The sequence below is a fragment of the Fredinandcohnia onubensis genome, from assembly GCF_002734215.1.
Lineage (GTDB): Bacteria > Bacillota > Bacilli > Bacillales > Bacillaceae_L > Ferdinandcohnia > Ferdinandcohnia onubensis.
Genome location: NZ_NSEB01000016.1, coordinates 1 through 53,118, shown reverse-complemented (window position 1 = coordinate 53,118; position 53,118 = coordinate 1). Strand labels below are relative to the sequence as shown.

55 protein-coding genes and 2 tRNA genes are annotated in these 53,118 nt (G+C 38.5%); 54 read left to right on the top strand and 3 right to left on the bottom strand.

The window, feature by feature from the left end; all coding sequences use genetic code 11:
- Window positions 1–647: 647 nt before the first annotated feature.
- The 11 genes from CKK03_RS19350 to rsmI all read left to right on the top strand — a co-directional run bounded on the left by CKK03_RS19350 (window position 648) and on the right by rsmI (window position 8,452).
- Window positions 648–866, top strand: a complete 219-nt coding sequence (locus CKK03_RS19350; protein ID WP_180271316.1) for a sigma factor G inhibitor Gin — start codon at window positions 648–650, stop codon at window positions 864–866.
- A 185-nt stretch (window positions 867–1,051) separates the two neighbouring features.
- The gene (locus tag CKK03_RS19345; RefSeq protein WP_142354039.1) at window positions 1,052–2,485 is read left to right on the top strand and encodes an aminotransferase class I/II-fold pyridoxal phosphate-dependent enzyme; all 1,434 of its coding nucleotides are present in this window, start codon (window positions 1,052–1,054) and stop codon (window positions 2,483–2,485) included.
- Window positions 2,486–2,500: 15 nt separating this feature from the next.
- Window positions 2,501–3,133 (top strand): dTMP kinase, encoded by a 633-nt coding sequence (tmk, locus tag CKK03_RS19340; RefSeq protein ID WP_099364159.1) that lies wholly within the window; start codon window positions 2,501–2,503, stop codon window positions 3,131–3,133.
- Window positions 3,134–3,298: 165 nt separating this feature from the next.
- Window positions 3,299–3,628, top strand: coding sequence for a cyclic di-AMP receptor DarA (gene darA / locus CKK03_RS19335; RefSeq protein ID WP_099364158.1), 330 nt, complete (start codon window positions 3,299–3,301; stop codon window positions 3,626–3,628).
- Window positions 3,629–3,839: 211 nt separating this feature from the next.
- The gene (locus CKK03_RS19330; RefSeq protein WP_099364157.1) at window positions 3,840–4,280 is read left to right on the top strand and encodes a YaaR family protein; all 441 of its coding nucleotides are present in this window, start codon (window positions 3,840–3,842) and stop codon (window positions 4,278–4,280) included.
- An 18-nt stretch (window positions 4,281–4,298) separates the two neighbouring features.
- Entirely contained in the window at window positions 4,299–5,303 is a 1,005-nt protein-coding gene (gene holB / locus CKK03_RS19325; protein WP_099364162.1) for a DNA polymerase III subunit delta', read from the top strand.
- On the top strand, window positions 5,296–6,123 hold the full coding sequence (gene ricT / locus CKK03_RS19320; protein ID WP_099364156.1) for a competence/sporulation regulator complex protein RicT: 828 nt from the start codon (window positions 5,296–5,298) through the stop codon (window positions 6,121–6,123). Before holB ends, ricT begins: the two co-directional genes overlap by 8 nt.
- 13 nt (window positions 6,124–6,136) lie before the next feature.
- Window positions 6,137–6,490 carry a DNA replication initiation control protein YabA gene (yabA, locus tag CKK03_RS19315; protein ID WP_099353535.1) on the top strand — a complete coding sequence of 118 codons (354 nt, stop codon included), beginning with the start codon at window positions 6,137–6,139 and terminating at the stop codon, window positions 6,488–6,490.
- A gap of 91 nt (window positions 6,491–6,581) precedes the next feature.
- Complete coding sequence (locus tag CKK03_RS19310; RefSeq protein WP_099364155.1) at window positions 6,582–7,325, top strand: tRNA1(Val) (adenine(37)-N6)-methyltransferase; 744 nt, start codon at window positions 6,582–6,584, stop codon at window positions 7,323–7,325.
- Window positions 7,312–7,611, top strand: coding sequence for a GIY-YIG nuclease family protein (locus CKK03_RS19305; RefSeq protein ID WP_099364154.1), 300 nt, complete (start codon window positions 7,312–7,314; stop codon window positions 7,609–7,611). Before CKK03_RS19310 ends, CKK03_RS19305 begins: the two co-directional genes overlap by 14 nt.
- Complete coding sequence (gene rsmI, locus CKK03_RS19300; protein WP_099364153.1) at window positions 7,577–8,452, top strand: 16S rRNA (cytidine(1402)-2'-O)-methyltransferase; 876 nt, start codon at window positions 7,577–7,579, stop codon at window positions 8,450–8,452. The genes CKK03_RS19305 and rsmI overlap by 35 nt, the downstream gene beginning before the upstream one ends.
- Before the next feature lie 47 nt (window positions 8,453–8,499).
- Here the strand turns inward: rsmI and abrB are convergent, their stop codons facing one another.
- A complete protein-coding gene (abrB, locus tag CKK03_RS19295; protein ID WP_099364152.1) occupies window positions 8,500–8,784 on the bottom strand; it encodes a transition state genes transcriptional regulator AbrB in 285 nt (94 codons plus the stop codon).
- Window positions 8,785–9,288: 504 nt separating this feature from the next.
- Here abrB and metG point away from each other — a divergent pair.
- The 26 genes from metG (at window position 9,289) to CKK03_RS19160 (ending at window position 34,233) form a co-directional block, all read left to right on the top strand.
- Entirely contained in the window at window positions 9,289–11,238 is a 1,950-nt protein-coding gene (metG, locus tag CKK03_RS19290) for a methionine--tRNA ligase (RefSeq protein WP_099364151.1), read from the top strand.
- A gap of 56 nt (window positions 11,239–11,294) precedes the next feature.
- A complete protein-coding gene (locus CKK03_RS19285) occupies window positions 11,295–12,062 on the top strand; it encodes a TatD family hydrolase (RefSeq protein ID WP_099364150.1) in 768 nt (255 codons plus the stop codon).
- Between the two features lie 224 nt (window positions 12,063–12,286).
- Window positions 12,287–13,483 carry a resuscitation-promoting factor gene (locus CKK03_RS19280; protein WP_099364149.1) on the top strand — a complete coding sequence of 399 codons (1,197 nt, stop codon included), beginning with the start codon at window positions 12,287–12,289 and terminating at the stop codon, window positions 13,481–13,483.
- A 120-nt stretch (window positions 13,484–13,603) separates the two neighbouring features.
- Window positions 13,604–14,167 (top strand): ribonuclease M5, encoded by a 564-nt coding sequence (rnmV, locus tag CKK03_RS19275; protein ID WP_099364148.1) that lies wholly within the window; start codon window positions 13,604–13,606, stop codon window positions 14,165–14,167.
- Window positions 14,160–15,053 (top strand): 16S rRNA (adenine(1518)-N(6)/adenine(1519)-N(6))-dimethyltransferase RsmA, encoded by an 894-nt coding sequence (gene rsmA, locus CKK03_RS19270; protein WP_099364147.1) that lies wholly within the window; start codon window positions 14,160–14,162, stop codon window positions 15,051–15,053. The genes rnmV and rsmA overlap by 8 nt, the downstream gene beginning before the upstream one ends.
- 125 nt (window positions 15,054–15,178) lie before the next feature.
- Window positions 15,179–16,060, top strand: coding sequence for a sporulation peptidase YabG (gene yabG / locus CKK03_RS19265; RefSeq protein WP_099364146.1), 882 nt, complete (start codon window positions 15,179–15,181; stop codon window positions 16,058–16,060).
- Between the two features lie 245 nt (window positions 16,061–16,305).
- Window positions 16,306–16,575 (top strand): biofilm formation stimulator Veg, encoded by a 270-nt coding sequence (gene veg, locus CKK03_RS19260; RefSeq protein WP_077620147.1) that lies wholly within the window; start codon window positions 16,306–16,308, stop codon window positions 16,573–16,575.
- A gap of 162 nt (window positions 16,576–16,737) precedes the next feature.
- Window positions 16,738–16,923 (top strand): small, acid-soluble spore protein, alpha/beta type, encoded by a 186-nt coding sequence (locus CKK03_RS19255; RefSeq protein WP_099364145.1) that lies wholly within the window; start codon window positions 16,738–16,740, stop codon window positions 16,921–16,923.
- A gap of 180 nt (window positions 16,924–17,103) precedes the next feature.
- Window positions 17,104–17,973 (top strand): 4-(cytidine 5'-diphospho)-2-C-methyl-D-erythritol kinase, encoded by an 870-nt coding sequence (gene ispE / locus CKK03_RS19250; protein WP_099364144.1) that lies wholly within the window; start codon window positions 17,104–17,106, stop codon window positions 17,971–17,973.
- Window positions 17,974–18,027: 54 nt separating this feature from the next.
- Window positions 18,028–18,888: a pur operon repressor gene (gene purR / locus CKK03_RS19245; protein WP_099353522.1), complete on the top strand. Its 861-nt coding sequence runs from the start codon at window positions 18,028–18,030 to the stop codon at window positions 18,886–18,888.
- Window positions 18,885–19,259, top strand: coding sequence for a RidA family protein (locus tag CKK03_RS19240; RefSeq protein ID WP_099353521.1), 375 nt, complete (start codon window positions 18,885–18,887; stop codon window positions 19,257–19,259). The genes purR and CKK03_RS19240 overlap by 4 nt, the downstream gene beginning before the upstream one ends.
- A 143-nt stretch (window positions 19,260–19,402) precedes the next feature.
- The gene (spoVG, locus tag CKK03_RS19235; protein ID WP_010285377.1) at window positions 19,403–19,693 is read left to right on the top strand and encodes a septation regulator SpoVG; all 291 of its coding nucleotides are present in this window, start codon (window positions 19,403–19,405) and stop codon (window positions 19,691–19,693) included.
- 305 nt (window positions 19,694–19,998) lie between these two features.
- Window positions 19,999–21,378 carry a bifunctional UDP-N-acetylglucosamine diphosphorylase/glucosamine-1-phosphate N-acetyltransferase GlmU gene (glmU, locus tag CKK03_RS19230; RefSeq protein ID WP_099364143.1) on the top strand — a complete coding sequence of 460 codons (1,380 nt, stop codon included), beginning with the start codon at window positions 19,999–20,001 and terminating at the stop codon, window positions 21,376–21,378.
- A 17-nt stretch (window positions 21,379–21,395) separates the two neighbouring features.
- Window positions 21,396–22,349, top strand: a complete 954-nt coding sequence (locus CKK03_RS19225; RefSeq protein WP_099364142.1) for a ribose-phosphate diphosphokinase — start codon at window positions 21,396–21,398, stop codon at window positions 22,347–22,349.
- 95 nt (window positions 22,350–22,444) lie between these two features.
- The gene (locus CKK03_RS19220) at window positions 22,445–23,086 is read left to right on the top strand and encodes a 50S ribosomal protein L25/general stress protein Ctc (RefSeq protein ID WP_099364141.1); all 642 of its coding nucleotides are present in this window, start codon (window positions 22,445–22,447) and stop codon (window positions 23,084–23,086) included.
- A 63-nt stretch (window positions 23,087–23,149) separates the two neighbouring features.
- Window positions 23,150–23,713, top strand: a complete 564-nt coding sequence (gene pth, locus CKK03_RS19215) for an aminoacyl-tRNA hydrolase (RefSeq protein WP_099364140.1) — start codon at window positions 23,150–23,152, stop codon at window positions 23,711–23,713.
- A 287-nt stretch (window positions 23,714–24,000) separates the two neighbouring features.
- Window positions 24,001–24,231 (top strand): anti-sigma-F factor Fin, encoded by a 231-nt coding sequence (gene fin, locus CKK03_RS19210; RefSeq protein WP_099353516.1) that lies wholly within the window; start codon window positions 24,001–24,003, stop codon window positions 24,229–24,231.
- Between the two features lie 154 nt (window positions 24,232–24,385).
- Window positions 24,386–27,922, top strand: a complete 3,537-nt coding sequence (gene mfd / locus CKK03_RS19205) for a transcription-repair coupling factor (RefSeq protein WP_281254537.1) — start codon at window positions 24,386–24,388, stop codon at window positions 27,920–27,922.
- 232 nt (window positions 27,923–28,154) lie between these two features.
- Complete coding sequence (gene spoVT / locus CKK03_RS19200) at window positions 28,155–28,691, top strand: stage V sporulation protein T (RefSeq protein WP_099364139.1); 537 nt, start codon at window positions 28,155–28,157, stop codon at window positions 28,689–28,691.
- 247 nt (window positions 28,692–28,938) lie between these two features.
- Complete coding sequence (locus CKK03_RS19190) at window positions 28,939–30,564, top strand: putative polysaccharide biosynthesis protein (RefSeq protein ID WP_099364137.1); 1,626 nt, start codon at window positions 28,939–28,941, stop codon at window positions 30,562–30,564.
- Window positions 30,561–32,009 carry a bifunctional methyltransferase/pyrophosphohydrolase YabN gene (yabN, locus tag CKK03_RS19185; RefSeq protein ID WP_099364136.1) on the top strand — a complete coding sequence of 483 codons (1,449 nt, stop codon included), beginning with the start codon at window positions 30,561–30,563 and terminating at the stop codon, window positions 32,007–32,009. The genes CKK03_RS19190 and yabN overlap by 4 nt, the downstream gene beginning before the upstream one ends.
- Before the next feature lie 14 nt (window positions 32,010–32,023).
- Window positions 32,024–32,284: an RNA-binding S4 domain-containing protein gene (locus tag CKK03_RS19180; protein WP_099364135.1), complete on the top strand. Its 261-nt coding sequence runs from the start codon at window positions 32,024–32,026 to the stop codon at window positions 32,282–32,284.
- 112 nt (window positions 32,285–32,396) lie between these two features.
- On the top strand, window positions 32,397–32,702 hold the full coding sequence (gene yabP, locus CKK03_RS19175) for a sporulation protein YabP (RefSeq protein ID WP_099353510.1): 306 nt from the start codon (window positions 32,397–32,399) through the stop codon (window positions 32,700–32,702).
- The gene (yabQ, locus tag CKK03_RS19170; protein ID WP_099364134.1) at window positions 32,699–33,334 is read left to right on the top strand and encodes a spore cortex biosynthesis protein YabQ; all 636 of its coding nucleotides are present in this window, start codon (window positions 32,699–32,701) and stop codon (window positions 33,332–33,334) included. Before yabP ends, yabQ begins: the two co-directional genes overlap by 4 nt.
- A 15-nt stretch (window positions 33,335–33,349) precedes the next feature.
- On the top strand, window positions 33,350–33,724 hold the full coding sequence (locus CKK03_RS19165; protein ID WP_099364133.1) for an FtsB family cell division protein: 375 nt from the start codon (window positions 33,350–33,352) through the stop codon (window positions 33,722–33,724).
- A gap of 80 nt (window positions 33,725–33,804) precedes the next feature.
- Window positions 33,805–34,233: a S1 domain-containing RNA-binding protein gene (locus CKK03_RS19160; protein WP_099353507.1), complete on the top strand. Its 429-nt coding sequence runs from the start codon at window positions 33,805–33,807 to the stop codon at window positions 34,231–34,233.
- Between the two features lie 160 nt (window positions 34,234–34,393).
- Here CKK03_RS19160 and CKK03_RS19155 read toward each other — a convergent pair.
- Both CKK03_RS19155 and CKK03_RS19150 read right to left on the bottom strand, forming a co-directional pair.
- A tRNA-Glu gene (locus CKK03_RS19155) sits at window positions 34,394–34,465 on the bottom strand.
- A 9-nt stretch (window positions 34,466–34,474) separates the two neighbouring features.
- A tRNA-Met gene (locus CKK03_RS19150) sits at window positions 34,475–34,551 on the bottom strand.
- Window positions 34,552–35,047: 496 nt separating this feature from the next.
- Here CKK03_RS19150 and spoIIE point away from each other — a divergent pair.
- From spoIIE to lysS, 17 genes are all read left to right on the top strand, one after another.
- Complete coding sequence (spoIIE, locus tag CKK03_RS19145; RefSeq protein WP_099364132.1) at window positions 35,048–37,534, top strand: stage II sporulation protein E; 2,487 nt, start codon at window positions 35,048–35,050, stop codon at window positions 37,532–37,534.
- 78 nt (window positions 37,535–37,612) lie between these two features.
- On the top strand, window positions 37,613–38,353 hold the full coding sequence (locus CKK03_RS19140; protein WP_099353505.1) for a vWA domain-containing protein: 741 nt from the start codon (window positions 37,613–37,615) through the stop codon (window positions 38,351–38,353).
- Window positions 38,319–39,347, top strand: coding sequence for a serine/threonine protein kinase PrkT (gene prkT / locus CKK03_RS19135; protein ID WP_099364131.1), 1,029 nt, complete (start codon window positions 38,319–38,321; stop codon window positions 39,345–39,347). Before CKK03_RS19140 ends, prkT begins: the two co-directional genes overlap by 35 nt.
- A 63-nt stretch (window positions 39,348–39,410) precedes the next feature.
- Window positions 39,411–40,802, top strand: a complete 1,392-nt coding sequence (gene tilS / locus CKK03_RS19130; protein ID WP_099364130.1) for a tRNA lysidine(34) synthetase TilS — start codon at window positions 39,411–39,413, stop codon at window positions 40,800–40,802.
- Window positions 40,803–40,821: 19 nt separating this feature from the next.
- Entirely contained in the window at window positions 40,822–41,361 is a 540-nt protein-coding gene (gene hpt, locus CKK03_RS19125) for a hypoxanthine phosphoribosyltransferase (protein ID WP_099353502.1), read from the top strand.
- Between the two features lie 126 nt (window positions 41,362–41,487).
- Window positions 41,488–43,428: an ATP-dependent zinc metalloprotease FtsH gene (gene ftsH / locus CKK03_RS19120; protein WP_099364129.1), complete on the top strand. Its 1,941-nt coding sequence runs from the start codon at window positions 41,488–41,490 to the stop codon at window positions 43,426–43,428.
- A gap of 143 nt (window positions 43,429–43,571) precedes the next feature.
- A complete protein-coding gene (locus CKK03_RS19115) occupies window positions 43,572–44,348 on the top strand; it encodes a type III pantothenate kinase (RefSeq protein WP_099364128.1) in 777 nt (258 codons plus the stop codon).
- Between the two features lie 36 nt (window positions 44,349–44,384).
- Entirely contained in the window at window positions 44,385–45,263 is an 879-nt protein-coding gene (gene hslO / locus CKK03_RS19110) for an Hsp33 family molecular chaperone HslO (protein WP_099364127.1), read from the top strand.
- A gap of 19 nt (window positions 45,264–45,282) precedes the next feature.
- Window positions 45,283–46,194 carry a peptidyl-prolyl cis-trans isomerase gene (locus CKK03_RS19105; RefSeq protein WP_099364126.1) on the top strand — a complete coding sequence of 304 codons (912 nt, stop codon included), beginning with the start codon at window positions 45,283–45,285 and terminating at the stop codon, window positions 46,192–46,194.
- A gap of 293 nt (window positions 46,195–46,487) precedes the next feature.
- Window positions 46,488–47,417, top strand: coding sequence for a cysteine synthase A (gene cysK / locus CKK03_RS19100; RefSeq protein WP_099364125.1), 930 nt, complete (start codon window positions 46,488–46,490; stop codon window positions 47,415–47,417).
- 181 nt (window positions 47,418–47,598) lie between these two features.
- Window positions 47,599–48,195, top strand: a complete 597-nt coding sequence (gene pabA, locus CKK03_RS19095) for an aminodeoxychorismate/anthranilate synthase component II (protein WP_099364124.1) — start codon at window positions 47,599–47,601, stop codon at window positions 48,193–48,195.
- An 88-nt stretch (window positions 48,196–48,283) separates the two neighbouring features.
- Window positions 48,284–49,126, top strand: a complete 843-nt coding sequence (folP, locus tag CKK03_RS19090; RefSeq protein ID WP_099364123.1) for a dihydropteroate synthase — start codon at window positions 48,284–48,286, stop codon at window positions 49,124–49,126.
- A gap of 5 nt (window positions 49,127–49,131) precedes the next feature.
- Window positions 49,132–49,494, top strand: coding sequence for a dihydroneopterin aldolase (gene folB, locus CKK03_RS19085; protein ID WP_099364122.1), 363 nt, complete (start codon window positions 49,132–49,134; stop codon window positions 49,492–49,494).
- Window positions 49,494–50,018, top strand: a complete 525-nt coding sequence (folK, locus tag CKK03_RS19080) for a 2-amino-4-hydroxy-6-hydroxymethyldihydropteridine diphosphokinase (RefSeq protein ID WP_099364121.1) — start codon at window positions 49,494–49,496, stop codon at window positions 50,016–50,018. The genes folB and folK overlap by 1 nt, the downstream gene beginning before the upstream one ends.
- Window positions 49,970–50,182, top strand: a complete 213-nt coding sequence (locus tag CKK03_RS19075) for a helix-turn-helix domain-containing protein (RefSeq protein WP_099364120.1) — start codon at window positions 49,970–49,972, stop codon at window positions 50,180–50,182. The genes folK and CKK03_RS19075 overlap by 49 nt, the downstream gene beginning before the upstream one ends.
- Window positions 50,183–50,215: 33 nt before the next feature.
- Window positions 50,216–51,217, top strand: a complete 1,002-nt coding sequence (dusB, locus tag CKK03_RS19070) for a tRNA dihydrouridine synthase DusB (RefSeq protein WP_099364119.1) — start codon at window positions 50,216–50,218, stop codon at window positions 51,215–51,217.
- A 144-nt stretch (window positions 51,218–51,361) separates the two neighbouring features.
- Window positions 51,362–52,852 (top strand): lysine--tRNA ligase, encoded by a 1,491-nt coding sequence (gene lysS, locus CKK03_RS19065; RefSeq protein ID WP_180271315.1) that lies wholly within the window; start codon window positions 51,362–51,364, stop codon window positions 52,850–52,852.
- Window positions 52,853–53,118 lie beyond the last annotated feature (266 nt).

The window sequence follows — 53,118 nt, the reverse complement described above, 5'->3', positions numbered from 1 at the left end:
GCCTATCATAAACGGCCTAATGGTATATTGCCATATTGAAAAACAATAAATGCTATACTGCAAACGGCCTAAACAGTATATCGTCATATTGAAAAACAATAAATGCTATACCGGAAACGGACTAAACGGTATATTGCCATATCGCAAAACGATAAGTGGTATACTGTAAACGGCCTAAACGATATATTGCCATATCACAAAACAATAAATGCTATACCGGAAACAGCCTAAACGGTAAATTGCCATATCGCAAAACGATAAGTGCTATACTGCAAACAGCCTAATCGGTATATCCCCATATCGAGAAACAATAAGTGCTATACCGCAAACGGCCTAAACGGTATATCGCCATATTGAGAAACAATAATTGTTATACCGCAAAGCAGTTAATCATACCCTTTTGGAGATTGAGTTGGAGGAAATGGGAACGTAAAGGACTGATACGTGCCCATTTTAAGTTCTGAACAGATTAATTAGTAACGAAGTTCCGTGGATTACTCCTTTAAAGATGCATTCAAACTTTTTAAACTAAGACATACACAAACTAGCTCCTTTTCTTCATAGATTACTAAATAAGTTAAATTATAACTGTTCGTTATTTTTATAATTGTGTATACATTTTAGTGGATCCGGACAAAATAGGAAGTATGGAGGTGGAGGCAGTGAGTTCACTCGCAAATAGGAAGCATTATGGGGAAACGTGTATTATATGTGAGCAAGAGAAAAAGAGAGGCATACACCTTTATACAAGATTCATTTGTTTGGATTGTGAGCAAGATATGATTCATACGGAAACAAATGATCCAAAGTACCAATTTTACTTAGACCAGCTTAAAAAGGTTTCGACACCTGAGATATATTCATAGTTTTAATGTGTCTTGCAAGCTTGTAAAACAGGCGATCACAATTTGCCAGGCACATTTTATGACAATAAAACTTGGAATTGGCTTTTGCGTTAGGTGCAATCCCAAGTTCTTGCTTAGGACCTACTGGTATAGGTCCCTTTTTTGTTTTATAATAAGTAAATTACATAAGAAAGGTCTCTATAATTATGAATCAACAACAAACGCCATTGTTTGATGCCCTAGATCGCCATGCGAGAAGGAAGCCTCAATCGATGCATGTTCCGGGGCATAAATATGGACAAGTATTCTCGAATAAGGGGTATTCCTATTTTCATAAAGTGTTAGAAATTGATGCAACTGAACTAACAGGGCTTGATGACCTACATCATCCGGAAGGTGCCATTTTAGAAAGTGAAGCATTATTAGCTGATTTATATGGAGTGGAGAAAAGCTATTTTTTAGTGAATGGTTCTACCGTAGGAAATTTAGCGATGATACTTGCAGCGTGTTCACCTAAGGATGCCGTTTTAGTTCAGAGAAATTCACATAAGTCCATTTTGAATGGCTTAAAGTTGGCAGGAGTTCGGCCTGTTTTTGCTCATCCTACATATGATGATGAAGTTCAAGTTGCCTCGTTTATTTCCTTTAATACAGTAAAAGAGGCATTTAGGATGTTTCCAAATATAAAAGCTGTTATATTAACTAGTCCTAACTATTATGGAATGGTGAATCAAACTGAACTATCCCAGATTATTTGTTTTGCCCATGAAAAAGGGGCGGTAGTTTTGATTGATGAAGCACATGGTGCTCATTTTATGTTGAACGGGTTTCCTTCATCGGCAATATCTTTAGGGGCTGACATCGTGGTGCATTCGGCACACAAGACTCTTCCGGCAATGACAATGGGATCTTTCCTTCACGTGAATAGTGAGATTATTAATCATGGAGAGGTAGAAACGTATCTTCAACTATTACAGTCTAGCAGCCCATCTTATCCAATTATGGCATCGCTGGATCTTGCGAGGCATTATCTTGCATTACAAAAAGAGAATGGCTCGAATAAGAACATTAAACAAATCAAAGAGTTCAGCCAAAGGCTAGAGGAGATTCCGCAAATAAAAGTCGTCACTTCAGCCAATCCAGATGTCGAAACAGATTTGTTAAAGCTAACGGTGCAATCTCAATGTGAGCTTAATGGATTTCAACTCCAAAGTGCCTTTGAAACAGAAGGACTCTTTACGGAAATGGCTGATCCTAACAATGTCTTGCTTGTGTTGCCTTTATCAGAGGCATTTGATGCCGATGGGGCTTTCTTAAAAGTAAGAAATGCTGTACAAAAGTATACACCAATTAAAAAGACTATTATTGATGTGCATCATGAAACGGAGATAATTTCTTCCCTTGCCCTTTGCTATAATGAAATTAAAGGGTACAATAAAAAGGTTGTTTCCTTTCAAGATGCACTTGGAAACATTTCCGGAGAAATGATTATACCGTATCCCCCTGGAATACCTGTCCTTATGGAAGGCGAACGTGTCACTCATCGACACATTGAAATTCTAAATACCTATATTGAGGCTGGTTCACATTTCCAAGGTGGAGATATGAAAGAAAAATATATAAAGATATTAGAGATGTAAGGGGCTTGAATCGAAGTGGCTGGTTATTTTATTACGTTTGAAGGGCCTGAGGGTGCAGGTAAAACAACTGTATTAGGAATCCTCCAGGAGGAGTTTACTCGAAAAGGGTATGATGTCATTTCCACCAGAGAACCGGGTGGAATTGATATAGCAGAGCAAATCCGTTCCGTTATTCTAGATAAAAATAATACACAAATGGATGGGCGTACAGAGGCACTTTTATATGCGGCTTCGCGTCGTCAACATTTAGTGGAGAAAGTCATACCTGCATTAGAACAAGGAAAAATTGTTTTGTGTGATCGCTTTGTTGATAGTTCACTAGCTTATCAAGGGTATGCACGCGGACTTGGAATCGATGAAGTTTTATCTATTAATGAATTTGCTATTAATGGGTTAATGCCGTCGTTAACTCTTTTCTTTGATATTAAGCCTGAAAAAGGGTTAACAAGAATTGGAAAGAATGATGAAAGAGAAGTTAATCGACTTGACCTCGAGAATCTTTCCTTCCATCAAAAGGTTTATGATGGTTATGTAAAGGTTGCAGATCGTTTTAAGGAACGCTTCTATACCATTAATGCTGAGAATTCGCTTGATGTTGTGGCAAAGGAAGCATTTGAAATTATTGAAACGCATTTGAATAACAAGTAAATCCTATGAATTGCCTCAAAAGTCTGATGATTTTTGAGGTTTTTATTTTCGTTCTGGCTATACTTGTTATAGAATAAAGACAGTATAGATATTCGCACAAATAGTTACCAAATTTCGTAATATGAAGGAACAAGTAAAAGTGATAAAATAAAGGGAGGCAAAACGATGAAGCTAGTCGTTGCAGTTGTGCAGGACAAAGACAGCAACCGTTTGTCACAAGCATTAGTCGAACATAATTTCCGAGCAACAAAGCTTGCTACAACAGGTGGTTTTCTAAAATCAGGTAATACTACGTTCCTTGTGGGAACGGAGGACATCCGTGTAAATAAATTATTAGAAATTATTAAGGATAATTGCAAACATCGGGAGCAAATGATTGCCCCTGTTTCACCAATGGGTGGAAATGCAGATTCCTTTGTTCCATTCCCTGTGAAGGTTGAAGTGGGTGGAGCTACAGTGTTTGTGTTGCCGATTGATGATTTTCACCAATTTTAACTTTATTAAGTGAGAGTACAGACTCCCACTTAATAAAGTTAAAGCCTCCGGCGGATGCCACGATTTTTCAATGGAAGTTTTTCGAGCAGTAAGATTAAAGACTAATAACGCCACCTCCTGTGGCAACGTCTTTATGACCCACTTCCTGTGGGCCTAAAAATCGGGCGCAAATACGCCAAGGCGCATTTGATAAGTAGGTGACTAGTAGTTCATGAAAATAAACCAGGATTTTCGCGTAAACATAGATAAGAATCAACCTAACCAATCCAATAAGGTTTCGGGAAATGTGAACTTTAGTAAACTTGTCCATCAGGAAGAAAATAAACTTCAAATGGAGCAATTGACGAAGCTGCTTTCTCAAATTGACATGGCGGGAGAACGACTCTCTCGCTCTCAAACCTTTCAGGATTTGGCTTCCTATAAATCTCTTGTAAAGCGTTTTATCCATGAGGCCGTTGAATACGGAATGGATATAAAGCAGTCCCATAGTTGGAATTTTAATGGACAAGGGAGAACGCATAAACTTGTTGAGGAAATCGACAAGGAACTATTGGATCTAACTGAACAAATGGTTGACCAGGAAAGAGGGTCAATCGATATTCTTGGAAAAGTTGGATTTATTAAAGGATTATTAATCAATTTGTATACGTGATTGAAAGAGTGATGTATGGTGGAAAAAACATGGGAACAACTTCAGGAATATCAGCCACTGGTCTTAAAGATGGTTGAAAATAGTCTCAAGAAGAACAGAGTGGCCCATGCTTATTTATTTGAGGGAAGCCGAGGTACAGGTAAAAAGGAAGTCGGCTTTCTTTTGGCAAAAAGTCTTTTCTGTCAGCATCCTGTTGAGTACAAACCTTGTAATGAATGTACGAATTGCCGCAGAATTACATCGGGCAACCATCCTGATGTACATGTCATCGAGCCAGATGGTCTATCGATTAAAAAATGGCAAATTCAAGCGTTACAAGAAGAGTTTTCAAAAACGGGTGTGGAATCAAATCGTAAAGTTTATGTAATTAACCATGCTGATAAAATGACAACAAATGCTGCAAATAGTTTGCTGAAATTCCTTGAAGAGCCAACAAGCCAAACAGTGGCCATCTTGCTAACCGAGCAGATCCATCGGATTTTAAATACGATTCTGTCTAGATGCCAAATTTTATCATTTCGGCCACTTGCTCCAAGGGTAATTTCTGAGCAACTCATTGATGAAGGGATCTCTCCTACTATGGCTTCCCTTGTTGCTCATACAACAAATAATTTGGAAGAGGCACGTGAGTTAAGCACGGATGCTTGGTTTGGACAGTCCCGTTCAATAGTGTTACAATTATATGAAGTGATCAATACAAGGCCAACTCACGCTTTCTTTTTTTTGCAGGACCAATGGTTACCTCATTTTAAAGAGAAAGAGCAGCTTAGCTTTGGTTTAGATATATTATTGCTTATTTATAAAGATTTATTATATATACAGTTGGGTGATGAAGAGAAGCTTATCTTTCATGACCAGATTACTAGCTTTAAACAATATGCACTCAAGACGTCTACTAGACGTGTAAGTGATCAGATAGCAACGGTTTTAGAGGCGAAGCGTCGTCTATACACCAACATGAACCCACATTTATTAATGGAACAATTGGTAATAAAGTTACAGGAGGGATATAAGCTTGTATGATGTAGTTGGTGTACGCTTTAAAAAAGCGGGAAAAATATATTACTTTGACCCAAACGGTTTTACAATTCCTGACGGTGAATACGTCATTGTAGAAACGGTCAGAGGAATTGAGTTTGGCAAGGTTGTCATAAATAAAAAACAAGTCGATGAAAATGACATCGTACTTCCGTTAAAAAAGGTCATCCGTATTGCGGATTCTAAGGATAAATTAATTGTAGAGGAAAATAAACAAGCTGCTACAGAGGCGTATAATGTGTGTCAAGGAAAGGTAGTTGAACACAGCCTTGATATGAAGCTTGTTGATGTTGAATATACGTTTGATAGAAATAAAGTGATCTTTTATTTTACAGCAGATGGACGAGTTGACTTCCGAGAGTTAGTGAAAGATTTAGCGGCAATCTTCCGTACAAGAATCGAATTAAGGCAAATAGGGGTACGTGATGAAGCCAAGATGCTTGGTGGAATTGGTCCATGTGGAAGAATGCTTTGTTGCTCGACCTTCTTAGGGGATTTTGAGCCTGTTTCAATTAAAATGGCGAAAGATCAGAACCTGTCACTGAACCCTACTAAAATATCAGGTTTATGCGGCCGATTAATGTGCTGTCTAAAATACGAGAACGATGAGTATGAAAGTGCAAAAGAACAGCTTCCAGACCTTGGCGAAATGATTGAAACAACTAGTGGTAAAGCAAAGGTTGTCGGGCTCAATATTTTAGAACGAGTATTACAGCTAGAAATAGTAGGTCGTGAACGTGTTGTTGAATATACGTGGGAGGAACTACAGAAAGAAGGAGCGATTTCGATTCAAGCCACAGAATAACGAGGTGGAATGCGTGGACAAAAAAGATATTTTTGAATCTGTTAGTAGTATGGAGAAGCAAATTGGCAATCTGTATACTCAACTAGGAGAATTGAAAGAACATCTTGGGCAATTACTTGAAGAGAATCATAATTTGAAAATGGAGAATGACCTTTTACGTCGTCGACTTGATCAATCCATTTCAAAGAAAAAAGAAGAAAAAGCTGACAAGGCTTTACAAGAAGCAAAGCAGGTTGATATCGGTGAGGGATATGATAACTTAGCAAGACTTTATCAGGAAGGTTTCCATATTTGCAATGTTCATTATGGAAGTGTCCGTACTGAGGGTGACTGTTTATTTTGTCTCTCCTTTTTAAATAAGAAGTAGGTCCTTTCCTAAATAGGAGAGGGCTTTTTCATTTTCAAACAATACGTTTATAATAATAGATAGATAATCATAGGGAAGGAAACAGAATGCAATGGTTCAATTATACGATGATGAGAGATTAGATCATTTATTAGCGGAAAACTTGAGAATCATCCAAAGCCCTTCTGTATTTGCTTTTTCATTGGATACGGTACTTCTGGCGCGATTTGTTTATGTTCCAATTCAAAAAGGAAAAATCATTGATTTATGTACAGGCAATGGAGTTATTCCACTGCTACTAAGTAGACGGTCAAAAGCAGAAATTACAGGTGTTGAAATTCAAGAGCGCATTTATGACATGGCCAAACGGAGTATTGAATACAATGGGCTTTCTACCCAACTTTCGGTCATTCACGGTGATATTAAGGACATGCCTGATCAGCTAGGTAGAGATAAGTTTGATGTGGTAACCTGCAACCCGCCATATTTTCCAACACCAAAGGCGGATGAAATGAATCAAAATGAATACCTTAAGATTGCTCGCCATGAAATTTATTGCACATTAGAGGATGTCGTTCGTGTTAGTAGCCAATTGGTCAAGCAAGGAGGAAAGGTTGCATTCGTCCATCGACCAGGCCGATTAATGGATATCCTCACCTTAATGAGACAATATCGAATAGAGCCAAAACGCTTGCAATTTGTTTATCCGAGACCTGGAAAAGAAGCAAATACAATCTTGGTTGAAGGGATTAAGTTCGGAAATCCAGACCTGAAAATTTTACCCCCTCTATATGTATACGATGAGCAGAATGAGTATACAAAAGAGATAAGGAAGATTCTCTATGGGGAAGAATAATCATTATTTCTATGTCGTAGAGTGCAAGGATGGAAGCTTCTATGCAGGTTATACAACTGATGTTGAGGAACGTTTGAAAAAGCACAACGAAGGTAAAGGGGCCAAATATACAAGAGGAAGGGGTCCCATTACCCTATTATTTTCACAGGAATTTGAAACAAAGGAAGAAGCAATGCGTGCAGAATATAGATTTAAACGACTGAAGCGGCCTGAGAAAGAACGGTTGCTTGCTATGGAAAGTGGGGAGCGATATGTGGCAGCAAAAAAGCTTTCAACTAAATTATGAATATGGAACGTTATATCTCGTTCCGACCCCGATTGGGAACTTGGAGGATATGACCTTTCGAGCAATTAAAACGTTGAAAGAATCAGCAGTTATTGCGGCTGAGGATACAAGGCAAACAAGGAAACTTTGCAATCACTTTGAAATTGAAACACCGGTTATAAGTTATCATGAACATAATAAAAAGGTGAGTGGCGAAAAAATTCTTTCGCTCCTGCGTGAGGGTAAAGATGTGGCAATTGTAAGTGATGCTGGGATGCCGACAATTTCAGATCCGGGCTATGAGCTAGTTGTAGAAGCCGTTCAGGAGAAGATGTATGTCGTTCCTCTACCAGGTGCAAATGCGGCATTAACATCATTAATAGCCTCGGGACTTGGTACACAACCCTTTTATTTTTATGGATTTTTAGACCGTAATAAGAAGACGAAACGAAAACAATTGGAGAGTTTAGTACATATCCAAGCGACACTGCTTTTTTATGAAGCTCCACATCGTTTAAAAGAAACACTAAAGATTATGAGAGAGATACTTGGAAATCGTAAAATAACAGTTTCTCGTGAATTAACCAAGAAATTTGAGGAGTTTATTCGTGGTGATTTAGATGAAATTCTTACTTGGTCAGACGAGGATACCGTTCGCGGTGAATTTTGTCTTGTTGTAGAAGGAGCGCAGCAAGGTGAAGAAGATGCTTTGGAGGCATGGTGGGAAGAGCTATCGATTGAACATCATGTCAATCATTATGTTGAGACTGAGTCCATGACAACGAAAGAAGCAATTAAACAGGTTGCAAAAGACCGAAATCAGCAAAAGAGAGAAATTTACCAAGAATACCATGGTTTATAGAATAGAAAAAAGCTTCTCAAACCGAGAAGCTTTTCGTTTTTCATTTATTATTTTACAGCTGTTAGATTATTTTGAAGCTCTTTAAGGATTTGTTCTGCACCTTCACGGCTAAGAACAATCTTGCCATTAGCAAGTGTGAAATTATCATCTGAAATTTCACCAGTTACTTGACAAGTCATATTTGGCTTGTATTTCTTTAAAATAATTCTGTCGTCGTCAACATAAATTTCTAGCGCATCTTTTTCAGCGATGTCTAATGTACGACGAAGCTCGATAGGAATAACCACACGACCTAATTCATCAACTTTACGAACAATACCTGTAGATTTCATTTCTTTTTTCTCCTCTCAATATTTTATTATTTATCTCTCTATATCGTCAATTTTCGACAAATTGATTTCTAGATAATAATATCAAGATTTCCATTTAACGTCAATCACTTTTAACTACAATTCTTTTAAAATATGTATAATAATGGTACATGTGTCCTATAACATCAGGCTTTTATAAAAACCCCAACCTACTTAATCTACTGTTTTATGAAAAAATGCTGTACTATAATAAAGGGAAAAATGGTAATTCAATTCGACAAAATTCTACAAAATTTATGCTGTTTTTGTCGAACAAAAGGTTCTATTTCGTTTTTGTCGAATAGTTTCCTTTTTAATTTGCTTACATATCTATGTAATTACGGGAATTTGGGATTTTTTTTCTCTCCAAGGAGCAGGGGCTACAGGCGCTTGCGCTTTTCTCGTGCTTTAGGTATATTTTGTAGATATAATAGGAATAGATGAATAGTATGTCTACACGTGTACTTGATAAGAGGAGGTTTAATGATGGCACAAGAAAATAAAACATTTTATTTAACTACACCCATTTATTATCCAAGTGGAAAATTACATATAGGACACGCATATACAACTGTAGCAGCAGATGCTATGGCTAGATATAAAAGACTACGTGGATATGATGTAATGTTTTTAACAGGAACCGACGAGCACGGTCAAAAAATTCAACGTTCTGCAGCTGAAAAAGGTGTTACCCCACAAGCGTATGTTGATGATATTGTGTCAGGTATCCAAGAATTATGGCAAAAGCTTGAGATTTCTTATGATGATTTTATTCGTACTACGGAAGATCGTCATAAAAAAGTTGTCGAAAAGATTTTTGACCAACTTGTTAAACAAGGCGATATCTACCTTGATAAATACGAAGGCTGGTATTGTACACCTTGTGAATCTTTCTTTACAGAAAGACAATTAGCGGATGGAAATTGCCCTGACTGCGGACGTCCAGTTGAAAAGGTAAAGGAAGAATCCTATTTCTTCAAAATGAGCAAATATGTAGATCGCTTGCTTCAGTATTATGAAGAGAATCCGGAGTTTATCCAACCTGAATCCCGTAAAAATGAAATGATTAATAACTTTATTAAGCCTGGTCTTGAGGATTTGGCTGTATCAAGAACAACGTTTGATTGGGGTATTAAAGTACCAGGAGATCCAAAGCACGTCATTTATGTGTGGATCGATGCTTTATCAAACTATATCACGGCATTAGGTTATGGTACTGATGATGATACTAAATATCAAAAATATTGGCCTGCTGATGTTCATTTAGTAGGAAAAGAAATTGTTCGTTTCCATACGATCTACTGGCCAATTATGCTAATGGCATTAGACCTTCCACTACCGAAAAAGGTATTTGCCCATGGTTGGTTATTAATGAAGGATGGAAAAATGTCAAAATCAAAAGGAAATGTTGTGGACCCGGTTACATTAATTGACCGTTATGGACTTGACTCACTTCGTTATTATTTGCTACGTGAGGTTCCTTTTGGTGCAGATGGTGTATTTACACCTGAAGGCTTTGTTGAAAGAATCAATTTTGACTTGGCAAATGACTTAGGAAACTTACTAAACCGTACTGTTGCAATGATCGGACGGTATTTTGATGGTACAATTCCAACCTATCAAGGTAATCAATCAGAATATGATACGCAGTTAGCGAATTTTGCCGTGGACACTGTTTCTAAATATGAAGAAGCAATGGAAAAAATGGAGTTTTCTGTTGCGCTTACAGCTCTATGGCAGTTTATTAGTCGTACAAATAAGTATATTGATGAAACTCAGCCTTGGGTTGTTGCAAAGGATGAAGCGAAAAAGGATGAACTTGGTTCAATTATGAGTCACCTTGCAGAATCCCTTCGTTTTGCAGCAATCATGCTTGAGCCGTTTTTAATCAAAACTCCAGGTGAGATTTTTGCACAACTTGGAATGAAAAACGAAGAGTTAAAAACATGGGAAAGCATATCTGAGTTTGGAATTAAACAAGAAGGGCTTCAGGTTTCAAAAGGTGAGCCTATTTTCCCACGATTAGAAATTGCCGACGAAGTAGAATATATAAAAGCAAAAATGCAGGGTGGCACGAAAAAAGAAGAGCCTGTAAAAGAAGTGGAACAAGCCGAAGAAATTACGATTGATGATTTTATGAAGGTAGAGCTTCGTGTTGCAGAGGTGCTTCAAGTAGAACCTGTCAAAAAAGCCGATAAGCTTTTAAAACTTCAATTAGACTTAGGTTTTGAAAAACGTCAGGTTGTTTCTGGTATTGCACAATATTATACTCCTGAGGAATTAGTAGGTAAGAAGGTAATTTGTGTAACAAACCTTAAACCTGTAAAATTACGTGGAGAATTATCACAAGGTATGATTTTAGCGGGGTCTGTTGATGGGGAGTTATCAGTCGCGACGATTGATCAAAGCCTACCAAATGGAGCTAAAGTAAAATAACAAAAGGGGACAGAAAATTTCTGTCCCTTTTACATACGGAAAAAGGAGTTTTAACTATGTTAATTGATACACATGCTCATTTAAATGCGATACAGTATCAAGAAGATTTAGAAGAAGTAATTGAAAGAGCACAAAGTGAAGGTGTTGAAATAATTGTAGTCGTTGGGTTTGACCGTGAAACGATTACAAGAGCAATTGAATTAGCGGATACATATGAGTTTATTTACGCTACGGTGGGGTGGCACCCAGTGGATGCAATTGATATGACAGATGAGGACCTCAAATGGATTGAGGAGCTTTGTTCCCATCCAAAGGTCGTAGCATTAGGTGAAATGGGCCTTGATTATTATTGGGACAAGTCGCCAAAAGACATTCAAAAAGAAGTTTTTCGTAAGCAAATTGCACTAGCAAAGAAGGTAAAGCTACCTATTATAATTCATAATCGAGAAGCAACTGCCGACATTATTGAAATCTTAGAAGAAGAGAAGGCAAGTGAGGTCGGCGGCATTATGCACTGCTTTACTGGAAGTGTTGAAGTCGCGAAACAATGTATGGATATGAACTTTTATATTTCGTTTGGTGGACCCGTTACCTTTAAAAATGCAAAAAAACCAAAAGAGGTAGCGGCTGAAATTCCATTAGATCGTCTATTAATTGAAACGGATTGTCCTTATTTAACACCACATCCATTTCGAGGAAAACGGAATGAACCAAGCTATGTGAAATATGTAGCAGAGCAAATTGCGGAGCTAAAAGGGGTCACTTTTGAGGAAATTGCCCAAAAAACATCCGACAATGCGAAGCGATTTTTCGGCATAAAATGATAGCAAATTTTGTCAAAAAATAGGGTAGCTTGTCCAACAATAAGTTAATTAGAAAAAGTTCTACATGTCTCCTTTGTCTCATATATATCTTTGTCGACAACTAATTCTTCCTTTTTAAAAATTCCTCTTGCATAATATTTAGTACGGTGAATGAAAAAAGGGGTGGGGTTGACAGAATAAAAGATCCTTTATATAATCCACTGAGAGAAGGAGGCGTTTTTCATTTGCTTAAAAACATGAAAAAACTGTTTTCCGAGTCAAAGCACAAAAAGAGATTAATAGTCTCGATAAGTAGTTTTATAGTCTTAGTAGGTGCCGGCACGGGTTATGCTACATATGAAACTACAAAGGATACAGTTACACTATCATTAAATGGAAATGAGCAAGTTATAAGGACGCACGCAAACACGGTTGCAGAAGTTCTACAAGATTTAGAGATAGATGTCTCGAAACATGACGAGCTTTCACCATCAATGGATACGGCAATCAAGGACAATTTGAAAGTGACGTGGCAAGAGGCTATTCCGGTTGAGCTTGTAGTTGATAACCAACCACAAAAGGTCTGGACAACAGTCAAAACCGTGGGAGATCTTTTCAAAGACACTAAGGTAGAAATTACAGAACACGATAAAGTCAATCCAAGTTTAGATACAAAGTTAAAAGAAGATATGAAAGTTGAAGTTGAAAAGGCATTTCAACTCACTTTAAATGACGGCGGTACCGAATCACAAGTTTGGTCCACTTCGACTACTGTCGCTGACTTTTTAAAAGGTCAAAATGTTACACTAAATGAATTGGATCGAGTAGAACCAGGAATGGAAGCACAGATTACAGCAAATAGTGTCGTCAATGTTGTACGAGTAGAAAAAGTCACCGATGTAGTGGAAGAATCAGTTTCCTTTGCAGTTGTTAAGAAAAAAGACAACAGCATTGATAAGGGCAAGCAAAAGGTAGTAAATCCTGGTCAAGATGGTAAGCTTGCAAAGCACTACGAAGTCGTTCTTGAAAATGGAAAAGAAGTTTCAAGAGATCTGATTAAAACAGAAACCTTACAAGATAGTAAGGATAAAGTTGTAGCAGTCGGTACACGTGAAATTGTTCAACAGGTTTCCCGTGGTACAGGTAATGTTGCAAAAGAATTCTATGTTTCATCTACAGCATATACTGCGTATTGTAGTGGGTGCTCAGGAACAACTGCGACAGGAATTAACCTTCGTGCAAATCCAAATGTTAAGGTTATTGCGGTTGACCCTAGTGTCATTCCTTTAGGTACAAAAGTGTATGTAGAAGGATATGGCTATGCAGTAGCTGGTGACAAGGGAACTGATATTAAAGGTTATAAGATTGATGTCTTTTTCTCGGAGAAATCCCAAGCTTTTCGTTGGGGCCAACGAAAGGTGAAAATTCAAATCTTAAATTAACTTGCAATGAACAGAGGAATATTCCTCTGTTTTTTTATGTCTATGTCTTTTTTGTTATAATTATGTAATATTTGTATCTATAATGTTAGACGAAATAAATCGAGAAAGGTTTCACTAAAAATGAAAATAAAAGAAATAATTGTTGTCGAAGGCAAAGATGATACCGTAGCAATCAAAAGAGCGGTTGATGCCGATACAATTGAGACAAACGGTTCAGCCGTTAATCAAGCAGTTTTAGAAACAATTAAACACGCTCAACAAGTAAGAGGAGTCATCGTGTTTACAGATCCAGACTACCCGGGGGAGAGAATCCGTAAAATTGTGGCGAATGCTGTTCCTGGATGTAAGCATGCTTTTTTGCCAAAGAAAGAAGCACTTGCGAAGTCAGGTAAAAAGGTAGGAGTTGAGCATGCTACCCCAGAGGCGATTAGAAAGGCCTTAGCAGAGGTTAAACAAGAGCGGGAAGACTTTTACTCGGATATCGACTTAGACGCTCTGGTGGAGGTAGGATTGATTGGAGGAAGCAAGGCGAAAGAACGAAGAGAAAAGCTAGGCGTCCTTTTGAAAATTGGTTATACTAACGGAAAACAGCTGTATAAACGTCTGCAAATGTTCCAAATTACAAAAGAGGCATTTGATGAGGCTGTCGAAAAAGTACTACAGGGGGAAAGGCAAAGTGATTAAAGATATCGCCACACCTATAAGAACAAGAGCAATATTAGAAAAGCACGGGTTTTCATTTAAGAAAAGCTTAGGACAAAACTTTTTAATTGATACAAATATTCTCCACCGCATAGTTGACCACGCCGAAATTACAGAGGAAACAGGTGCAATTGAAATTGGACCAGGAATTGGGGCATTAACCGAACAGCTTGCTAAGCGAGCAAAAAAAGTAGTCGCATTTGAAATAGATGGTCGACTTTTGCCGATTTTAGCAGATACGTTATCTCCATATCCAAATGTTGAGATTATTCATGAGGATGTATTAAAAGCAGATGTACAGTCTGTCATTCATGAAAAAATGCAGGGAACTAGCGATATTATGGTAGTTGCCAACCTCCCTTATTATGTAACGACGCCTATCATTATGAAACTTTTAACAGAAAACATCCCATTAAGAGGCATTGTTGTAATGCTGCAAAAAGAAGTAGCAGATCGGATTTCAGCTGTACCCGGTACAAAGGATTATAACTCATTATCAATAGCCATCCAGTACTATACCACCGCTGAAACTGTCATGACGGTGCCAAGAACCGTATTTGTTCCACAACCAAATGTAGACTCTGCCGTGATTCGTTTAATCAAGAGGAAGGAACCTCCGGTAAAGGTTGAAAATGAATCCTTCTTTTTTGATGTTGTTCGTGCTTCATTTGGGCAAAGAAGAAAGACGATTTTAAATAACTTAACGTCAAATCTTCCGAATGGCAAAGCTTTAAAAGAAGTAATAGAAGGTTGTTTAGCTACTTCAAATATCGATCCAAAACGTCGCGGAGAAACATTATCAATCGAAGAATTCGGGCACTTGAGTAATGAATTGTATAAGATATTAGACAAAGGACCTACTAAATAGTAGGTCTTTTTTTATATTGTTGGTTCTCCAACTTTCTTTCCTCTCACCACTTTTGGCTCTACTGCATAGGCTAACAAGTAGGTATCTCATAAGCGCAAATTACCTCGAAGTTGGAGTGGGTGAGGATGGAAATAAAAGTTGGTGATATTGTTGCAAGGAAATCATATCAGTTTGACTTGTTGTTTAAAGTAACAGAAATTACACATGATCAAACTGTTTATTTATTTGGTGAAGATGTAAGGTTGATCGCGGATGCCCCATATGATGATTTAGTTCTAGTCGATGAGAACGAAAGACAGAAGAGACAACGGACAGATCGAGAAAAAGTGGATCATTCCTACCGCCTCTTTCGACAAGATTATCAGTTAATTAGGCAAAAAAATGAATACCATGCGACAGGTGGGTATTCAAATGATACAGAGTTTTTTCAAATCCCAGGAAGAGTTCTCCATATTGATGGTGACCCCAATTACTTAAAAAAGTGCCTGGCTTTATATGAAAAAATAGGTGTTCCTGTATATGGAGTCCACTGTCATGAAAAGGAAATGCCAGACAGGATTGATGAACTACTTGATAAATATAGACCTGACATACTTGTGATAACTGGGCATGATGCATATTCAAAGTCAAAGGGGAAGGTTACTGAACTAAAGGCATATCGGCATTCACGTCATTTTGCTCAAACAGTTCGACAGGCAAGAAAAAGAGTTCCGCATTTAGATCAACTCGTTATTTTTGCGGGTGCCTGCCAGTCCCACTTCGAGTCTTTGATAAGAGCGGGTGCAAATTATGCAAGTTCACCTTCAAGAGTCAATATACATGCTCTAGACCCTGTATATATCGTTGCAAAAATTTGCTTTACTCCTTTTGATGAAAGAATTAATGTATGGGATGTTCTGCGAAATACATTAACAGGAGAAAAGGGCCTTGGAGGGATTGAGACTAAGGGTGTATTACGAACGGGTATGCCTTATCAAAAACTAGTGGATGAAGAAGGGGATCTCTAACGTGTTACGCTAGAGATTCCCTTTGGTATTTTATTACATATAACAACAATTGAAAAATATGTCGATGAAAGAAATCTTGATTTTTATACATATTAGCTGCACTTTTGAACATACTATCGGTTGTGCACTAAGAAAAATGTAGGAAAATATATATTGACAAGTATTTTGTATCATTGTTATAATTTTAGTTTTGTTTGACGTTTTAAGATTTATTTGGTATACTTAGAATAGTGAGGTGGAGTGAAATGGGAAAAACTTTGCTTGATATCAAAAGGTCTTTAGATACAAATTTAGGCAAGAGGCTTACTTTAAAGGCGAACGGTGGTCGTAGAAAGACAATCGAGCGCTCGGGAGTGCTCGCTGAAACGTACCCCTCTGTATTTGTAATTGAACTAGACCAGGACGAGAACTCGTTTGAGCGAGTATCATACAGCTATGCTGATATCCTTACAGAAACCGTTCAATTAACATTCTTTGATGAGACATCTGGGAACATTGCTATAAGTGGGCAGTAGACATTGTGTTTGCTGCTTTTTATTTTGTCTGAAAACGTGGTACTTTTTCATAAAGTACCGCGTTTTTTGTTTAAAAAAGAATTAATAGGATAAATTGTTACTATAATTAACCCTTGTTTTTCTAATACTAAGGTTGTCGTAGGTAGAAAGGGGTTGTAGTTATTGGGAAGACGTAGAGGAATTATGTCGGAAACCTTTAAAGAAGAGTTAGCAAAAGAACTTGGTTTTTATGACACTGTAAAAAGTGAAGGTTGGGGTGCAATTCGTTCACGTGATGCCGGAAATATGGTAAAACGTGCAATTGAAATTGGGCAACAACAGCTTGCTAAAAAGGGAAAAAACCAGTAAAACAGTTTCTCGAACTACGACGCCGGAGCAGACTCGCTTCGGCTTTCTTTATATAAGAATAAGGTCATTATGAACGATTTACATAAAAAACAGCGCAGACAGCATGACATCACTGTTTTACGATGTTTACTTTATGGTACAATGTCAATATTGAATTTTACGTTTAAAGCAGGTGTTTTCATGAAATTATTAGTTAAGGCCCCGGCAAAGATCAATTTAGCGCTCGATGTATTGCATAAGCGGCAGGATGGTTATCATGAGGTGCGGATGATCATGACTACCATCGATCTATCGGACAGGCTTGAATTATCCAATTATGAGGGGGATGAAATTAAGGTCGTTTCCCATAATCGTTTTGTACCGGATGACAGCCGTAACCTCGCTTATCAGGCTGCAAGCCTACTGAAAAAGCGATTCGGTGTAAAAAAGGGCGTCGTCATTTCGATTACAAAATCCATTCCAGTAGCTGCAGGGCTCGCTGGTGGAAGCAGTGATGCAGCCGCAACGTTAAGGGGACTAAATAAATTTTGGAACCTTGGACTTAGTTTAGATGAACTAGCATCGATTGGTGCTGAAATTGGCTCAGATGTGTCCTTTTGTGTCTATGGTGGGACAGCCCTTGCAACTGGCAGAGGTGAAATTATAACAGAATTACCTGCACCTCCACATTGTTGGGTCATTTTAGCAAAACCAACAATAGGGGTCTCAACAGCAGATGTTTATCGGAACCTTTCAATTGATCAAATCAATCATCCAGATGTGGATGGGATGATTCGAGCAATTGAGATGAAGGACTTTGGCGGGATTTGCGATCGTGTCGGTAATGTATTAGAAGATGTAACTCTAAAGCTCCATCCAGAAGTAGCAAACATAAAGGATCAAATGAAACGGTTTGGTGCGGATGCAGTTTTAATGAGTGGAAGTGGACCTACTGTTTTTGGGCTTGTTCAAAGAGAATCTAGAATGCAGCGGATTTATAATGGATTGCGTGGCTTTTGTGACCAGGTTTATGCAGTTAGATTGCTTGGTGAGCGAAATAAGGTTGAATAAAGACGTATATTAATGGTATATTATCTATAAAATATTCGGTTTTTGGAGGCGTCCATGAAATTTAGACGGAGTAGTAGACTTGTTGATATGACAAATCACTTGCTTTTACATCCACAGCACCTTGTTTCTCTTTCTTACTTTGCTGAAAAATATGATTCTGCTAAATCCTCAATTAGTGAGGATCTAGCCATTATCAAGCAAACGTTTGAGCAGCAAGGAATTGGAACATTGATAACAGTGGCAGGAGCTGCTGGAGGGGTGAAATTTATTCCAATGGTCGGGGAAGAAGAAGCAAGTGAGGTTGTTGAGGAACTTTGTAAGGTGATAGCAAATCCAGATAGGCTTCTTCCAGGTGGGTATTTGTACCTTACTGATATACTTGGAGACCCGAGAATTGTTAATAAAATCGGGAAAATCTTTGCTTCTATATATTCAAATCATGAGATTGATATTGTTATGACTGTTGCAACAAAGGGAATTCCATTGGCATACGCAGTTGCCTCATATCTCGACGTTCCTGTTGTAATTGTAAGACATGATAATCGCGTGACTGAAGGCTCTACTGTGAGTATTAATTATGTATCCGGATCTACAAAGCGGATACAGACAATGGTATTGGCTAAGCGGAGTTTGAAGGAAGGAGCAAATGTCCTAATTATCGATGACTTTATGAAAGCTGGTGGAACTGTGAAAGGAATGGTTAGTATCCTGGAAGAGTTCAATGCAAACGTTAAAGGAATCGGTGTCCTAGTTGAATCTGAAGGTGTCGAAGAAAGACTAGTGGATGAGTACATATCCTTAGTAAAACTTACAGAAGTTGATGTGAAAGAAAAACAAATTAAAGTTGCTGTTGGAAATTATGAATCATACCTACGACAAGTAGAAATTGAAGATGAAATGGGGGAAGAAGAATGAGGCAGGTACAAACGGATCAAGCACCAGCTGCAATTGGACCATATTCACAAGGAATTATTGTAAACAATATGTTTTTTAGTTCAGGGCAAATTCCACTAACGCCAGCTGGTGAGCTAGTAAGTGGAGGAATAAAAGAACAAACGGTACAGGTTTTTAAGAATCTACAAGCAGTTTTAGCTGAAGCGGGCGCATCCCTAGATACAGTTGTTAAAGCTACTGTATTTATTAAAAATATGGATGACTTTGCTGAACTAAATGAAATTTATGGGGAATTCTTTGCTGGGCATAAACCAGCCCGCTCTACTGTTGAAGTTGCAAGACTCCCTAAAGATGTTTTGGTAGAAATTGAGGTAATCGCACTCGTGAAATAATAGCGTTTCTCACTAACATTCTGTTCATTCACAAAAAAGTATGAATCTTTTTAAAAAAATATTTAATATTTAGCAGGAGATTCCGATTTTTCGTTGAATATGAATAACTAAGTTTTTATATAGTCAAGAAGGTGGTGAACAGAATGGAAGTGACAGACGTTAGATTACGCCGCGTTAATACTGAAGGTAGAATGAGAGCGATTGCATCAATTACGTTAGACCATGAATTTGTTGTTCATGACATTCGTGTAATCGATGGCAACAATGGTTTATTTGTTGCAATGCCGAGCAAACGTACTCCAGATGGCGAGTTTCGCGATATCGCTCATCCAATTAACTCAAGTACTCGTGGAAAGATTCAAGATGCTGTACTAGCTGAGTATCACCGTTTAGGTGAAGTAGAGGTTGAGTTTGAAGAAGCGGGAGCATCATAAAATAAAAATTTATTACATCGAAGAGCCTACATACACGATAGGCTCTTTTTCTTTCCCTCCTTACCCCCAATACACTTTTTCCGGTTAAAAAAACATGTATTTCTTTAGTTTTCTTGAAAATGGTCTCTTTTTAAGATATATTCGAAATGGATAAAAAGGTTTAACTTTATGCAATCGAGGATTCCATAAAGTTAAAGCCTCCGGCGGAGACATGCGATTTATAAAGGTAAATTTTCGAGCGGACTCGAAAATCTGGGCGCATATTCACCGAGGCGAATTTGATTAGGTTAATTGGAGGCCTGAACATGACAAAACGATATGGCGTAATTTTGGCCGCAGGGCAAGGAACGCGCATGAAATCTAAGCTTTATAAGGTTCTGCACCCTGTATGTGGAAAACCAATGGTGCAGCATGTAGTAGATCAACTTTCAACATTATCCTTACAAAAACTTGTGACAATAGTTGGACACGGAGCAGAAAAAGTAAAATCACAAATTGGAGATAAAAGTGAATACGCCCTTCAAGAAGAGCAATTAGGTACAGCGCACGCTGTTATGCAGGCAGCAGACCACTTAGCGAACGAAAAGGGAGTAACATTAGTTGTTTGTGGAGATACTCCGCTTATAACAGCAGAAACGATGGAGGCGTTATTAAAACAGCATGAAGATGTTGGCGCTAAAGCAACAATCCTAACAGCTGTGGCTTCGGAGCCAACAGGTTATGGGAGAATTGTCCGTAATGCAGAAGGACATGTGGAGCGTATCGTAGAACATAAAGATGCAACAGAAGAAGAACGAACAATTACCGAAATCAATACAGGTACATATTGTTTTGATAATGAAGCACTATTCGAAGCGCTTTCGAATGTATCTAATGACAATGTACAGGGCGAATATTATCTTCCAGATGTCATTGAAATTTTGAAAAATAAAGGCGAAATCGTATCTGCATTCCAAACAGCTTCATTCGAAGAGACACTTGGAGTGAATGATCGTTATGCCTTATCTCAGGCAGAAAAACTAATGAAACAAAGAATTAATAAACAGCACATGGTGAATGGTGTTACCATTATCGATCCGGACAATACGTACATTTCATCAGATGCTAAAATTGGTTCAGACACTGTTTTACATCCTGGAACTATGATTATTGGGGATGTTGAAATTGGTTCGGACTGTGAAATTGGTCCAAACTCAGAATTAAAGAACTGTAAGATTGGTGAACGTACAGTTATCCGCCATTCAGTTGCACATGATAGTAGTATTGGAAATGATGTCGCAATCGGACCGTTTGCGCATATCCGTCCAGCATCACAAATTAGTGACAAAGTTAAAGTTGGAAACTTTGTTGAGCTGAAAAAAGCTGTTTTTGGTGAAGGAAGTAAAGTATCTCACTTAAGCTATATTGGAGACGCTGAGGTTGGCACAAATGTAAACATTGGTTGTGGCTCTATCACTGTCAACTATGACGGAAAAAATAAATTCTTAACAAAGATCGAAGACAATGCATTTATTGGATGTAATTCAAATTTAGTGGCTCCAGTTACAGTTGGCGAAGGAGCATATGTTGCGGCTGGCTCAACGATTACAAGTGAAGTTCCTAGCAACGCCCTTTCAATAGCTAGAGCTCGTCAAGTTAATAAAGAGAATTATGTAGAGATCTTAAATCAAAAGAAAAATTCCTAATGGAGGTCAGTAAGATCATGCCTAATGAATACCGTGACTCAAGTTTAAAGGTATTTTCGTTGAATTCGAATGCACCTTTGGCTGAAGAAATCGCTAAGTCAATTGGTGTTGAGCTTGGGAAATGCTCTGTAACACGTTTTAGCGATGGAGAAATCCAAATTAATATTGAAGAAAGTATTCGTGGATGCGATGTTTTTGTCATTCAATCAACGAGTGCTCCTGTAAATGAGCATATCATGGAAGTATTAATTATGATTGATGCACTAAGACGTGCTTCTGCAAAGACTATAAATATAGTCATGCCGTATTACGGGTATGCAAGACAAGACCGTAAAGCACGTGCACGTGAGCCAATCACTGCAAAGTTAATTGCAAATCTGTTAGAAACAGCAGGTGCTGATCGCGTTATTACGTTAGACCTTCATGCACCACAAATTCAAGGCTTTTTTGATATCTTAATTGACCACCTAATGGGCGTGCCAATTCTATCCGACTATTTTAAAGCCAAAAATCTTGAGGACATTGTTATCGTATCTCCAGACCATGGTGGGGTTACACGTACACGTAAAATGGCAGATCGGCTAAAGGCCCCAATCGCGATTATAGATAAGCGTCGCCCAAGACCAAATGTGGCAGAAGTGATGAATATCGTTGGTAATATTGAAGGGAAAACGGCAATTCTGATTGATGATATTATTGACACAGCAGGGACAATTACTTTAGCAGCAAATGCACTTGTTGAAAATGGTGCTTCTGAAGTCTATGCATGTTGTACACACCCTGTATTATCAGGACCAGCAATCGAACGAATTCAAAATTCAAAAATCAAAGAATTGGTTGTAACCAATACTATTTTATTACCAGAAGAGAAGAAAATCAGTAAAATCAAGGAGCTTTCTGTAGCTCCGCTAATCGGTGAAGCAATAGTACGTGTTCACGAGCAACAATCAGTGAGCACACTATTTGATTAAGAAAGCTCCCTTTTCTTTTAAAAAAGAAGGTTTACTTCATCATCTTTAGGGGAAATTTAGTAATATGACTAAATCTTCCAAGGATGGTGTATAGAATGTCTGTAGTTTTAGAAGCGACAGAACGAGTAAAGGATAAAAATTCCACATTAACAAAGATTAGACAAGCTGGAAACATCCCAGCAGTCTTAAATGGGCCGAATCAAAGTCAACCCATTTACGTAAATAGTGCAGACTTTTTAAAAACGATTCGCACCACTGGTCGTAATGGAATTATCAAACTTTCAATTGAAAATAACCAGCATTCCGTTATGCTACAAGAAGTTCAAACAGACCCAATAAAAAGTGAAATCATTCATGCAGATTTCCAAATCGTAAACATGTCAACAGAAGTGACAGTTGATGTGAATATTAATTTAGTTGGGGAAGCGTCTGGAGTGAAGGATGGCGGGGTGCTTCAGCAGTCCATCCATTCAGTATCCATTTCTGCACTTCCAACCGATATTCCTCAAACAATTGATGTGGATGTGTCAAACGTAGAGGTTGGAGATGTTGTTAAGTTAGAGGACATTGATACAATAGGTAAATTTACAATCAACCAAGATACTTCACAGGTTGTGGCTTCTGTTCTTGCACCAAGACAGGAAGAAGAGATTAGCACAGGCGAAGAGCAAGAGCCTGGCGAACCTGAAAACCTAGAGGGTAGAGAAACAAACGAATCTGCAACTGAAGAAGGCTAAAGAAAAAGGTTGGACGTAACCAAAACGGTTACGTCCTTTTGCCATAACAAGGTGGGGGAAAGAATGAAGTTGATAGTAGGGTTAGGAAATCCTGGTAGGCAATACGAGGAGACAAGACATAACGTTGGGTTTAAGGTTATTGATGAGCTTTCAGATCAATTACATATACCGCTAGATAAGGCAAAATTCAACGGAGTATTTGGTCAAGGCATGGTGAATGGGGAGAAAGTTCTACTTTTAAAACCTCTTACATATATGAATTTATCGGGAGAAAGTATCAGGCCACTCATGGATTATTATGATATTCTAGTTGAAGATATACTTGTTGTATATGACGAACTTGACATACCCGTAGGAAAAATTAGACTGCGCGAAAAGGGAAGTGCTGGTGGCCATAATGGAATGAAATCCATTATTCAGCATTTAGGCACTCAGGAATTTAAGCGTATCCGAATTGGAATCAATCGCCCGACAAACGGCATGAAGATAGCTGATTATGTCTTAGGCCGTTTTCCAGCTGATGAGTTGCAGGATATTAAAGATGCAATACAAAAGTCCGCGGAAGCTGCAGAAAAATGGGTGTCAACATCATTTTTACAAGTAATGAATGAATTTAATGCAAAGTAGTGTAGTATGATAAACTATATTCAGTGGGGTTCACCCCCTCTGAATATAGTTAAAGCCTCCGGCGGATGCCACGATTTTTCAAAGGAAGTTTTTCGAGCAGTAAGATCAAAGACTAAGAACGCCACTTCCTGTGGCAACGTCTTTGTGACCCACCTCGTATGGGCCTAAAAATCGGGCACAAATACGCCAAGGCGCATTTGATTAAGTGGTAGTGAATAAAGAATCCCAACGCGGTTTATACTAGAATGTGTAAACTATGTACGTATCCGTAAAAGAGGAGGATTCTTATGTCACTACACTACCATTGTCGACATTGTGGTGTGAAGGTTGGAAGTATTGATAACCTATCCCTACATAGTGAGAGTCTTGGGTTTCATCAATTAACAGACCAAGAACGACAAGAGATGATATCATACGAATCAAATGGCGACATTCATGTAAAGACAATATGTGAAGATTGTCAGGAAGCGTTGCAACGGAATCCTGATTTTCATCAATATGAATCATTTATTCAATAAGAGGAAAAGCTTTGGCCTTTGCAACCAAAGCGTTTTTCTATTTATGTAAAAAGGCGTGAAGCTCCATTTTACGAGATTCAACATCCAATAAATGAATCTATTTAAGCACGCATTACTACTATACATGCAAAAACTTCGAGAGGGGGTTTCCGAGTTGCTTAAGGGACTACAACAATATGTTGGGAATAATGATGAGTTAAAGTCAATTATAAATGGAATTGAAGGAGGCTTACGTGAACAATTAATAGCTGGTATATCTGGTTCAGCTCGAACTGTGTTTGCGGCAGCTCTCTATAGACAAACAAATCGACCGATATTGGTCGTTACCCATAATTTGTTTCAGGCACAGAAGATTTATGAGGATTTAAACGGTCTTTTAGAAGAAGATGAGGTTTTCCTATATCCTGTGAATGAATTAATTGCATCAGAAATAGGAATTGCGAGCCCAGAGCTAAAAGGCCAGCGTATTGAAGCTCTGAACTATTGGAGTCATCAATCAAAGGGTGTTATTGTTGCTCCGATAGCGGGTTTAAAGAGACTCCTTCCGCCTAAGAAACTATGGAATGAAAGTCAGCTGACATTTACAGTCGGACATGATATAGAAGTGGAATCTATATTAGAAAAACTTGTTGCGATGGGATATGAACGTGTATCAATGGTGTCAGCACCTGGAGAATACAGCGTAAGAGGTGGAATTCTCGATATCTATCCCTTAACAGAAGAGAATCCTGTACGTATCGAGTTATTTGATACAGAGGTAGATTCAATTCGCACATTCTCACTAGAGGATCAACGATCACAGGGAAAAATCAACTCGATTACAATAGGACCTGCTACAGAAATTTTATTAACGCCTAAGCATCTAGATAAAGGCGTACATGCATTAGAAGAAGGACTAGCTAAAAGCTTAAAAAAGGTTAAAGATGAGAAAGCAAAAAAACTGCTATTAGAGAACATTTCCTACGAACTTGAGCAGATGAAAAGTGGTCAAATTTTACAGAAAATGTTCAAATATCTATCTCTTGTCTATGAAACGCCTGCTAGTTTACTAGACTATTTACCTAAAAATGGTCTCGTACTTTTAGATGAAATTAGTAGAGTTCAGGAAATGGCTGATAGTCTCGATAAAGAAGAAGCTGAGTGGGTAACAAGTCTTTTATCACAAGGAGAGATTATTCATAACATTACCTTGTCACACCAATTTACAAAGCTTATCCAACAGTCAACCAATCCTTTGGTTTATCTATCTCTTTTTCTAAGGCATGTACCTCATACAAGCCCGCAGAACATTTTAAATATGTCCTGCAAACAGATGCAAAACTTTCATGGCCAGATGCATGTCCTTAAAGCAGAGCTTGATCGATGGCAGAAGGGGAAATACACAGTTGTTTTCCTTGGCTCAAATGAGGACCGGGTGAAAAAGCTGGAACAGGTCCTGTCAGACTATGAAATCGATGCATTTACTAGTAAGAGCGATGGAGATATTTTGCTAGGAAAAGCACAAATCTTACTTGGAGATTTACAAGACGGCTTTGAATTACCGTTACAACGAATCGCAGTGATAACTGAGGAAGAGCTTTTTAAGAAGAAAATGCAGAAAACAAAGCGAAAGCAAAAGCTTTCAAATGCTGAGCGGATAAAAAGCTATTCTGAATTACAGGTTGGCGACCATGTTGTTCATGTAAATCATGGAATCGGGAAGTATTTAGGAATTGAAACCCTAGAGATCAACGGAATCCATAAGGATTACTTGCATATTCGCTATCAAGGTGATGACAAACTCTATGTACCTGTTGACCAAATTGAACAGGTGCAAAAGTATGTAGCATCAGAAGGTAAGGATCCGAAGATTTACAAATTAGGCGGAACTGATTGGAAACGTGTGAAGAAAAAGGTTGAATCCTCAGTTCAGGATATAGCAGATGACTTAATTAAGTTGTATGCAGAGCGAGAGGCAAGTAAGGGATATGCATTTTCTCCTGATGGAGAAATGCAAAGAGAGTTTGAGGCATCATTCCAATATCAAGAAACAGAAGATCAATTAAGATCGATTCAGGAAATTAAAAAGGATATGGAACGTGAACGTCCGATGGACCGCCTTCTCTGTGGAGATGTGGGCTATGGAAAGACGGAGGTTGCCATTCGTGCTGCGTTCAAGGCCATCATGGACGGAAAGCAGGTTGCCTTTTTAGTTCCGACGACAATCTTGGCACAACAGCACTACGAAACAATCCGCGAAAGGTTTCAGGACTTCCCTATTACAATTGGCCAATTGAGTAGATTCCGTTCGAAGAAACAACAAACGGAAGTAACAAAAGGGTTAAAAGCTGGGACAGTTGATATCGTAGTTGGAACACATCGCCTATTGTCTAAAGATATTACTTATAAGGACCTTGGGTTATTAATTATTGATGAAGAACAACGTTTTGGAGTTACACATAAGGAAAAAATCAAAAAGCTAAAAGCGAATATTGATGTGCTTACCTTAACTGCTACACCAATCCCGAGAACACTTCACATGTCCATGCTTGGAGTCCGTGATTTGTCCGTTATCGAAACACCACCTGAGAATCGTTTTCCTGTTCAAACATATGTTGTGGAATACAATGGTGAATTAATAAGGGAAGCGATTGAACGGGAAATGGCAAGGGATGGTCAAGTTTACTTCTTATATAATCGGGTTGAGGATATTGAGCGTAAGGCCGAAGAAATCTCGATGCTAGTTCCGGATGCAAGGATTGCCTATGCTCATGGAAGAATGACTGAGAATGAACTAGAAGCGGTGATTTTGAATTTCCTTGACGGTCAATATGATGTTCTGGTAACAACAACCATTATCGAAACAGGTGTTGATATTCCGAATGTGAACACATTGATTGTTCAGGATGCAGACCGAATGGGGCTTTCGCAGCTTTATCAGCTAAGAGGGCGTGTTGGGCGTTCGAATCGTGTTGCCTATGCGTACTTTACGTACCGTAAGGATAAGGTGTTGAATGAAGTTGCAGAAAAGCGATTACAAGCAATTAAGGAATTTACAGAGCTTGGTTCGGGCTTCAAAATTGCAATGCGTGACCTTTCTATTCGTGGCGCAGGAAATATTTTGGGAGCGCAGCAGCATGGATTTATTGATTCAGTTGGATTTGACCTTTATTCACAAATGCTGAAAGAGGCTATTGAAGAACGCAAAGGTGATACCACTACTGTAAAACCTGCAAATGTGGAAATTGATGTAGAGGTAGATGCGTATATTCCGGATGCGTACATTTCTGATGGCCGCCAAAAAATTGATATGTATAAGCGATTTAGAGGCATCACAGAAATGGAGGATGTCGAAGAATTGCAAGAGGAAATGATTGACCGATTTGGTGAATATCCAGTAGAGGTAGATTACCTATTTAAAATTGCCAAGATAAAGGTATATGCATTGGCAGAGCAGGTTATTTCCATCAAGCAAGCCAAGCAGGAAATTACCATTCTTCTATCAGAAGAGGCAAGCAGTCTAATTGACGGCGGGAAGATTTTTAAATTAGGAAATACATTTGGCCGTATGATTAGCCTCGGAATGGAAGGCAGTAAATTAAAAATTGTAATTCAAACAAAGGGAATTGAGGTAAACCAATGGCTAGGCATTATTCATGATATGGTCAAAGGATTACAAGATGTCAAAAAGGAAAATGTGAATGCTGTTTAACTCAGGTGACATAGGTAAAATTCTAACGAATAGAACCAAAGTCTGAGTTGCTTATAGTTCTTGTGTATGGTTATTTTTTCCTCTATCGAAAAATCACATTCATCGTGAATAGAACTCTGTTGGTGTAAGATACTAAACTCAACAACAAATGGTGATTTATTCAAATCCAGACAAATTGTACATCAATCACCACTATTCTTTAATCATCAGATGAAAGTGAGGCATCATAAGAATGAAGGCAACTGGTATTGTTCGTCGAATTGATGATTTAGGTCGAGTAGTTATTCCGAAAGAGATCCGTAGAACGCTACGTATTAGAGAGGGAGACCCATTAGAGATTTTTGTTGATCGTGATGGTGAGGTTATTTTAAAGAAATATTCTCCGATTAGTGAGCTAGGCGATTTCGCCAAGGAGTATGCAGAGGCACTTTTTGATAGCTTAGGACACCAAGTACTTATTTGTGACCGTGATGCATTTATTGCGGTTGCAGGAGGCTCCAAGAAAGAATACTTAAATAAAAACATAAGCGAACTCGTCGAAAAGTCGATGGAAGACAGAACTTCTATTTTAGAAACAGAAGAGCGCCAAGTATCCATCGTAGAGGGTGCTGACGAAACAATCTCATCATATACAATTGGTCCGATTATTGCAAATGGAGATCCAATTGGTGCTGTTGTCATTTTATCAAAAGAAAAAGCGCTCGGAGAAGTAGAACAAAAAGCCGTCGAAACGGCAGCTGGGTTCCTTGCGAGACAAATGGAACAGTAATCAAAAACGAAAAGTTCTATCCATGGAAAAGGTAGCTATTATAGCTGCCTTTTCTTCCGTTAAGGGTAATTGTCTAGGGAAGTATGTTATAATACACTGGAAATTATTTAACTTTATTCAGTGGGACTGAATAAAGTTTATGCCTCCGGCGGATGCCACAGATTTTCAAATGAAGCTTTTCGAGCAAGCTCGAAAAAATCTGGGCGCAAATACGCCAAGGCGCATTTGATTAGGGAGGAGATGGGCGATGAACGTCCAATCCGAAGAGAGATCAAAGCGAATTTGGGAAGGTGCTTTTGTTCTTACCATTGCCGGCTTGATCACCAAGATACTTAGTGCAGGCTACCGTATCCCGTATCAAAATATTGCAGGGGATATCGGCTTCTATATCTATCAACAGGCATATCCCATTTACGGAATTGTCCTTGTTTTTTCTACATATGGATTTCCAGTGATTATATCAAAGCTACTAGCGGAAAAATTAGAACAAGATGATGAAGCATCTGTCTTGAAGATATTATATATCACCCTACTTACGTTATTAGGAATGGGAATACTATTATTTAGTTTTTTATACTGGGGTGCTGAAGTCGTTGCAGGTTGGATGGGAGACAAAAATCTAACACCACTAATAAAAGTGATTTCATTTTCATTTTTACTCTTGCCGTTTATCTCTGTCTTTCGAGGTTATTTTCAAGGTCATAAGAATATGATACCAACCGCAGTTTCACAAGTAACTGAACAATCGATTCGTGTCGTCACTATTTTGTTCATGTCATTTCTCCTTTTGGATTATGGGTATGGAGCATATGTGGCTGGAGCGGGAGCGATATTTGGTTCGATAACTGGAGGCTTTGCAGCTATTTCCGTTCTCTTGTTTTACTTACTTAAAAGAAAAAAGACTCTTCAGATGAGACCTTTTTCAAAGGCTTCGATAAAAACGATAGAAATTATCAAAATCCTTTTCACCCAGGGGATGACAATTTGCATTAGCGCTTTGTTACTTATTCTTTTTCAGTTGGTTGATTCCTTCACAGTCTACTCTTTATTGATTTCAGGTGGGATAGAGGGGGAAGCAGCAAAACAAGCAAAAGGAATCTATGACCGCGGCCAACCGCTCCTTCAGCTTGGAACTGTGGTGGCGACATCACTAGCATTATCGCTTGTCCCATTAATTGCAAGTGCAAAGGCCCGAAACGACGTAGCTTTTATTGAAGCAAAGGTTGACTTAACATTTCGTCTAAGTATAGTTGTGGGAATTGGGGCGGCAGTAGGTCTTGCTTGTGTCCTCGAACCAACAAATATCATGTTATTTCGTAATGACCTGGGAACAAACATACTCATGATTATCGGTTTATCCATTTTATTTACAACCTTATCCCAATCGATTACGGCTATTTTACAAGGACTTGGCCATCCATTCTTACCAGCGATTGTGGTCATCATCGGAATGTTAGTAAAATGGATTTTCAACCTGTTATTAATTCCAGGATACGGAACAGCTGGAGCAGCTGTTGCAACCTTTGTAGCCTTTGGGATAATATCTGTCCTACATATGGCGATTGTTAAAAGAAAACTCCCTGGTGCGCTACAAAATTGGAGCTTTCTTTATCGTATCTTATTTGCAATGATGGCTATGGGGCTAGTTATTGTTGGCTATCGATGGAGTTTGCATAAGCTGTTCCCAATAGTAGGGGAAAGTCGCATGTTTGCTAGCTTCGAGGCATTGTCCTCTGTATTTATTGGAGGGTTAACCTATTTGTTTTTTATTATTAGAGGGAGTGTATTTTCTGAAGAAGAACTTTCGGAAGTCCCGATTGGATCAAAAGGAACCTTTCTAATTAGGCTAATTAAAGGAGGAAAGAGAGCATGATAACAGTTATTGGCTTAGGTGCTGGATACCTATCACAGCTTCCATTAGGCATTTATCGTAAACTTTTAGCTGCTGAACATTTGTATCTTCGAACGAAGGAGCATCCTGTTATAAAGGAATTAGAAGCTGAGGGAATTAGTTATCGCTCCTTTGACGACATTTATGAAAAACATGACCAATTCGAGGATGTATATGATGAAATAGTCGACATTCTAAGGAAAGAAGCGAAAACAAAGGAAATTGTTTATGCTGTGCCTGGGCACCCGATGGTAGCAGAAAAGACGACTCAGCTTTTACTTGAGGATCAAAATCTTCAAGTGAAAATTGAGGGGGGCCAAAGCTTTATCGACCCTTTATTGGCTTCATTAAGAATTGATCCAATTGAAGGGTTTCAATTCATAGATGCTCTGTCCTTTGAAAAAGATGAAGTACAGCTATCACAGCATATTATTATTTGTCAGGTCTATGATCAATACATCGCTTCAAATGTTAAATTAACACTAATGGAGCAATTACCTGATGATTATGAGATATATATTGTAACAGCAGCGGGCAGTGAGGATGAAAAAATCACTAAAGTCCCGCTTTATGAATTGGATCGAGGAGTAGAGGTGAACAATCTGACAAGCGTCTATGTTCCGCCTGTTCAAGAAGTCGAATCTCTCTATCATGATTTCCGGACTTTCAGAAGAATTATTGCTGCATTGCGAGGTCCTGGGGGATGTCCGTGGGATCAAAAACAAACTCATCAATCGCTAAAGAAGTATTTACTAGAAGAGGCTTACGAGGTACTTGATGCAATTGATCGTGAAGATGATGATCATTTAGCAGAGGAACTAGGAGATGTACTTCTCCAAGTGGCACTGCACGCCCAAATCGGTGAGGATGAAGGCATGTTTACCATTGATGATGTCATTCGTGGAATTTCAGAAAAGATGATTCGAAGGCATCCACATATATTTGGCGATGTAACGGCAGAAACGGCAGATGAAGTTGTGACAAATTGGGAGCAAATCAAACAATTGGAAAAAGGCAGTATTGAGGAAGAAAAGTCCATATTTGATGAGATTACAAAAGGATTGCCAGGACTAATGAAAGCTGTCGAGTATCAAAAAAAGGCAGCGAAGGTTGGGTTTGATTGGGATGCCGTCGAGCCAATGTGGGATAAGGTTTTTGAAGAAATAAATGAATACAAGGCAGCAGTAGAAGAAAAACAAAAAGGAGAAGCCATTCAAGAATTCGGAGATATCCTTTTTGCTTTAGCTAATATAGCTAGATTTTATAAATTTGACCCAGAAGAAGCACTTGCCATGACGAATCAAAAGTTCGTAAGACGTTTTCAATTCATAGAAACAGAACTAAGAAAACGAGGGTTAAAGATAGAAGAGCAAACCCTTGAAGAACTCGATGCAATCTGGGAAGAGGCAAAACAAGCTGGACTTTAGAAAGAGGTGAAATCATGCGTTTGGATAAATTTTTAAAAGTTTCTCGGCTAATCAAACGACGCACGTTAGCAAAAGAGGTAGCAGACCAAGGCAGAATCCTTATTAATGGGATAGCTGCTAAGGCAAGTAGCGATGTGAAAATAGGCGATGAGTTAACAATCCGTTTTGGTCAGAAAATCGTAACTGTGAAAATCGAAGATCTACAAGAAACAACCAAAAAAGAAGATGCAAATAAACTTTATTCCGTCGTGAAAGAGGAAAAAGTAGAAGCGTAAACATTTGATAATCTACCTAAGGCTTGTTCTAAACTCACCCACATTCTCATACATTTTACTATTAAACAAGTGGTTATTTTGATCACTTAAGTATGAATGTGGGGGTTAGAAGATGAACCAATACTACGATGGAACGCCACCGAATAAAGGAACCGTACAAGAGCATGATGTAATTATGAGAAGTCGTAAGCTTCTTGACATAACAGGAGTAAAGCAAGTGGAAAGCTTTGATAATGAGGAATTTTTACTTGAGACTGTTATGGGTTTCCTAGCAATTCGTGGCCAAAACCTGCAAATGAAGAATCTAGATGTGGAAAAAGGCATTGTATCAATCAAAGGAAGAGTCTATGATATTAGTTATTTGGACGATCATTCCACGGAGAAGGCTAAAGGATTCTTTAGCAAGTTATTTAGATGACCCTGTCAACTCAGTTCTATACATTGCTTGCAATGATTTGTATGGGAGGTTGGCTAGGGGCCTCTCTTGATACGTACCAACGCTTTTTAAACCGTTCGAGACGTAAGTATTTCTTTGTTTTTATCAATGACATTTTATTTTGGATTGTACAAGGCCTAATGTTCTTTTATACACTTTTACTAGTAAATGAGGGTGAACTGCGATTTTATGTGTTTATTGCGATATTATGTGGATTCGCCGCTTACCAAAGTTTAATAAAGTCATTTTATGTTAAAGCACTAGAACATATTATTCAAGCTTTCATTCGTCTTTATGGGCTTTTACTTCGTACGGGTGATTTCCTCATCGTTCGACCGATTAAAATGCTGTATCAGCTCATTATTGTGATTCTGCTGGGGATCTTAAATGTCTTACTCGTTTTCGGGAGAATTCTCTTGAAAACCTGTTGGATATTAATCAAAATCTGTTTTGCACCAATCAAGTGGATTGGAATCATCATCTGGAGGCTGTTACCGTCGGCCCTTACGAAAAATGTAGAAAAGATTTTTTGGAAATGTGCAGGATTTTTAAAAAAGGTAGAGAATATCAAACCTATACTGATAAAATGGTGGAAGAAGATTAGGAAACAATAGGAGGCATTCTCTACAATGAGTGCAGTTCGAAAGAAAAATGTAACACAATTACAATCAACGTATATGGAAAAATATAAACAGCAAGAAGAAGCCCTTCAAGTGAAACGAAAAGGCTTGATTAGAAGATTGATTGCATTTGCCATTTTAGTTGCAATCATTTCTTATGGGCTTGTTTCAATGGTTATGTCACAACATAAGACAATGAATGAAAAGGTTGCTGAGAAGGAAAAACTACAAGAGCAACTCACCACACTAAAAGATGAGCAAGTACTTCTTGAAGAGGAAGTCGTAAAACTCAACAATGATGAGTATATCGAAAAAATAATTCGCAGGGATTATTTTCTATCTAAGGAAGGAGAAATTATCTTTAAAGTGGGAGATGGGTCTTAGTCTTATTGACACTCGTTTTTTATATTATGTATAATGAATATAAATGATTTTGTTCAAATTTAAGGAGGAGCATTTTTTTTATGTCAATCGAAGTAGGCAGCAAGGTTCAAGGGAAGGTAACAGGAATTACGAATTTTGGAGCGTTTGTGGAGCTGCCAGAAGGCTCAACTGGTCTTGTCCATATTAGTGAAGTCGCTGACAATTATGTTAAAGACATTAATGAGCATTTAAAAGTTGGTGACCAAGTAGAGGTCAAGGTAATAAATGTTGAGAAAGATGGAAAGATTGGATTATCTATTAAAAAGGCTAAAGAGAATCCGAATCCACAACCACAGCGTCCACGTCACAATGGTCCACGTAATAACCGAAACGACCAACGTAATAACATTAAAACTGAAAGCTTTGAACAAAAAATGAATCGCTTTCTAAAAGACAGTGAAGATCGTCTATCTTCCTTAAAGCGTAACACCGAGTCAAAACGAGGTGGACGTGGAGCGAGAAGAGGATAACCTGCTGCTGTAGCTCTAAATATAAATTTAAAAGCACCCAACTTGGGTGCTTTTTGTATGCCATTATTTAAAAGGAAATAGAGCTTTTCAGAAATGCTGCCATTACAACTTATAAAATAAAAACAAAAAAACAGTGTGAAAATCTCACACTGTTTTTAGATGACCCGTACGGGATTCGAACCCGTGTTACCGCCGTGAAAGGGCGGTGTCTTAACCGCTTGACCAACGGGCCTAACTATTATGGTAGCGGCGGAGGGGATCGAACCCCCGACCTCACGGGTATGAACCGTACGCTCTAGCCAGCTGAGCTACACCGCCATAGGATAAATGAGTACTGCATTAGTATATTTTCTAAACTAGGTTAATATGTTCCTTCCTCTTCTAGCAAATTCGAGGATGATTGATGCGTCGGAACAACTCGCAGATGATTCATGGAAGTTTTGCTCGTCGCTCTAGCCAGCTGAGCTACACCGCCATGGATAAATTTAAAAAATACATAAGTTCGACAAACTCTGTCTCGAACTCTAGTAAGTAAGCACAAGTTATATAATACCTTCTGTCTATTCATTCGTCAATATTTTTTGTGTTGAAGGAAAATAATACAAAAATTCGCACAATGCAAACGATATTCTATGAAATTCTCCGCAAACGGATTAAATTACACTCCTATAATTCGTCATATGACATTTATTTTGTTGGAATACTGGACAAGCAGTCGAATGTTTTTTCATTTTGCTCCTGTTGTTTTGACAAAATACGTATCTCTGCAACTGTATAATAACAGACAACTATTAAATACGGGGAGTGTTTGTAAATGGAAAGAATAGAGAGGAATTTAAGTGCGCCCATCACAGATGTAGCCATTGAAAAAACGCAGGATACTGTGTCTAAATGGTTTCAGCGTTTTCAAGCCAAACTTATAAATCTATTTCTACTAAAAGGGCTTTTACTAGTAGTAGTCGGGTTTTTATTAGGACGAGCTCTTATCCTGAATGAATTAACCCCCTTCGCATTACCGTTTTTCGCAGCGGTCTTCATGATGAAAAAGGGGAAGGCGGGCATAGCAATGGCGGCCGTTATCGCGGGATCGTTTACCCTTTCAGCTGATGTAACTGTTTTTACATTTCTATCCATTGTCTCTTTTCTTGTAATCTATAAGGTTCTTCAGAGGTTTAAGGTGGATTTGATTAAAGCATTGCCAACACTTGTGTTAATTTCATCTGCAATAACTAAGGTGGGAATTCTTTATCTTACACAAGGTACAATCACAATACATGATGGGGTAATGATCGGTGTTGGTTCGGGTCTAGCCTTTATATTAACCTTAATATTTCTGCAAAGCGTACCATTATTAACAGAGAAACGAAGGAGACAGTCGTTTAAAACGGAAGAAGTCATTTGTTTGATTATTTTAATTGCCTCTGTGTTAACAGGAACAATGGGCTGGCTCGTATATGAGATGTCCATTTCAAATATTCTTTCAAGGTATGTCGTCCTCTTGTTTGCATTTGTAGCAGGAGCGACTATTGGTTCAACTGTAGGGGTTGTAACTGGTCTTATTTTAAGCCTAGCTAATGTGACGAGCTTGTACCAAATGAGTCTTCTCGCTTTTTCAGGTTTGCTAGGTGGCCTCTTAAAAGAAGGAAAAAAAGCTGGAGTGGCACTTGGGTTGATTGTAGGAACGCTCTTAATTGGCCTTTACGGAGAAGGTGCGAGTCATATTATTCCTACTTTATATGAATCTGGTGTTGCAATTCTTCTATTTTTACTAACGCCTAAAGGTTTAATAAGCAAAGTGGCAAAGAATATTCCAGGTACACCTGAACATAGTGCAGAACAACAGCAATACCTTCGTAAAATCCGTGATGTAACAGCACATCGCGTTTCGCAATTTTCAACTGTGTTTGAAGCTTTATCAAATAGTTTTTCAGAATATGGATATCCCGTTGACGATGAGGATAAGGACCGCGAAGTCGATCTATTTCTAAGTAATGTAACGGAAAAAACGTGCCAATCGTGTTTCAAAAAGGAGGCGTGCTGGTCCAAGAACTTTAATAAAACATATGACTACATGAAGGATATTATGCATGGTTGTGAAACAAATTCTCTCATATATAATCACAAGCTTACGAGAGACTGGGAAAAGCATTGTGTACGATCGAAAAAAGTAATTGAAGCAGTCGAGCAGGAATTTACGTATTATCAAGCAAATCAAAAGCTTAAGAAACAAGTAAAGGAGAGTAGAAAACTAGTAGCCGATCAATTATTAGGTGTCTCTCAGGTAATGAGTGATTTTGCCAAGGAGATTCAACGCGAGGGTGAAAACCATCATTTATTAGAGGAGCAAATACTCGATGCATTACAGTCATTTGGAATTCAAATAGGACATGTAGAGATATATAGTGTGGAACAAGGAAATGTAGATATTGAATTAAGTATTCCATATTGCAATGGAAGTGGGGAGTGTGAAAAATTAATTGCACCAATGTTATCCGATATTCTTGAAGAAACCATTCTCGTAAAAAGGGAGGAATGCTCAGTTTATCCAAACGGATATTGTCATGTAACCCTAGGCTCAGCAAAGGCTTATGTCATTGATACAGGTGTTGCCCACGCTGCCAAGGGTGGAGGACTTGTATCGGGCGACAGCTATTCAACAATTGAGTTAGGGGTTGGGAAACATGCGGTTGCCATCAGTGATGGAATGGGCAATGGTGAACGTGCTCATTACGAAAGCAATGAAACCTTGGAGCTATTAAAGAAGATCCTTCAATCTGGTATTGAAGAAAAAGTTGCGATTAAATCAGTCAACTCAATACTCTCATTACGAACAACAGATGAGATATTCTCAACACTAGATTTAGCGGTTATTGATCTACAAGACGCAAGTGCGAAGTTCTTAAAAATCGGTTCGACGCCAAGTTATATTAAGAGAGGAGACAAAATTAGTAAAATACAGGCAAGTAATCTACCAATGGGAATCATTGAGGACTTTGAAGTGGAGGTAGTTGATGAACAATTAAAGGCTGGGGACCTATTAATCATGATGAGCGATGGCATTTTTGAAGGTCCAAAGCATGTTGAAAATCATGATATGTGGATGAAGCGCAAGATAAAAGAAATCCAAACGAATGATCCGCAAGAGATTGCAGATTTGATTATGGAGGAGGTAATCCGCACAAGATCAGGGCAAATTGAAGATGATATGACGATTGTTGTGACAAAGATTAAACATAATACACCAAAATGGGCAGCAATCCCTGCGTATGCGTACCAGAAAACAAAGAGTAAGGCGATTTGATTCTATCGAAAGGGGTTTAAAAGACTATTATTTTGTCCATCCTGTTACTAACTTTAAATCAGTTGGAGGGGATGGAACGTGCAAAAAGGCACATTGAAGCAAATTCTATTAATTACGGATGGTTGTTCGAACCAAGGGGAAGATCCGATTGCAATGGCTGCTCTTGCTAGAGAGCAAGGAATTACGATTAATGTTATTGGGGTTGTAGAGCAGGATACGATTGATGAACAAGGAATGCAGGAAATAGAAGGAATGGCAACTGCTGGTGGAGGCGTAAGCCAAATCGTTTATTCCACTCAGTTATCACAAACTGTTCAAATGGTGACAAAACAAGCGATGACTCAAACCCTACAAGGGGTGGTCAACAAGGAGCTTCAGCAAATCCTTGGATCGAAAACATCAATGGAGGACCTTCCGCCAGAGAAACGTGGAGAAGTAATGGAGGTAGTTGATGAGCTTGGTGAAACGGTTGATTTAGAGGTTTTAGTTTTAGTGGATACGAGTGCAAGTATGAAGCACAAGTTGCCAACAGTTAAAGAAGCCTTACTAGATCTCTCTATTAGTCTAAATTCGAGAATGGGAGACAATCAATTTTCAGTGTTTGTATTTCCTGGGAAAAAAGTCGAAGTCGAAAGGGTATTAGATTGGACGCCAAGACTAGAATCCTTATCTAGTATTTTTCCAAAGCTAACAACCGGTGGAATCACGCCAACTGGTCCAGCGATTCGTGAAGCACTTACCCACTTCAAGAAAAAAAGATCATTAAGGAGCTTGTTGTCTCGTGATGATGAACAATACTACGAAGAGTCAGGTATGTAAGGTTTCCCCTGGTACTGTTATCACTGGAAAATGGCATAAAAAATCATATCGTATTGTGAGACCTTTAGGACAAGGCGCCAATGGTATTGTCTATTTAGCGGAAAGTATGAATGGCCCTGTGGCTTTAAAAATAAGTGAAAATGGCGTGACAATTACGTCAGAGGTGAATGTACTTAAACACTTTTCAAAGGTCCAAGGCTCTGCCCTTGGACCTTCTTTTATAGATGTAGATGATTGGATTAGACCGGGTGTCACTAGCCCAATCTCCTTTTATGTAATGGAATATATTCGTGGAGAAAGCTTTTTGTCTTTCATTGAAAAAAGAGGCAAAGAATGGACTGGAATCCTATGTTTGCAGTTATTAGCTGATTTAGACAGACTCCATCAGGAAGGGTGGGTATTCGGCGACTTAAAACCTGATAATCTACTTGTTACTGGAAACCCTCCTAAAATACGATGTATCGACGTTGGTGGAACAACTGTACAAGGTAGAGCTATTAAGGAGTTTACCGAGTTTTTTGACCGTGGATATTGGGGAGCGGGCTCGAGAAAAGCAGAACCTTCCTATGATCTATTTGCAGTTGCGATGATTATGGTTAATACAGCCTATCCGAACCGATTTACTAGAACAGACCAACCCGTAAAACAACTGAAATCAATCATTGCTAATACGGAGTCTCTACGAAAAATAGATACCGTCCTTTATCAAGCGATTGATGGAAAATATCTGCGCGCGCAAGACATGAGAAAAGATCTAGTCATAAAGTTAAGCCAAGCTAATAAGGATCAACCTTCTGTCCAAAAAACACGGGCAGCAAGAAAGCCACAAACGAAGACTAAACCAACAAGAAGTAAACAATCCAGTCCAAATCTATCGAGGGTAAATAAACAACCGACGCCCAAAAAACAAAAGGGCGGTGTTCTTGAAACGGTATTGTTGCTTCTCTTTGTATCACTCGGGTATCTACTTTATCTGTATGGACAAGTTCTGTAAAAATGTTTTGGAAAGTGATACGATAAACGTATTCTTTAGTCCATAAAAAGGATTGGTCCAACAATGATTGAAAAAGTAAACCAGTTTATTGAGAAACATGAATTAATAAAGAAGGACTCAACAATAATAGTAGGGGTATCCGGTGGTCCGGATTCCCTTGCTTTACTGCATTATTTGTATCATCATCAAAAGGATTTATATTCAACACTTATTGCTGCCCATGTTGACCATATGTTTAGAGGGAAAGAATCAGAGGAGGATTTATTATACGTAAAGGGATTTTGTGAGGAGTATCAAATTCCTTTTGAATCGATCCAATTCGATGTCACATCCTATAAAAAGAAACAAAATTTAAGCTCTCAAGTAGCAGCTAGAGAAATACGGTATCGTTTTTTTGATGAATTGATGAGAAAATATCAAGCAGATCATTTAGCCCTTGGACATCATGGGGATGATCAAGTTGAAACGATTTTAATGAGGTTGGTAAGAGGCAGTAAAGGAATCGGATATGCAGGTATACAAATAAACCGACCGTTTTCATGCGGAGCGATTATTCGTCCATTTTTAGCAGTAACAAGAGACGAAATTGAAGAGTATTGCCTAGAAATGAATCTTATGCCGAGACGCGATCCCTCAAATGAAAAGGACGACTATGTACGAAACCGATTTAGACATCATGTTCTTCCATTTTTAAAACAGGAAAATCCTGCGGTGCATGAACATTTTTTGCGATTTAGTCAATACATCAAAGAGGATAATCAGGTTTTAGATGAATTAACAAGTGAGAAAATGAATAAAGTAATGAAAAGGAATGAAGGTAACGAAATCGAGATTGAAATATCTACCTTTTTAGCAATGCCAAAATCTTTACAAAGAAGAGGGATTCAACTAATATTAAACTATCTCTACAAAGAACTTCCTCCTTCTCTTTCTGCCATACATATCGACAATTTGTTAACCTTCTTGGAGAATAACCATCCATCCGGAGAATTGCATTTTCCTTCGGGGTTACGAATTGTAAAATCTTATGATAGTTGTACATATACTTATACGGATTATAAGGATAACGTAAGCCCCTATCGATTCCAGATTGATTCACCTGGGCTTTATAAACTTGAAGATGGTAGTGAGATAAAGAGTCAAGTGTGGAGGAACTATCCTAGAAGCTTGGTCGGAAATGACTGTTTCGTCATCGATCCGGACAATATCCAATTGCCCATTTATGTCCGTACGAGAAAAAACGGAGATAAAATGACGCTAAAAGGAATGAATGGTTCTAAAAAAGTGAAGGATATCTTCATCGATGAAAAAATACCCCTTCACCGGCGTAATCTCTGGCCGATAGTCGAGGATGAACAAGGAGAGATTTTGTGGCTTCCAGGATTGAAAAAGTCATCACATGAAGCAACATGTAAAACAAAATCACACTATATCGTACTACAATACACGCAATGATTTTAGGGGGCTTTAAAGAATGAAGCAGGATATTGAGAAGGTTTTATTTTCTGAGGAAGAATTACAGCAAAAAATTAAAGAATTAGGTAATACTTTAACAGAGGACTATAAGGATAAATTTCCTTTAGCCATTGGAATACTAAAAGGAGCTATGCCTTTTATGGGCGATCTGTTAAAAAGGGTAGATACATACTTAGAAATGGATTTTATGGATGTGTCAAGCTACGGAAACTCAACCGTATCTTCTGGTGAGGTAAAAATCATTAAGGACTTGGATACTTCTGTAGAGGGAAGAGATATCCTAGTAATTGAAGATATTATCGATAGTGGTCTAACACTAAGTTATATCGTTGAATTATTCCGTTATCGCAAGGCGAAATCCATTAAAATTGTGACACTTTTGGATAAGCCTACTGGAAGAAAGGCCGATATTAATGCGGACTATGTTGGGTTTATTGTTCCCGATGAGTTTGTTGTCGGATACGGTCTCGACTATGCTGAGAAATACCGCAATCTGCCATATATCGGAGTTTTAAAACCTGAGGTCTATTCAAAATAAGTTTTTTGTGGAAAAACTTATACTTTTTTGAAACCTATTGGCAGGTTAAACGTAAATCATTTGAATAGCAATTATTATCTATGATACTATTTACTATAGTTTGTTCACCGCGGGAGGAGGTAAGGGATGAATCGGATTTTTAGAAACGTCATATTCTATTTACTCATATTTTTAGTCATAATCGGAGTGGTTAGCTTCTTCCAAGGAGCCAATGGCCAGCCTGAAGTGATGAAATATGGAAAGTTTGTTGAACATCTCGAAACTGGAGATGTAAAAAATATCACGGTACAACCCGAAAGAGGCGTCTTTGAAGTAAGAGGCCAATTAAATGGCTACAAAGAGGATCAATATTTTGTAACGAATATTATCGGAAGCCAAAAAGAAGTAGATCGGATTTATGAAGCTGCGAAGAACGCAGACGTAGATATCCTTAAAGCGAAGGAAACAAGTGGTTGGGTAACCTTCTTTACGTCGATTATCCCATTTGTTATCATCTTTATTTTATTCTTCTTCCTACTTAACCAAGCCCAAGGCGGCGGCAGTAGGGTTATGAACTTCGGTAAGAGTAAAGCGAAGTTATATAGCGAAGAAAAGAAAAAGGTTAGATTTAAAGATGTTGCAGGTGCGGACGAAGAGAAGCAAGAGCTTATTGAAGTAGTTGAGTTTTTGAAGGACCCACGCAAATTTGCTGATCTAGGTGCAAGAATTCCAAAAGGGATCCTCCTTGTTGGACCTCCTGGAACAGGTAAAACATTGCTTGCTCGTGCGGCTGCTGGTGAAGCGGGAGTTCCATTCTTCTCTATCAGTGGTTCGGATTTCGTTGAAATGTTCGTAGGGGTTGGTGCTTCACGTGTACGTGACTTATTTGAAAATGCTAAGAAAAATGCGCCATGTATCATTTTTATAGATGAAATTGATGCAGTTGGACGTCAGCGTGGTGCTGGTCTTGGTGGCGGTCATGATGAGCGTGAGCAAACCTTAAACCAATTACTAGTTGAGATGGACGGATTTGGTGCAAACGAAGGTATCATCATCGTTGCAGCAACAAACCGCCCAGACATTCTAGATCCTGCCCTTCTACGTCCAGGACGTTTTGACCGTCAAATTACAGTTGACCGTCCGGATGTTAAAGGAAGAGAAGCGGTTTTACGAGTTCATGCTCGTAATAAGCCCTTTGATGAATCGGTTGATCTAAAAGCTATCGCTGCAAGAACTCCAGGATTCTCAGGTGCAGACCTAGAAAACTTACTTAATGAAGCAGCACTCGTTGCTGCTCGACAAAACAAGAAGAAAATCGATATGACGGACCTTGATGAAGCGTCAGACCGCGTAATTGCAGGTCCAGCGAAAAAGAACCGTGTCATTTCGAAAAAAGAACGCAATATCGTAGCGTTCCACGAAGCGGGACATACCGTTATTGGAATGGTGCTTGATGAAGCGGATATGGTTCACAAGGTAACAATCGTGCCTCGTGGTCAAGCCGGCGGTTATGCAGTAATGCTTCCTAAGGAAGACCGTTACTTCATGACAAAACCTGAATTGTTAGATAAAATCACAGGTCTATTAGGTGGTCGTGTAGCAGAAGAAATTACATTTGGAGAAGTGAGTACAGGTGCTCATAATGACTTCCAACGTGCTACAGGTATTGCTCGTAAAATGGTTACCGAATATGGAATGAGTGAAAAGTTAGGTCCTCTTCAATTTGGTCAAGCGCAGGGTGGTCAAGTGTTCTTAGGACGCGATATCCACAATGAGCAAAACTATAGTGATGCTATTGCACACGAAATTGATCTTGAGATTCAACGCTTCATTAAGGAAAGCTACGAGAAAGCTCGCCAAATCCTTACAGAACATCAAGATAAACTTAAGCTTATCGCAGAAACATTACTTGAGGTTGAAACTTTAGATGCTGCCCAAATTAAGAGCTTATTCGAAGAAGGTAAATTACCTGACCGACCAGTAGCGCTTGAAGAAGCAGACAAACCGAAAGAAGATGTAAAAGTTACAATTAACTCTAAAAAAGAGAATGATGTAACTGAAGGCGAAAACAAGAATAAAGAAGAGTAAAGTAAGAGGTGTCTACAACAAAATTGTAGACACCTTTTTGTTTTCATGTAAACCCTCGACTGAGTAAAGTTAATTGTGGAATACTAAAAAGCAGGTGTGGTATGATGTTTGCAAAGTCATACGTTATATGTTGGGGGTACTTCATGATTTTTGTTTTTGATGTGGGAAACACGAATATGGTTTTAGGGGTATTTGAAAGTAATGTATTAAAACATCACTGGAGAATTGAAACAAGTCGAAACAAAACAGAAGATGAATATGGACTTGTTATCAAGTCATTATTAGAACATGAAGGATTAACCTTCAAAGATATTAAGGGCATTATCATGTCCTCAGTCGTTCCACCGATTATGTTTGCTTTGGAACGTATGTGCCTAAAGTATTTTGGAATAAAGCCAATGGTGGTCGGACCAGGTATTAAGACAGGCCTAAACATAAAATATGATAACCCGAAGGAAGTAGGTGCTGACAGAATCGTCAATGCTGTTGCAGGAATTCATTTACATGGAAGTCCACTCATCATTGTTGATTTCGGTACAGCCACAACTTACTGCTACATAAATGAGAAGAAGCAATACATGGGTGGAGCGATTGCACCCGGAATAGCCATTTCAACAGAGGCTTTATATTCAAGGGCTGCTAAGTTGCCAAGAATAGAAATTGCACGTCCAGAAGGTGTGATTGGAAGAAACACGGTAAGTGCGATGCAAGCAGGTATATTATTTGGTTACGTTGGTCAGGTTGAAGGTATAGTAGCCCGCATCAAAGCACAGGCAATTGAAAAACCAAAAGTAATTGCGACCGGTGGACTAGCTGCACTAATCGCTGCAGAATCAAATACGATTGATGAGGTTGACCCATTTTTAACATTAAAAGGCTTGCACCTTATCTATCAACGCAATACGGAAGCAAAAGGCTGATTACATCAACGAACAACATGAAAAGGAGAAAAAACAATGAGTGATTATTTGATTAAGGCATTAGCCTATGATGGACAGGTTCGCGCATATGCGATAGATTCAACAGAAACAGTTGCTGAGGCTCAAAGACGCCATTATACATGGCCGACTGCGTCTGCAGCACTTGGAAGAACGATGACAGCAGGGGTTATGTTAGGAGCCACTCTAAAGGGTGAAGTCAAGCTGACGATTAAAGTTGAGGGTGGAGGGCCAATTGGAATTATCCTTGTCGATACAAATGCGAAAGGTGAAGTAAGAGGATATGTAACAAATCCACAAACGCATTTTGACTTAAATGAGCATGGGAAACTGGATGTAAGAAGAGCTGTTGGAACAGAGGGTACGTTAACAGTTGTTAAGGATATTGGCATGAGGGATCAATTTTCCGGTCAAGTTCCAATTGTATCAGGAGAATTAGGTGAGGATTTTACCTATTACCTCGTTACTTCTGAGCAGACTCCTTCATCAGTTGGAGTAGGGGTTTTAGTGAATCCAGATAATTCAATTTTAGCTGCTGGAGGCTTCCTCATTCAGCTTATGCCAGGAACTGATGAGGTTACCATTTCTCGAATTGAAAAAAGGCTACAAGAAATAGAACCAATTTCAAAGATGATTGAAAAGGGACTAACACCAGAGGATATCTTAGCAGAGATTATTGGCATAGAACACCTTGAAATTCTTGATAAGATGCCAGTATCCTTTGTTTGCCCTTGCTCAAAAGAACGTATTGAACGTGCGATTATCAGCCTTGGCACAGATGAAATCGAGGCAATGATTGAAGAAGATGGTAAAGCAGAGGCACAATGTCATTTTTGTAATGAAAAGTATCATTTTTCAAAAGATGAGTTAATAGAATTAAAAAACCAAGCAAAGTAAGGTAATGGGAGATGGGAAGATGAATCAAAAGATATTGTGGTCAATTATTGCTGCTCTCGTTATCACAAACTGTTTGTCGATTGTTTACTTTACAGCAGCTAAACCGGAGGAAAAAACGGTTAAGGCATCAAAAGCTGTTGTCGCAAGCGGTGAAGAAGAAGTAGTTGCTACAATTGGGGATATAACCATAACAAGACAACAATGGTTAAATGAACTTGAAGGTCGATACGGGAAACAAATTTTAGAAGAGATGATTGATGAAGAAGTTGTTCGTCAAATGGCCGAAAAGCATCATATTACCTTATCTGAAGATGCGATTGATCGTGAATTAACGTTAATAAAGACGATGTATAACACGATTGACAATGAAAAAATAAATGACGAGCACTGGAAAGAACAAATTGAGTTAAGCATTTTACTAGAAGAACTTTTAACAAAGGATGCTGTTATTTCCGAAGAGGAAATGAAACATTTTTATAAGGAAAATAAGCATTTATACGAAATTCCAAAATCATATCACCTTTCCCATATTGTTGTGAAAACAAAGGAAACGGCGGAACAGGTACGGGATGAATTAAAAAATGGTTCGAGCTTTTCTGCACTTGCAATGGAAAAATCAATTGATGAGTTTTCGGCAAATCGTGGCGGTGAACTTGGATATGTAAATGCGGATAATGGGTATGCACCAGACACCTATTTAGAAGTTGCTGAGAATCTGAATCCAAATGAGTGGAGTGAACCGATCCAAGTAGAGGATGGTTATGCGGTGGTTATCCTTCATGAGGTAATTGATGAAGTAACCTTTTCCTATGAAGATGTTAAGGATCAAATCAAGCGCCAAATCGCGATTGACCAGATGAATGGAACAATCTCTGTAGAGCCCTTTTGGAAAGAACTTAATGTGAAGTGGTTCTTTGAAAAACAACAGTAATTTAATTAGTTGAAACCCAACTAATTAAGTTAGAGCCTCCGGCGGATGCCACAGATTTTCAATGGTAGTTTTTCGATCGGTATGATCAAAGACTAAGAACGCCACATCGTGTGGCAACGTCTTTATGACCCACTTCGTGTGGGTCTAAAATCTGGGCGCAAATACGCCAAGGCGTATTTGATTCAGTAGGAAAAATTCACAAACTGCAAGTGGCAAATTCATTGACTTTTACGGTTGGGGTTGTTAAATTGTAGATAAAACCAATAAAAATAGTAGGGATTGAGGGTGGAATCATGACAAGAGTAGCAAATTCAATCTATGAGTTAATCGGTCAAACACCAGTTGTAAAGCTTAACCACTTAGTTGATGAAGATAGTGCTGATGTTTATGTGAAGCTTGAGTTCTTTAACCCAGGTAGCAGTGTAAAAGATAGAATTGCTTTAGCGATGATTGAAGCAGCAGAGAAAAAAGGGGAATTAAAACCTGGTGACACAATTATTGAGCCAACTAGTGGAAACACTGGTATCGGTTTAGCAATGGTTGCAGCTGCTAAAGGTTTAAAGGCAATCCTAGTAATGCCTGATACAATGAGTATGGAGCGTCGTAATCTTTTACGTGCATATGGAGCGGAGCTTGTTTTAACACCAGGTGCTGAAGGAATGAAAGGTGCTGTTAACAAGGCAGAAGAGCTTGTTAAAGAACATGGCTATTTCATGGCACAACAATTTGATAATGAAGCAAACCCTGAAATTCACCGTTTAACGACTGGTAAAGAAATTGTTGAGCAAATGGGTGACCAATTAGATGCGTTTGTATCGGGTATTGGTACAGGTGGAACAATTACTGGAGCAGGTTCGGTTTTAAAAGAGAAATATCCAAACATCCATATTGTTGCAGTAGAACCAGCTGACTCTGCCATTCTTTCTGGTGGAAAACCGGGTCCTCACAAAATCCAGGGAATAGGTGCAAACTTTGTACCGAGCGTTTTAAACACTGAAATATATGATGAAGTGTTTACAGTTAAAAATGAAGAAGCAATCGAATATGCACGCCGTACAGGTCAAGAGGAAGGATTCCTTGTAGGTATTTCTTCTGGCGCGGCTATCTTTGCTGCACTCCAAGTTGCGAAAAAATTAGGTAAAGGCAAGAAAGTACTTGCAATTGTCCCTGACAATGGTGAGCGTTACTTAAGTACTGTTCTTTATCAATTTGATGAGCAATAAGTAAAGAGGTTTGTCAACATATAAAAGAGTCTATCCTTATAGGATTAGACTCTTTTTTCAATTCAATGGTGTACCAGTAATCGTATATCATGTAAAATATAAAAATAGACGATCTATAGATGTTAACACAGAGCTGAGTGAAGTAGAGTTTTAAAAAAATAAGAGTATGAGGTGAGCTAAGATGATCGTAATGATTGATAATTATGACTCGTTTACATTTAATTTAGTGCAGTATGTGGGAGAATTAGGAGAAGAGATTATCGTCAAAAGAAACGATGAAATCAAAGTCCAGGAAATAGAAGGTTTATCCCCCGATTTAATTATGATTTCCCCTGGGCCTTGTACACCGAATGAGGCAGGAATTAGTCTTGAGACAATCTCTCATTTTGCAGGGCGTATACCGATTTTTGGTGTTTGCCTTGGTCATCAATCGATTGCCCAATCGTTTGGTGGAGATGTAATAAAAGCCCAAAGGCTTATGCATGGCAAAACATCCGAAATTATTCATGATGGTAAAACTATCTTTTCAGGACTTGAGCAGCCTTTTACAGCTACTCGATATCATTCCCTAATCGTTAAAAAGGAAACAATTCCTGCGTGTTTTGAAATATCAGCTGAAACAGCAGAGGGTGAAATCATGGCCATCCGTCACAAGGAGTATCCAATCGAGGGTGTCCAATTTCATCCAGAGTCCATAATGACTAATGCTGGGAAGCAACTGATTGAAAATGTAATTAAACAATTCATCAGTAATAAAAGTGAGGTAGGAACAAACTAAAAAAATCAGAGTGCCTGTTTTAAGTACATATATTCTATTTTCAAAACAGGCTTATATTGTATAAACGAATAACAAAGGAGTTTGAGAAATGGGCCAAAGCAGAGCAAGCAGACCAACACTAACATGTGGTCCTTATCAATTAGACTTTTCGAAAAAAACGATGATCATGGGAATTCTAAATATCACACCTGATTCATTTTCAGATGGTGGTTCCTATATTGACCTAGATGCCGCTATTCGGCACGCAAAAGAAATGGTCGAGAATGGTGCAGATATTATTGATGTTGGTGGTGAATCGACAAGGCCTGGACATGAAAGAATTTCTGATGAAGAAGAGATTGCTAGAGTGGTTCCAATCATTAAGGCGTTGGTAAAGGAAGTTCACGTACCTATTTCGATTGATACCTACAAGTCTGAAGTAGCAAAGCAGGCAATTGAAGCTGGAGCGCATATTATTAATGATATTTGGGGGGCAAAAGCAGACCCTAAAATGGCAGAAGTGGCGGCAACCTATCAAGTGCCGATTATTCTCATGCATAACCGAGACAATAAAGACTATAAAAAACTTATTGATGATATGATCGTCGATTTAAAAGAAAGCATTGAAATTGTAAAAGCTGCGGGTGTGAAGGACGAGAATATTATCATAGACCCGGGAGTAGGCTTTGCAAAAACTTTTGAAGGAAATATTGAAACGATTCGTCAACTAGACCGGTTTTCTGACTTAGGTTACCCAATCCTATTAGGAACATCAAGGAAGTCCTTTATTGGAAAAATTTTCGATTTGCCACCAAAGGAACGTGATGAAGCAACTGGTGCAACGACTTGCCTCGGTATCCAAAAGGGCTGTGATATCGTCCGTGTACACAATGTGAGGGTGAATGCTAGACTTGCTAAAATGATGGATGTCCTTGTTGGTAAAGGGGAATAACGATAATGGATAAAATTTATGTGAACCAAATGCAATTTTATGGCTATCATGGCGTTTTCCCGGAAGAAACAAAGCTAGGACAACGCTTCTTCGTGGACCTCATGGTAGAAGTGGATGTTAAACAAGCGGGTGAAACGGATAATTTAAGTTACTCGGTTCACTATGGGGAGCTTTACAACCTATGTAAGGAAATTGTAGAGGGAAAACCGTACAAGTTGCTTGAGGCAGTAGCTGAAAAAATGGCTACCGCTATTTTAGCTCAATTTCCATTGGTCTCTAGTTGCACAATAAAAGTAATCAAGCCTGACCCACCAATACCAGGACAGCTTCAATCAGTAGCGGTAGAGATCACGAGGAGTCGAAGGTAGTGAATAATTCAGCTTATATCGCCTTAGGTACAAATATAGGTAACCGGGAGTCTTATTTACATTCAGCATTAAAAGCTATCCAAGAAAAAAAGATAGCGATTATTGGTTTTTCATCAATTTATGAAACAGATCCCGTTGGTTATGAGGATCAAGACCGATTCTTAAATATGGTAATTAAAGTAAATACGGATTTACAACCATTGGATTTACTAGAGGTTTTGCAGGGTATAGAGCTTGAATCTGGTAGGGAAAGGAAAATAAGGTGGGGGCCTCGAACACTCGACCTTGACATTTTGCTGTTTAATCAAGAAAATATTGAAACAGAGCGTCTTATTGTTCCCCACCCCCGAATGACAGAACGAGCATTTGTTATGGTACCATTAGCTGAAATAGACCAGGATATAGAAATTCCGGCAGAAACGAAACCAATATCCTTACTACTAGACGAATTACAAGACAGAGAAGGTGTGCGTATATGGAAGCGGAGAAATGGGGAAGACGTATTCGTGCTTTTCGAAAATTAAAAGGGTATACCCAAGAGAGTTTGGCAAAAGACCTCGGGGTATCGGTGTCTCTTATTGGAGAAGTAGAGCGGGGAACACGGATGCCAAGCAAGATATTTTTACAAGAGGTTGCAGATATATTAAAAGTGCCACTTGATGACTTACGTCCAAAAGAGGTTGATTAAATAGTGTCAGAAATAGAAGGAAGGAGGGTTACCGTGTTAAAAATAGGCAATATCGAAATGAAGAACCAAGTTGTTCTTGCACCGATGGCTGGGGTGTGTAACTCTGCATTCCGTCTAACTGTTAAGGAATTTGGTGCCGGATTAGTTTGTGCGGAAATGGTAAGTGATAAAGCAATTCTCTATAAAAATGCTAGAACAATGGGAATGCTTTATATAGATGAACGTGAAAAGCCACTTAGCCTTCAAATTTTTGGAGGAGAAAAAGAAACATTAGTTGAAGCGGCTAAGTTTGTTGATAAAAATACAACTGCGGATATTATTGATATTAACATGGGATGCCCTGTACCAAAAATTACGAAATGTGATGCAGGGGCAAAGTGGCTTTTAGATCCTAATAAGATTTATGAGATGGTTTCAGCAGTAGTTGATGCAGTTGACAAACCAGTTACTGTAAAAATGCGGATGGGCTGGGACGAAGACCATATTTTTGCCATTCAAAATGCCCAAGCGGTAGAACGTGCTGGTGGTCAAGCAGTAGCCATGCATGGAAGAACTCGTGTTCAAATGTACGAAGGGTTTGCGAACTGGGATATTATTAAACAAGTAAAAGAATCGGTAAACATCCCTGTTATCGGAAATGGTGATGTTAAAACACCACAGGATGCAAGACGTATGCTTGATGAAACCGGCTGTGACGGTGTAATGATTGGCCGTGCAGCACTAGGAAACCCATGGATGATTTATCAAACAGTTAAATATTTAGAATCTGGTGAACTAATTGAAGAACCAAGCGTAAGGGAAAAAATTGATGTATCAATTCTTCATTTAGATCGTTTAATTAACTTAAAGAATGAAAACATTGCGGTAAGGGAATTCAGAAAGCATGCAGCGTGGTATCTAAAAGGAATCCGCGGAAATGCAATAGTGCGTAATGATGTCAACAACTGCAATACACGAGAAGAATTAGTGTCAGCTTTACAAAGCTTCGTTGAAGAAGTAGAAAAAAAGCAAGAAAACAATGCTAAGGTTGTTTGACATCAATAGTTCCCTACACTATAATACCCGTAAGCAACCCACTGCCAGTTAATTACTGGCAGTTTTTCTGCTTTACGTTTATATTGGAATAGGACAAGTTATATATTTACGGTTTTTCATAGATGAGTGACAAAATAGGAGTTGATGGAAATGAATCATGAGGAATTAAATGACCAATTGATTGTCAGAAGAGAAAAGCTACATACATTGCGTGAAATGGGAGTAGACCCTTTCGGTAAGAGATTTGAAAGAACCCATAGCACACGTGAGTTAATCGACTTATACGATGGATTTACAAAAGAGCAATTAGATGAAAAAGAAATCACGGTTACCATTGCTGGTCGTATTATGACAAAGCGTGGTAAAGGGAAGGCTGGATTTACCCATATTCAAGATTTAACTAGTCAAATCCAACTATATGTACGTCTAGATGCAGTTGGGGAAGAACAATATGAGATATTTAATATTGCCGACCTAGGAGATATTGTCGGAGTAACTGGTACGGTATTCAAAACAAAAGTAGGGGAGCTTTCTATTAAAGTTTCTTCATTTGAACTTTTATCAAAAGCATTACGTCCACTACCAGATAAGTTCCATGGTCTAAAGGACGTAGAGCAGCGCTATCGTCAGCGCTATTTAGACTTAATCATGAGTCCGGAAAGCAAAGAAACGTTTATTACACGCAGTAAAATCATCCGAGCGATGAGACGCTATCTGGACGACCATGGTTACCTGGAAGTTGAAACACCAATGATGCATTCCATCCCTGGTGGAGCATCGGCAAAGCCGTTCATTACTCATCATAATGCGTTAGATATCCCATTATATATGCGTATTGCGATTGAGTTACACCTAAAGCGCCTTATCGTTGGTGGCTTAGAAAAAGTATATGAAATCGGCCGGGTATTCCGTAATGAAGGTGTATCAACACGCCATAACCCTGAATTCACAATGATTGAACTTTACGAAGCTTATGCAGACTATAAAGACATCATGAGCTTAACGGAAAACCTAGTAGCTCATATTGCCCAAGAGGTACTAGGAACTACAACCGTAACCTATGGTGAATATGAGATTGACTTAAAGCCAGAGTGGAAACGACTCCACATGGTAGATGCTATTAAAGAATATGTAGGCGTAGATTTCTGGAAGGAAATGAGTGTAGAAGAAGCAAGACAGCTTGCAAAGGAACATAATGTTGAAATCAATGACAATATGCAGTACGGTCATATTGTTAACGAGTTCTTTGAGCAAAAAATCGAAGAGAAGCTCATCCAACCAACATTTATCTATGGACATCCAGTAGAGATTTCGCCATTAGCGAAGAAGAATCCTGAAGATCCTAGATTCACAGATCGTTTCGAGCTATTTATTGTTGCTAGAGAACATGCTAATGCCTTCACAGAATTAAATGATCCGATTGATCAACGTCAAAGATTTGAAGCTCAACTGAAAGAAAGAGAGCAAGGAAATGACGAAGCGCATATGATGGATGAAGATTTCGTAGAAGCGTTAGAATATGGATTACCACCAACAGGTGGATTAGGAATTGGTATAGATAGACTCGTTATGCTATTAACTAACTCTCCTTCAATAAGGGATGTATTACTATTCCCGCAAATGCGTCATAAATAATTTGAGTAATAGAGTGGATATCCACTCTATTTTTTTATGGATTCAATCGAAAAACTTTATTAGTATAATTTTTTTATCAAAAAGGGTTGCCTTAAAAGTTCAGAGGTGGTATATTATAAATCTGCCGCCGAGATGCGGTGTTGAAATAAAAAAAGATAAAAAAAGTTGTTGACTATCAAAATTATAAATGATATTATAATAAAGTTGCTTCAAGAGAGCAACGATAGCGAAACTTTAAAAAGTTCTTTGAAAACTGAACACAATAC

Excerpts from the sequence above, each read along its gene's own strand:
- CKK03_RS19350 (WP_180271316.1), top strand. The coding sequence starts at position 648 with ATGGAGGTGGAGGCAGTGAGTTCACTCGCAAATAGGAAGCATTATGGG.
- CKK03_RS19345 (WP_142354039.1), top strand. The coding sequence starts at position 1,052 with ATGAATCAACAACAAACGCCATTGTTTGATGCCCTAGATCGCCATGCG.
- darA (WP_099364158.1), top strand. The coding sequence starts at position 3,299 with ATGAAGCTAGTCGTTGCAGTTGTGCAGGACAAAGACAGCAACCGTTTG.
- CKK03_RS19330 (WP_099364157.1), top strand. The coding sequence starts at position 3,840 with ATGAAAATAAACCAGGATTTTCGCGTAAACATAGATAAGAATCAACCT.
- CKK03_RS19310 (WP_099364155.1), top strand. The coding sequence starts at position 6,582 with ATGGTTCAATTATACGATGATGAGAGATTAGATCATTTATTAGCGGAA.
- CKK03_RS19305 (WP_099364154.1), top strand. The coding sequence starts at position 7,312 with ATGGGGAAGAATAATCATTATTTCTATGTCGTAGAGTGCAAGGATGGA.
- rsmI (WP_099364153.1), top strand. The coding sequence starts at position 7,577 with ATGTGGCAGCAAAAAAGCTTTCAACTAAATTATGAATATGGAACGTTA.
- abrB (WP_099364152.1), bottom strand. The coding sequence starts at position 8,784 with ATGAAATCTACAGGTATTGTTCGTAAAGTTGATGAATTAGGTCGTGTG.
- metG (WP_099364151.1), top strand. The coding sequence starts at position 9,289 with ATGGCACAAGAAAATAAAACATTTTATTTAACTACACCCATTTATTAT.
- CKK03_RS19285 (WP_099364150.1), top strand. The coding sequence starts at position 11,295 with ATGTTAATTGATACACATGCTCATTTAAATGCGATACAGTATCAAGAA.
- rnmV (WP_099364148.1), top strand. The coding sequence starts at position 13,604 with ATGAAAATAAAAGAAATAATTGTTGTCGAAGGCAAAGATGATACCGTA.
- yabG (WP_099364146.1), top strand. The coding sequence starts at position 15,179 with ATGGAAATAAAAGTTGGTGATATTGTTGCAAGGAAATCATATCAGTTT.
- veg (WP_077620147.1), top strand. The coding sequence starts at position 16,306 with ATGGGAAAAACTTTGCTTGATATCAAAAGGTCTTTAGATACAAATTTA.
- ispE (WP_099364144.1), top strand. The coding sequence starts at position 17,104 with ATGAAATTATTAGTTAAGGCCCCGGCAAAGATCAATTTAGCGCTCGAT.
- purR (WP_099353522.1), top strand. The coding sequence starts at position 18,028 with ATGAAATTTAGACGGAGTAGTAGACTTGTTGATATGACAAATCACTTG.
- CKK03_RS19240 (WP_099353521.1), top strand. The coding sequence starts at position 18,885 with ATGAGGCAGGTACAAACGGATCAAGCACCAGCTGCAATTGGACCATAT.
- spoVG (WP_010285377.1), top strand. The coding sequence starts at position 19,403 with ATGGAAGTGACAGACGTTAGATTACGCCGCGTTAATACTGAAGGTAGA.
- glmU (WP_099364143.1), top strand. The coding sequence starts at position 19,999 with ATGACAAAACGATATGGCGTAATTTTGGCCGCAGGGCAAGGAACGCGC.
- CKK03_RS19225 (WP_099364142.1), top strand. The coding sequence starts at position 21,396 with ATGCCTAATGAATACCGTGACTCAAGTTTAAAGGTATTTTCGTTGAAT.
- CKK03_RS19220 (WP_099364141.1), top strand. The coding sequence starts at position 22,445 with ATGTCTGTAGTTTTAGAAGCGACAGAACGAGTAAAGGATAAAAATTCC.
- pth (WP_099364140.1), top strand. The coding sequence starts at position 23,150 with ATGAAGTTGATAGTAGGGTTAGGAAATCCTGGTAGGCAATACGAGGAG.
- fin (WP_099353516.1), top strand. The coding sequence starts at position 24,001 with ATGTCACTACACTACCATTGTCGACATTGTGGTGTGAAGGTTGGAAGT.
- spoVT (WP_099364139.1), top strand. The coding sequence starts at position 28,155 with ATGAAGGCAACTGGTATTGTTCGTCGAATTGATGATTTAGGTCGAGTA.
- CKK03_RS19190 (WP_099364137.1), top strand. The coding sequence starts at position 28,939 with ATGAACGTCCAATCCGAAGAGAGATCAAAGCGAATTTGGGAAGGTGCT.
- yabN (WP_099364136.1), top strand. The coding sequence starts at position 30,561 with ATGATAACAGTTATTGGCTTAGGTGCTGGATACCTATCACAGCTTCCA.
- CKK03_RS19180 (WP_099364135.1), top strand. The coding sequence starts at position 32,024 with ATGCGTTTGGATAAATTTTTAAAAGTTTCTCGGCTAATCAAACGACGC.
- yabP (WP_099353510.1), top strand. The coding sequence starts at position 32,397 with ATGAACCAATACTACGATGGAACGCCACCGAATAAAGGAACCGTACAA.
- yabQ (WP_099364134.1), top strand. The coding sequence starts at position 32,699 with ATGACCCTGTCAACTCAGTTCTATACATTGCTTGCAATGATTTGTATG.
- CKK03_RS19165 (WP_099364133.1), top strand. The coding sequence starts at position 33,350 with ATGAGTGCAGTTCGAAAGAAAAATGTAACACAATTACAATCAACGTAT.
- CKK03_RS19160 (WP_099353507.1), top strand. The coding sequence starts at position 33,805 with ATGTCAATCGAAGTAGGCAGCAAGGTTCAAGGGAAGGTAACAGGAATT.
- spoIIE (WP_099364132.1), top strand. The coding sequence starts at position 35,048 with ATGGAAAGAATAGAGAGGAATTTAAGTGCGCCCATCACAGATGTAGCC.
- prkT (WP_099364131.1), top strand. The coding sequence starts at position 38,319 with ATGATGAACAATACTACGAAGAGTCAGGTATGTAAGGTTTCCCCTGGT.
- tilS (WP_099364130.1), top strand. The coding sequence starts at position 39,411 with ATGATTGAAAAAGTAAACCAGTTTATTGAGAAACATGAATTAATAAAG.
- hpt (WP_099353502.1), top strand. The coding sequence starts at position 40,822 with ATGAAGCAGGATATTGAGAAGGTTTTATTTTCTGAGGAAGAATTACAG.
- ftsH (WP_099364129.1), top strand. The coding sequence starts at position 41,488 with ATGAATCGGATTTTTAGAAACGTCATATTCTATTTACTCATATTTTTA.
- CKK03_RS19115 (WP_099364128.1), top strand. The coding sequence starts at position 43,572 with ATGATTTTTGTTTTTGATGTGGGAAACACGAATATGGTTTTAGGGGTA.
- hslO (WP_099364127.1), top strand. The coding sequence starts at position 44,385 with ATGAGTGATTATTTGATTAAGGCATTAGCCTATGATGGACAGGTTCGC.
- CKK03_RS19105 (WP_099364126.1), top strand. The coding sequence starts at position 45,283 with ATGAATCAAAAGATATTGTGGTCAATTATTGCTGCTCTCGTTATCACA.
- cysK (WP_099364125.1), top strand. The coding sequence starts at position 46,488 with ATGACAAGAGTAGCAAATTCAATCTATGAGTTAATCGGTCAAACACCA.
- pabA (WP_099364124.1), top strand. The coding sequence starts at position 47,599 with ATGATCGTAATGATTGATAATTATGACTCGTTTACATTTAATTTAGTG.
- folP (WP_099364123.1), top strand. The coding sequence starts at position 48,284 with ATGGGCCAAAGCAGAGCAAGCAGACCAACACTAACATGTGGTCCTTAT.
- folB (WP_099364122.1), top strand. The coding sequence starts at position 49,132 with ATGGATAAAATTTATGTGAACCAAATGCAATTTTATGGCTATCATGGC.
- CKK03_RS19075 (WP_099364120.1), top strand. The coding sequence starts at position 49,970 with ATGGAAGCGGAGAAATGGGGAAGACGTATTCGTGCTTTTCGAAAATTA.
- lysS (WP_180271315.1), top strand. The coding sequence starts at position 51,362 with ATGGAAATGAATCATGAGGAATTAAATGACCAATTGATTGTCAGAAGA.